Source organism: Paraburkholderia sp. RL17-383-BIF-A, assembly GCF_046028015.1.
GTDB lineage: Bacteria > Pseudomonadota > Gammaproteobacteria > Burkholderiales > Burkholderiaceae > Paraburkholderia.
On record NZ_JARESR010000019.1, the window covers coordinates 1 to 57,671 of the forward strand.

The window sequence follows — 57,671 nt, forward strand, 5'->3', positions numbered from 1 at the left end:
CGACATCGCGCGCCGTTTCAGCGAAGATTGCCGCAATCTCGGCATCAAGATTCACGGCACCTTCATTCTCGGTCTGCCCGGCGAGACGCAGGACACGATCCAGAAGACGATCGAATACGCCAAGGAGATCAATCCGCACACGATCCAGGTGTCGCTCGCCGCGCCGTATCCCGGCACCAGGCTTTACAACGAGGCCGTTGAAAACGGCTGGCTCGAAGAGAACAAGGTGATCAACCTCGTCAGCAAATCAGGCGTGCAGCTCGCGGCGATCGGCTATCCGCACCTGTCGCGCGACGAGATCTACCATCAGCTAGAAAACTTCTATAAGCGTTTCTATTTCCGGCCGTCGAAGATCTGGGAAATCCTGCGCGAGATGCTGACGAGCTGGGACATGATGAAGCGGCGCTTGCGTGAAGGCGTCGAATTCTTCCGTTTCCTGCGCGCGCACGAGGCATGAACGACACTGATCGCTTGCGTCAACGGATGCTGATTATCACGGCCGACGACTTCGGCTTGCATCCTCGCGTAAACGAAGCGGTTGAACTCGCCCACCGGCACGGCGTCTTGACCGCAGCGAGTCTGATGGTGGGCGCGCCTGCGGCCGAGGACGCAGTTGCGCGCGCCCGCTCGCTTCCCCAGCTGTGCGTCGGCTTGCATCTTGTCCTCGCCGATGGCACGGCTCTGCTGCCACGCGAGGTGATTCCCGCACTGGTGAACGCAGAAGGCCGGTTCGGCAGCAACATGGTGCGCGACGGCTTCCGCTTCTATTTTCTGCCACACGTTCGCGCACAGCTTGCTCTCGAAATTCGCGCGCAGTTCGCGGCGTTCGCGAAGACGGGCTTGCCACTCGATCATGTCAACACGCACAAGCATTTTCACCTGCATCCAACTGTGCTCTCGCTGATCATCGAGATCGGGCGCGACTTTGGAATGCGCGCGATGCGACTGCCGATCGAGCGCAATGCACCCCTCTGGTTGCGGCCATGGATGAGCCTGGTGCGCAGCCGGCTCGACCGCGCCGGCATCGCACACAACGACTATGTGGTCGGACTCGCGGACACCGGGCGCATGAGCGAATCGGCCTGGCTTGCCGCGCTCGAAGGGCTGCCGGGCGGTGTCGGCGAAATCTATTGTCACCCTGCCACATCGGGCGACGCTCCATTGACGCCCGGCATGCAGTCGTACCGTCACGCGGATGAACTCGACGCGCTGCTATCCCCGTGCGTGGCACAGGCGATCGGTGCCGCGCGTGCGACGCGGGGCGGTTTTGTCGATTTGCTCGCAAGGCGCGTGCAATCGACATGAAATGGCTGCGTTGGATAGGATTGCCGCTCGGCATTGCGATACTTATCGCGCTCGTATTGCATGAAGGTGCGGGCGATGTCATGCACGTCATCACTAAAGCCGGACTCGGGCTGCTGTGGTTGCTGCCGCTACACGCATTGCCATTGTTGCTCGACGCCTATGCGTGGTATCTGTTGCTGGGCAAGCGGGCCTCGTTGCCGTTTCTCTGGTGGGTCGCGACCGTGCGCGAGTCGGTCAGCCGATTGCTGCCGGTCGCGAGCATTGGCGGCGAATTCGTCGGAATCGGTCTAGCACGCTGGCGCATCCGGGACGCGAGCGCGGTCAGTGCGTCGGTCGTCGTCGAGGTGCTGGTCACGATGGCCGTGCAATACGCGTTTGCTGCGCTTGGGCTCGTACTGATCGCCATATCCACGCATCAAGTCAGCGCGATAAAGACGATCGGGCTCGCTTTGGCGCTCTCACTGCCGTTGCCGGTCCTGACGGCCGTACTCCTTCGTCGTGGCCGGCTATTTCACAGGATCGAGCGCTTCGCAGCGAGACTGTTGGGCCACGCGCACCCCTTGCTGCGCGATATCGACGGAAAGCGGCTCGATGCGGATATCGACGCACTGATGTCGCGCACGGGCCTGCTTCTGGGCGCTTTCCTCTGGCAATTCTCCGGCTACGTTGTGGGCGCGTTCGAAACATATTGGGCTCTGTCCATGCTGGGGCATCCGGTGTCGGTGAGCGGCGCGTTGGCAATCGAAGCTTTGACCCAAGCCGTGCGTCACGCGGCGTTCATGGTGCCGGCCGGTCTTGGTGTGCAGGAGGCAGCGGTCATGCTTCTCGCGCTGGTGGTCGGCGTGGATCGGGAGACAGCGCTATCGCTGGCACTCGTCAAGCGGGCACGCGAGGTAACATTCGGCTGCATTGCGCTTGTTTCATGGCAGGCGGCAGAAATCGTGCGCGGGCGCGTGAGGTGAATCGGAGCCGATGCCTTATCGGCTTCGATGTTTGTTACGGCAAATCAAGCCGCGCCGGCAGCACAGTACACACACAATCAAGGTAGAAAAGCATAGATGACGCAAACGCCAGTTCAGCCCGCTCCTTCACCTGATATGGGCGCACGCTCCGTTCAAGGAAGCGTCCCTGCGGAATGTGTCCTATGCGACTCACCCGATCTGACGTATGCGCACGAGGGTGACATGTGCGAATCGTTGTGCTTTTCCAGCAATGAGCAAGCGCGAACAGCGCAGATCGAGGCTGCGCTGGCGGCTATTGTCGTGTGCAAAGACTGTGGTTTTGTTTGGGCAGTGCGCTAGGTTCGGCCACCGCCTGGTCGTTGCCATGCCGCCGATACGACTTTGCATGGCACATGCAGCCACTATTGCGAACTTTGTCTGAAACAGCGCGTTTTCGGAAACAATACTTTCCAGGCGCGACGGTTACCGATTCGAGAGGACATGGATAGACTGCGGCAGCCAATAGCAACACTGGCTGTCGCTCAAACCATTACGTCCCACGAGGCCGTTCAACATGAAGTCTACGTTCCAACATGGCGTGCTCAGCGCGTTCGTCGCACTTGCCGCCGCTATTCCCGCACTCGCGTTCGCACAATCGACCACGCCTCTTACGCGTGCTCAGGTAAGAGCAGAACTGGTTGAACTGGAACTGGCAGGGTGGCACCCCGGCGCGGGCAGCGACCCGCATTACCCGGACGACATCCTTGCCGCGGAAGCAGTAGTGGCTGCGCGTCATGCTGCCGGCCGGACGAGCGCACAGGCCGGATATGGTGAAGATGACCAGGGTACGTCGGAGTCCGGAGGACCCCGAAAATAGCTGCTTGTTGCGAGCCAACGCGCAAGAACCGTGTTGTGCGTTCGGCAGCAACGACGCAAGCCGGTGGCTTGTCTCCCGATGATTCACCCCTCCAAACCAGGTTGTTGCGCAGGTTGGAAAGGACTCTTCCGCTTTCGCTGATACGCGAAGAAATTTGGATAACTTAACGTTTGGCATCGATCAATCGAATGGCTTCATGCGGTGGCGCGTGAAGGCGTTGCTGGTCGACAAAAAACGAAGGTATTCAAACCATTCAACGGAAGGGGATTGGCGGTGGTGATGAAACGAATCTGCGTGGCGATGTCCGCAATCACGCTTGCGACAGCCGCACATGCGCAAAGCAGCGTGACGCTTTACGGGAAGATTGAAGATGGTTTCAATTACACGACCAACGCGCGAGGGCATGACGCGTTCCAGATGCAAAGCGGGTATGACTACGGAAGCCGCTGGGGTCTGAAGGGAACCGAAGATCTCGGCGCTGGATATCACGCTGTGTTCCAGCTCGAAAGCGGCTTCGACGTGAACACCGGCAAGATGGGTCAAGGTGGCAGGGAGTTCGGCCGCCAGGCGTTCGTGGGCATTGCATCGGACCAGTACGGCACGTTGACCGTGGGGCGGCAATACGACCCGAGCGTCGACATGTTTTCGCCGATGACAGCGAACGGTAACTGGACGGGATATCTCTTCGCGCACCCTTACGACAACGACAACACCGACTATTCGTTCCGCGTCAACAACTCGATCAAATACGTTACGCCGACCATTCATGGTTTCACAGCCGAAGGCATGTACGCATTCAGCAATCAGGCGGGCGGGTTTTCGAATAACCGGCTGTATGGTTTCGGTGCGCAGTACCAGAACGGCGGCCTGCAGATCGGAGCCTCGTATCTCAAGCTGAATAATGCGAGTTCCGCCGTGGTTGCGCCCGCCAATTCGTCCGGAGCGGTGACCAGCGACAATACTTTCAACGCCCGGTCACAGCAGAACATCGGCATCGGCGTCAACTACACGATCGGAAAGGCGCTCGTCGGTCTCGCGTATTCGCATGTCGATGTTTATGATCCGACGGCCAATGCGTACTTCACGGGCACCACGCAGCCTGCTGGCGGCACATGGAACGCGTGGAAGTTCGATAACTTCGAAGTGAGCGGTCTGTATCACTTCACCCCCGCGCTTTATCTCGGCGCATGCTACACGTACACACAGGCGCGGCTTTCGTCGACGGTCGGGCAATTCGATCCCAAGTGGCATCAACTTAGTCTGAAGCTCAATTACGATCTGTCGTCGCGGACGTCTGTGTTTGCCGAGGGGGCGTATCAGCATGCGGTCAGTGCGAATACCGGTACTGACTTCGACTTCGCCAATATTCCAGGCTCGGCCGACGTATCGTCTGGACGTAACCAGATGGTCTATCGCGTTGCCTTGTTGCACATGTTCTAAGCCGCCAGTGTGAATTGGCCGGACCTCAAGTCCCCACCTTCGCCGCCGCCCTCGCCGGCGCCGGCGAAGGGTCTTCGTACATTGCGGTGGACCCCGGTACAGAACCATTGTTGTCCAATCTGGAACTGAGGTTCTTTCGATATCCGATTGATCTACCCGTACAAGACTTCTAGAATTTTTGCCTGAAGCACAAAGGCGCGAGCGCTCATCTGGCGCCGCGCCAGTGCGTCGGCGCCACCCAACGCATGCGGCTACGCGCGTCGACCTTGCTTGTGGAGGCATGCAGCCAGGATGGAGAAAGCGGTGCAAGTGTCGATGGAACAGGATTCAAGGGAAATACAGCTACGCGCGCTGATGAAGCTGGGCAAGGAGCGCGGTTTCCTGACCCACACGGAGATAGTCGACCACCTTCCGGATTGCGTCGCGGAGTCAGACGCCATTGAAGGCATCGTCAAGGCGTTCGGCGACATGGGTATTGCTGTGCGCGATACCGCTGCGGCCAGCGACACGCTTTTGCTGAACGACGCCGCCCAGCAATCGGCGCCCGACGATGTCGCCGAAGACGAAACGGCCACGGCGCTGACCATCGCCATATCCGAACCCGGACCGGCGGCCGACCCGATGCGCGCCTATTTGCGTGAAATGGGCGCAACCCCTCTCTTGACGCGCGAAGGCGAAATTGCCGTCGCGCGCCGTATCGAAGCTTGCTTGCGGGAGATGCTCGAGGTAATCGCCTCGCGTCCCGCCACGATCGAGGCGATCCTCGCGCGCGCGGATCGTGTTGCATCCGGCGAAATCGATATAGACGATCTGGTCGACGGAATCTTCGAGCCATGCGCCAATGAGGCGCTCCGGACAATGCAAGCTGGCGGGTCAGGGCAGGCCGACGACGGCATTGCATCCGATGAACCAGGCGCCACGGCCGAGGCCGACGAAGCCCGCATCGATCAATTGACGGCGAGTTGCAAGGCGATCTTTTCGCAGGCACGCGAACGGCTTGCCTTGTGGCGGGCAGCGGTGGCCGGAGGAATCAGCCAGCGCGATACGGCACAGGCCATGCTCGCGCTGATCGCATCCACAGTCGGACAGATTCGCTTCAGTGCGCGCACAATCGGCGAGCTCAGCGCCGAAGTCCGGCAGGCGGTCGAGGAGATTCGCGGCATCGAAAGAAACGTTTTGCGGCTCGCCGTGGATCAAAGCGGCATGCCGCGCGACGTGTTCGTTAGTACGTTCGTCGGAAGCGAAACGGATCCCGGCTGGCTTGCACGCGCGGCCGCCGCGGCACCGCTTTGCAGTGCGGCGTTGATGCGCTGCGCGCCTTCGATTCAAGGCCAGCAGGAAAAGCTGACCCGGATCGAGGCGCGCGAAGGCTTGTCGCTGCAGGAACTCAAGCGGATCAGCAAACGGATGAACGTGGCGGATCGCGCGCTTCAGGAAGCGCGCCGCGCGATGATCGAAGCCAATCTGCGGCTGGTCGTTTCGGTCGCAAAGAAATACGTACAGAGCGGCATGCCGTTGCTCGATCTGGTTCAGGAAGGCAACATCGGCTTGATGAAGGCAGTGGACCGCTTTGAGTACCGGCGTGGCTTCAAGTTCTCGACGTATGCCACCTGGTGGATTCGTCAGTCAGTTTCGCGAGCGATTGCGGACTATGGCCGCACGATACGAGTGCCGGTCCATATGGCGGACGCCATGCACCGCGTCAAGCGGGTGGCGGGCGAAATGCGTCAGGAAACGGGGCGGCAAGCCCGTTCCAGCGAACTCGCGGCGCGCCTGGGCATGAGCGAGGACAAGGTGCGCAACGTGCAGAAAGTCACGAGACAGCCGGTTTCGCTCGATATACCGATCGGCGAGGAGGCGGACACCACGCTTGGCGAAATGGTCGAAGATCCCTCCTCGCTCGCCCCGCTCGACGCCCTGCTGCAAGCCGATCTGCGTGTGGCTATCGACGCGGCGTTGGGTGTGCTGACGCCGCGCGAGGCGAAGGTGATCAAGCTACGCTTCGGCGTCGATGCGGTTTCCGAACACACACTGGAAGAACTCGGCGATCAGTTCGACGTGACCCGTGAAAGGGTTCGCCAGATACAGAACAAGGCATTGCAGAAACTGCGTCACTCCGACGGGATCAACACCTTGAAAGGCTATCTGGAGCATTGAGCCGTTTGGCATCCGGCTCGGTCGCGCTCATTTCGAACTATTCGTTTGGTTTTGGTGGCACGTAAATGAGCCGTTCGCCGCGAGTCGCAGTCATACGCGACCAGCAACGCTGGCGGCGCAGTGACCCTCGCGGCCCTGCGCCCTCCATTCCGCACGGTCTGTCCTTAATGCTTGGTGTAAAGCGACTGCCTGTCCAGGCTGGCCGCCGGAACCGCGGCGCGGCTCGTGCCTGTTGCCGAGGTGCCGACCGTCGAGCCGCCGTACGAGGCTGCCGAGGCCTTTTGTGCGGCGACCTTGGCTTCCGCGGCCTGGATGTCGGCGGGATACGTTGGATCTTCGCCGCGCGCCGGGTTGTAGCCGGCCTTTTCAAGTTCGACGAGTTCGGCGCGCACCTGGGCGCGCGTTACCGGCTGATCGGATTGTTGTGCAAACGAAATTGCCGGTGCCGCAAGAATGGCGCTGATAGCAACAACCGGGAAAAGCGACTTGAACATGACTGACCTCATCTGTGTTTGATTGATGTGACCCATTTTATAAAGGATGACGTAATAAATTAGCCGCCTCGGGTGGAATGGTCCCTTGGTGGATGAGGATAGATCGAGCGAGCCTGCTGATCTCTCCCGGGCCGTAAGCGGGTGAATGACGTGGGCCGCACGGGCGCATTGTTACCCTGGCGACAACGGAGGTTCCCTAAGAGCCCGCTTAATACGCGTATTTGGCGGTCCTAGAATGGACATTCTTCCCTTGGCGACGGACGAAGCCATGACGCGGTTCAATTCCGTAAAGGGCAACCACCGCCGCGTTTTCCTATGGACCTCCGATATTCACGTAGTCCCTCATTGAGCCAAAGAAACGAGGTTTCGCGCTGGCTGAGGCTGGCGAGAAAGGCGTCGTCCCATTGGGCGCTCAATGACGGTCTGATCTGGTTGCACCTGTTCAAGACGGTGGCGGCGGCGCTGCTGGCGCTCGGCATCGGGATGCTGCTCGACCTCCAGCAGCCGCGCACCGCAATGACGACGGTCTTCGTTCTGATGCAGCCCGTCAGCGGAATGGTGCTCGCGAAGAGTTTTTACCGGGTAATTGGCACGGCTGTCGGCACCGTGTTTGCGATTCTGCTCGCGGGCGTCTGCGTGCAGGACCCGGAGTTGTATCTGTTCGGGCTGACCTGCTGGATTGGGCTGTGCACAGCGGCGGCGGTTCGAAACCGGCACTTTCGGTGGTATGGCTTCGTGCTCGCCGGTTATACGGCGGCGCTGATCGGCGTCCCTGCGTTGATGCAGCCGAACACGATTTTTCTGGCCGCGCTGACACGCGCTGCTGAGGTATCGATCGGTATTCTGTGTTCGACCGCGGTAAGCGCGCTCGTCTTCCCGATCAAGGCGACGACCACTTTATTCCGCACGTTGAAGCGGCGAACCATCGAGTTCACGGATTTTGCAGCCGGCGTACTGTCGACGGCATCGTCGGCGGATATGTTCGAGAAGCGCTTTGCCGCACTCGTCGACGAGATCGTCGGATTCGAAGCGACCCGCACCTTCGCCTCGTACGAAGACCCCGACATGCGTGCCCGGGCGGCAAGGCTCGCGCGACTGAATAGCGACTTCATGAATGCGTGCGCCCGCCTGCATGCGCTGCACCAACTTCTCAAACGATTGCACAGCAGCGGCGCGGCAGAAACGATCGCCGCCATTTCCCCGTTTCTCGACGAACTATCCGTGTTGCTCGTGGATGTCGGAAAAAAGCTGCAAAAGGGGGAGGCCGACATGTCGGAGCTACTGGAGCGAATCAAGGGTTTCCAGAGCGGTCTCGCGCGGCGTGCGCGCGAAACGCAGCGGGAGATCGAACGGGTCGCGCCACGCTCCATGCTGGATTACGTCACCGCAATGGAGTTGGTTCACCGGTTCGCCGGCGAATTTCTGTCGTATTTCGACATTTACCTCTCGTTGGCCAATTCGCGCAAACATGCGCTTGACCGGTCGCGCGTACGGTACGAACCACAAACCAGTCCGTATGTTGTTGGACTCGCATTCGTTCGCACGGTATTGGCGGTCGGCGCCGCGAGCTGGTTCTGGATCGCTTCCGGCTGGCCGGGCGGCAGCTTTCTGGTGACGGGCGCGGCTATCACCTGCGCACTGAGTTCGACCTCGCCCGTGCCGCCGAAATTCACCTTGCAGATTGCAGCTGGAGCCGCGCTCTCGATTCTGTTCGGCTGCGTGTTCCTGTCTCACGTCTATCCGAACATCGATGGGTTTCCGCTCTTGTGCGCGGCGCTTCTGTTGCCGCTCGGCCTCGGTGCGTTCCTCACGGCGCGGCGGTCCACTGCGGCATACGGTGTCGGCTTCGCAGTGTTTTTCTGCTTGCTCGCCGGGCCCGACAATGTGATCGACTACGCTCCCGACGTTCTGATGAACAACGGATTGGCAATTCTCACGTCGATGCTGCTCTGCGCGATCGCGTTCGCGGTCATCTTTCCGCCTCAAATGCCCTGGCTCGTCGAGAAGATCAAGCGTCATTTGAGGGGGCAAGTCACAATGGCGTGCACCGCGCCACTGCCCGGACTCGACGGGCGCTTTCAGTCGAGCACTCACGACCTGATGTCGCAACTGCGCACGCTGCTCATTACGCAATCGCATCGACATCGCGACGCGTTGCAATGGATGCTCGCTACTCTCGAAGTGGGGCACGCGGCCATCGACCTGCGTGGCGAATTGCAACAGGCGAACGAAATGAGTGGCCGGACGACGAAGCCTCGCTGGCTCGCATCGATCGATCTGGCAGTGCGCGCGTTGCCGGTGCTGTTCGATCAACCCAATGCGAAGCATCTTAGAAGCGCGCTCGCGACCGTCAACGTGGCGATCAGCACGGCGCAGATCCGGCTGGAGGAGTTGACACCTCATACGGCGGAGCGCTATCGGATGCTGAGGATAATCGGTTGCCTGCATTTCGTTCGGACCGCACTACTGGATCGCGACGCGCCGTTTCCGCGCGACTGAGGGTGGGGACGCGTTGCGTATCGCCATTAGCGCTGTGTGGTGGAAGAGTGCTTTACACATTGGCACCTGTATGGGCGCGATAGTGCGGTGGTAAAAAGTCGAGCGCCATATTCGCTCAACAATCGAATGCCATTGAAATCAGGTCATGGAGACCACTGACCGGCATCGATACCAACCCTAGCGTTACTCAATGAACAATTACAGGCAAACGGCCAGAAGCCGAGCCATTGCGCTTTCCGCGCACTTCGGGGACAAACGCGGACACCGCTGCGGTGCGAGTCGTCACGCGCGGTTGCGAGTTGCTGTGGTTCTGGCTATCACGTCGCCATTCGTGCATGCGCAAGCTTCGTTGCGGCTGACAGGATCGATGGACGCCGGGATTGCGTACGTTAGCGATGCAGGCAACGCGTCGGGACATCGGTCGGCCTGGCAAGCGAAGAACGGCGACGTCAACATCAGCCGCTGGGCGCTGACGGGCGAAGAACCCATTACCAGCGACCTGAATGCGCTCTTTACGCTGACCAACGGCTTTTCCGTCATGACGGGCACAGCCGCGCAGCAGGGCCGGCTGTTCGGGTTCCAGTCGTTCGTCGGGCTGGCCTCGAAGCGTTCAGGGACGGTTACGTTAGGCCGTCAGTTCGACGCGGTGGTTCAATACGTCGAGCCTTTCGCACTCGGTGGGACCGCTTACGGCGGAACAGCCTTCGCGCATCCGTACGACAACGATAATCTGGATAACTATACGCGTACGAACAACTCGGTCAAATACTCGAGCCCGGAGTTTCACGGTTTGACTTTCGGCGGAACGTACGGCTTTTCAAACAAGGCCGGGGCTTTTGACGACAGCCGCGAGTACAGCCTGGGCGCCAGCTACCACTATGGCGGAATGCGCGTGGGCGCAGGTTACTTCCAGTTCAACCACGCTTCGAATCTCGCCACCGCCAACACGAATGGTGCTGAGCCGGCGGGTGCGCCTTTTAACGCCGACCGTCAACGAACGTATGCGGTGGGAGGAAACTACCGGTACGACAACGCACTCGTCGGACTCGTGCTGAGCGAGACGCGGCTCGACAACGCGACGTCGATCAACAACGTCGCCGACACGGCCATTTCGTTGCCACACGACGACATCCGTTTCGAGAACGCCGAAATCAACTTGCGCTATTTCATTACGCCGAAGTGGCATGTCTCGGCAAATTACGTGTTTACATACGGCCGCTTCGACACACCTACTGGCGTGCGCTATCCGAAATGGCACCAGCTTGGGCTGTTGAACACGTACTTCCTGTCACCGCGAACGGATGTGTACGCCGAAGCGTTATACCAGCGAGCGAACCAGTTGGAGGGAACGGGTATTCAGGGTGCCCAGATTTCTAATTTTTCTCGCGCCTCAGGGGCGAATCAATTCGTCGCTGCTGTCGGTTTGCGTCATCGCTTCTAACGCGACGCCGCTTGCCCATCGCCGGTGACATGTGGGGTGCCTTTGGCGGCTAGACGCGTAGAGCACCGCGCAGCTCCCGGAAATCGATGTGCGGCAGGCTCCCCGATGGTCGACGGTCTGCCACACTGAATACAGGTTTGTCGTGTTCGGCGCACAATTTTGCCGCGATGTTATGCGGGAACGTGTGCAATGCCGCATTGTAGATCTGGGCCGCTTCGTCGTAACGCGTGCGAGCGGCACCGATGCGTGTCGCCCAAAGGGCGAGGTTGCCCTGAAGCGCGCGGAACGTGGCGTCCGAATTGAGGCGCGGCTCGGATTCGGCTTCGACCATCAGCGCGGACACCGCTTCGGTAAGCTGCCTTTGCGCAACGTCGAAACGTTCGAATGCTATGGGACTATTTGCCAGCGCAGGCGTGGCCTCCATGGCAACGATCTGGGCGCGGGCACTCGCCACCGCCGCGAGTACGGACGTCCCGTGTTTCAGCTTGGCCTGTGCGATTACTGTCACCTGGTCGACGAGCCGGAGCCGCTGCGAATAGAGATCCAGCACCTCGCTTAATGATGCCTTGAGTTCGGCGTCGTTAGGCGGCGCAATATAGGTGCCGCAACCACCTGTTGCCAGAAGCGCAAAGGCAGCAGCCATGAAGCAAACCGTTTTCGTAAACGATCGGGTTGCCACATTGAACGCTGCGATCAGCGCCACTGTCATCGCGATTCCTTTCTGGTGACCAGGGGTTAAAGGAGTAGTCGCCGTGCGGCTTTGTCCCCATAACCCGCGACTTCGACCAGGTTAGACGAAGCGGCGCGGCTGAGTTTGACTACGATCAAGCGCGAGGCGCTGCATCGTTGAATATGGCTGAATATGGCGTTTGTCATGAGGGAATACGCCGATGCCCTATGATAGGGTTCACGTACATCCATTCATGCGATGCTGGGAATGCGGCCGTCTCATCGAAACCGCCTTGTTGGCGCCGGTGCTCGTCGCCGGATATGCGTCGCACTACCGACAGAAGAGACTGCAAGCTTATGGCGAATCCTGCGCAAAGCAGCGGCGCAATCAATCATTTGATGGATGACGAAGCGGATCTTTACGATCCAGCGCGCCGGCTCATTTTCACCGATCTGTTGAGCGCGATGACCGATCACGCCGCGCACATAGTGGACGCCTTTTATCTGAAACTGGCCGCACTGCCGAGGTCGAAAGCCATTCTCGAAGCGCTGTCGCCAGACGAACTGGAACACCTGAAAGCGAAGCAGCAGGACACGCTGTTGAAGATGGCGTCCCCCGATCTGACTGCACGGGAACATCGTGAAATGGCGTTGAGGGTGGGTCGCGTGCACGCGATTGTCGGCCTCGATCGCGAAGAACTGGTGCGCAGCAGGATCATCCTCTCGACTGAGATTCGTCGTTTGGTCGATACGGCGCAGCATAACGAGGCATTATCGCTGCTGGCGCGCCGGTTGACGCGCGATCTCGCCTTTCAGACCGAGGCCTATCAACAGGTCCAGGCGTCGCGGCAGCAGGTTCTCATGTCGCTCACACGTGTGGCGTGGGAGGCCGAAACTTATACCGAACTGATCGGCATCACGGTGAATCTCCTTAGCCGGCACGAAGAAGTCGCGGGATGTTCTGTTGGCCGCCCTGACTCACAGGGCGTGTTTCGGTTCGAGTCCGCGTCGGGCGGGGCGATCCGCACGTATGTTTCGCATGTCGAGGCCGGCAGCGAGCAGCAGATCACGACAGACCCGATGCAGCCGCAAGGGCAGGGGCCGGCAGGGCGCGCATGGCGCAGCGGCGAGGTGCACCGGGTTGTCGATATCGCAACGGATCCGAGCATGGAGCCCTGGCGGGAGCGCGCCGAAACAGCGGGTTTTCGCTCCAGCATTGCCATTCCGTTGCGGCAGCCCGGCAAGACGGCGAATGCCATTCTTTCGCTCTACAGCCCCTACCCGGGAGGCTATTCGTCTGAAGATCAGAGTGCGTTCCTTGCCATGCTCCAGAGTCTGCTGGGGCTGGCGATCGACAGGATCGAGAACTTCGAAGGTCGCACGCGCACCGTTCCCTATACGCAGCGGCAGCGCTGGACCGAGCTTCTCCACTCTGACGCGTTACTGATGTATTACCAGCCTTTGCTCGACATCAGGACGGGGGAGGTCACGAAGATCGAGGCACTCGCCCGCCTGCGTGACGGCGCACATGTTCTAAGTCCGGCCGCATTTTTTCCAGTCATGTCGTCGAACGACTTTTTCGACCTCTATGTCAGCGGCCTGAACCAGGCGCTCGCGCAAAGAAGTGTGTGGTTGGAGGACGGCATCGACCTTGCCGTCTCGATCAATCTGCCGCCCGCCGCACTCAGCGATGTCCGCTATTTCGCGGCGACGCAGCACGCGCTCACGCAGCACGGCTGCACACCGCATGTTCTCACGCTGGAGGTGCTGGAAACCGACGATCTGCCCGCGAGCAACGACGTTCTGCAGGCACTGAACCGCTTCAAGGCGCTGGGCGTGATTCTCGCGGAGGACGACCTGGGTTCCGGTCACAGCAGCCTGAATCGTCTGCGGCAGTTGCCGTTCGACTGGATCAAGATTGATCGCAACATCACGAACCTCGCAGACCAGGATGCCAATAGCGTATTGCGCTTTATCTATCAGTTGACGAGACTCGGCCACTCGCTCGGGAAGTCGGTGGTGGTCGAAGGTATCGAACACGTCGATCTGCTTGACGCGATCGGCATTCTGGGCGCGGATGCCGTGCAAGGCTACGCGATCGCTGAGCCGATGCCCGCCGACCAGCTGGCAAACTGGCTGGCGACGCGCCCAAGTACACCACGCACGCCACATGGCCTCGATCGCAACAGCGCATTCGTGAAGCTGGCGCAGTTGCTGATCTGGGAGGAGCGGCTGCATCTCGTGTCCGAGGACCGGCACGCATTGAGTCGGCTGGCAGACATCAGCAATACGGCGTCTGCGTCGAACGCCGGCGGCACGCTTCCGGAAGCGCCGCTCGCGTCCGCCTGTCAGATCTGCCCGTTCTCGACATTCTTCTCCGATATGGATTCGATCTTCCCTGCCGGATTCGCCGATCAATCCGCCAAGCGCGCATTTATCGATACCGCAATCAACCATGGACCGCGCAGTGAAGCTTACCTGCTCGCTAGGGACGCGGTCGTCGAAGCGATTCTTGCGACAGCGGCGTGAGCGGCCGGTTTCCCCGACCGCGCTCAGACAGTCAGCCGCTACCGTGCTGTCCACTGCTCCCACGCAAGCAGCGCATCAGCACACTGCTTCGGCGCCAGCAGAGAAAAACCCCTGCGCTCCCGATTCATCAAGGCCGATAGACGGCTAGCGCGATGGCATGCCTTGTGCTCTTTGTCTTGACGAGAAGAGCCGGATCGCTCTGCCTCTTTCCACACATCGACCTTGGAGCAGGCGCATGACAGCACGAAACCAACACGAAACAGTGCCGCTTTCACGCGGCGCCGATTATGAGCAGCTGGCTGCCAGATTCCGCCCCATCTTCAGCCGGATCGCGGAAGGCGCGCTCGAACGCGAACGCACCCTTGCGTTGCCGCATGAGCAGATTGTCTGGCTGAAGGAAGCCGGCTTTGGCGCCGTCAGAGTGCCAGTGGAGTATGGCGGCGCTGGCGCGACGCTTGCGCAACTCGTGCAACTGCTAATCGAATTGGCCGAGGCCGACTCGAGTCTGCCTCAGGCACTGCGCGGCCATTTCGCTTTCGTCGAAGACAGGATCAACGCTGCGCCCGGCGCGTTGCGGGACAAATGGCTGGAACGCTTCGTGGCAGGTCAAATCGTCGGCAATGCGTGGACCGAAGTTGGCGCAGTCAAAATAGGCGACGTGATCACGCGTGTATCGCGCCGCGGTGACCAATGGGTCGTGAACGGAACCAAGTACTACAGCACGGGGAGCATCTTTGCCGACTGGATAGATGTCTACGCGCAGCGCGACGACACCGGCGCCGACGTGATCGCCGCGGTGAATACGCACCAGCCAGGCGTTAAACAAAGTGACGATTGGGACGGCTTTGGCCAGCGCACTACCGGAAGCGGGACTTCCGTATTCGAGAACGCCGTGGTCGATGAAGAGAATATCATCGACTTCTCCACCCGCTTCAAATACCAGACGGCGTTCTATCAGCTCGTATTGATCGCCGTGATCGCGGGCACCGGGCGTGCGGCATTGCGTGATATCTCGCACGAGGTGCGAAAGCGCACCCGTATCTATAGCCACGGCAACGCGCCGCGCGTGAGTGAAGATGTCCAGGTTCAGCAGGTGGTGGGGCAGATCGCGGCGCGCGTGTACGCCGCGGAAGCGGTGGCCGTGCGCGCGGCAGAGCCCTCGCAAAGAGCGTACGAAACGCGCTTCGGCGCGGATCGTGAGGCAGAACAGGCTGCAAACGTAGCGGCCGAAATAGAATCCGCCAAGGCGCAGGTGGCCGTGGCGGGTTTGATCCTCCAGGCGACCACCGATCTGTTCAACGCGCTCGGTGCGTCGGGCGTCAGCGAAGGCAAACTATTGGATCGACACTGGCGGAACGCACGCACGGCGGCATCGCACAATCCGCTGATCTACAAGGAGCGGATCATCGGCGACTGGGAAATCAACGGCACGGAGCCGCCCTTCGTCTGGCAGATCGGCAACAGCAGAACAGTGGCCTGATCCGCTTTAGCCCGCGGCGCGCGGTGTCATGTGGGCCGGTCGCACGGCCGGTCCGCTTCGAGATACAAAAACGGTGCTCGAAATGAAGTATCGGCCCCGCCACAAGCAATTGCACTCATTTCTGCGCCGAGATCTGCTTCGCTCGAATCAGACGGGCTCGCAGCACGTTGCGGCTGATGCCGAGGAGCCTCGCCGCCTGAATCTGATTGCGATAGCAGAAGTCGAACGCCACGCGCATCACGGTGTCTTCGATCTGTTCGAACAGGTTGCCTTCGGCGTTGCCAAAGAGATGACGCAGCGCCTCCTCCAACCCTTCAAGCGGGGTAGTGGAAGGCGGCTCGTTGGCAGGGCGTCGCGATGCGTCCGTCCCGAAGGACGATATCTGCAAATCGCCCTCGCCGAGTGAATCGCTGCGGCACACCAATAACGCGTAGTGAATGACGTTTTCGAGTTCGCGAATGTTGCCGGGCCAGCTATGTGCCAGCAGCTTGCGCTCGGCGCGCGGCTCGATGCCCACAGGACCATAGCCCAGGCGGTTGCGATACTCTTCGATGAAATATCGGGCTAGCGGCAGGATATCGCCCGGCCGGTCTCGCAGTGTCGGCACAGCCAGATGCACGACATTGAGGCGATAAAACAGGTCCTCGCGGAAATGCCCCGCCGCTACGGCGTCCTGAAGATGTACATTGGTGGCGGCCAGAACGCGCACGTCGATCGGAATGCTTCGGCGTGAGCCGAGCCGCACGATCTCCCGCTCCTGCAGCACGCGCAGCAGTTTGACCTGCATCGAGAGCGGCAGATCGCCTATCTCGTCCAGAAACAGCGTGCCGCCGTTGGCCGCTTCGAACCAGCCGGGTTTCGCGCAGAACGCGCCGGTGAAGGCGCCTTTCTCGTGGCCGAACAATTCGCTTTCCACCAGCGACTCGGAAAACGCGCCGCAGTTAACCGCCACGAATGGCCCGTCCTTGCGAGCGCTGAGGTTGTGCACATGGCGCGCAACCAGTTCTTTGCCGGTTCCTGTCTCACCGATCACGAGCACGTTGGCGTCGCTCGGCGCGACCATGCGAATGCGTTCGAGCAAAGCCGCCGATTGCGGGTCGGAGAAGACCTGGGCCGTGGCGCGAATGGAGGTCGTCAGCGCCCGCTTGTCGGGCATGGTCAGCAAAGGTGGTGCGTCCGTTCGCGCCATGGCGGACCTGTCCGGTATCGCGTGATTGAGTGAGTAGTTCATGAATAAAAACTCGGCGTCGGATAGCGTTGCGTCAGGGCCCATTCGCCGATTTCTCTAAGCTTATAGGCGAGGGGATCGTGGAGCGTATGGGTGCGCAAATTTCGCCAATGGCGGTCCAGCCTCAGTGCGCCGTGCGTTGCGCGCGCGCCGGCTACGTCGAACATGCGGGTACAGATACTGAGCCCGATTTCGGTGGCGGCGACTTTGGCGGTTGCCACCGCCAAAGCCACTTCGCCACGCTCGGCGTCGGTCAAGGCATCTTCCTGGGTCCAGGCAGCATCGAAGCGATCGGCGGCGCGGTCGGTCAATAACCGCGCCGCTTCGAGGCCCGCCCAGAACTCACCGTATTGGCCAAGAATATAAGGATCCGCCGAAGTGGTTTGCACGCCGGACGCGTGCCACGGACGCGCCTCGTGCAAGGTGTAGTGGCGCGCGTCGTTGAAGGCGCTTTCCCCGATGCTGAGATAGATATTCGTGAGGATCAGTTGCGCGAGCAACGGGCGCAGGCAGGCGAACGGCGTCGACAATGGACCAGGGTCGGTCAGAATCTCGTGGTTTTCCACGCGCACCTTTTCCAGCGTCACCGTGCCGCTATCCGTTTGCCGTTGACCGATGTTGTTCCAGTCCTCCGCGACTGAGATGCCTGTTCTTCCGGTCGGCACAGCCGCGACCAGCAGCGTTCCAGTCGCGGCGTCGCGCGCGGACGCAATCAGCATTTCGGAATCGAGCGCGCCGGAACAGAAACTCTTCTGTCCGCTGAACTCCCGCCAATCCGCGTGCGAGTGGCTCACGGCCCGCTCATCGAGTGGATTGAGCGCATTCCCCCAGAACCATTGATGGCGGGCAGTCTGCTCGAACCAGGCGCGCCACTGCTGCGGCGCGCCGAACAGACGCACGGTCGCCAGCATCAGGTGATGAAAGCCGAATATATGGCCGAGTGAACTGTCGGCGCGGCCAAGGGTGCGAATCACGTCCAGGGTCTGCCGCCAGTTGGCGCCGAGACCGCCGTGCGCCAGAGGAATGCTCATGGCGAGCAGACCGCTGGCGCGCAATGCGTCGCGTTCGGCTTTCGGTGTGCCGCCCTGCGCGTCGCGCTCAGCGGCAGTCGTGGCAAACGCTACCGCGAGCCGCTGCGCAATCCGCAATGGCGTGTCAGTTACCGGCACGGTCTCCGGTTCCGGCAGCAGGGAAGCCGGCGCATCCGGCAATACGTAGGTCGAATTCATAGGGACAAAGACACTCGCTGCGCTCCGTGCGGGCGTGGATCATCATGTGTCGGCTGACGGATGTGGAACGGCGTCGATCAGCGTTGCTTCCTGAGAGACGTATTCTGACGATCTACCGCAACTTCCGATGCATTTTGTTGTGGTAACCAAAGTCGAATTGCTGATTACGCAGCAGCGTCGTTATGGACGCAGCCTCTGCATCAGCATTCCAACCACGTGGCTCCTCTCAGGCAACGATTCTGTCGCGATACTGAAAGCCTGCGTGCGTCTCGCCTATACCCGGTGCTGCTGCTCCAGCAGCAGCACTGAGGCCATATTGCTTCACCAGCTTCATACGTCAGCCTGAAATGGTTTCATGCCACGGCGATATGCGGCCGGTCGATCGCCTCAGACCGTTATGCCCGCTGGCTCAGCGCTCCTTCGGGACAAATCGGCACGCTCGTGCCGAACAGGATGTATGGGCCAAACACCGGATGGCATGGTCTTCGCTAAATAAGCTGCAGTCCCGACTAATTCGTTGTCGATTGAAAGGATTGTTCGCATGAGCAACAGATTGAAAGTGGTCGCTGTCTCCGGTGGCTTGCAGCGGCCGTCACGCACACTCGTCGTGGTCGAGCGTGTGCTCGCCGCACTTGGCGACGCGGTGCCCGTCGATACGCACCTCATCGAACTCGGTCAGATCGCACCGAGCCTCGCCGGTGCGGTTCATCGCGCCCATGTCCCGGCTGACATCGAGGCGCACATCAAGGCGATCGAGTCGGCCGACTTGCTGGTCGTGGCGAGCCCGGTCTATCGGGCGTCGTATACGGGACTCTTCAAGCACCTGTTCGATCTCGTGCATCACGAGGCGCTGTTCGATGTACCGGTTCTGCTCGCGGCAACTGGCGGCAGCGAACGTCACGCGCTCGTCATCGATCATCAGCTACGTCCGCTGTTCAGCTTCTTTCAGGCACGCACGCTGCCGCTCGGCGTGTATGCGTCGGAGGCCGATTTCAACAGCTATGCGATTTCGAATCCGGCACTGGAAGAACGCATCCAGCTGGCGGTGTCGCGCGCATTGCCATGGCTCCATGCAGGGCGACCCCCCGCTTCGTTTCCGCAAGCCGCAACAGCGGCTGCATAGACTCTCTACTCAATCATCAGGATCACTATGAGCCAGAACCACTCTCAAGACGACGCCGTCAAGTTCGCCTACTGGGTGCCCAACGTCAGCGGCGGGCTGGTCGTCAGCACGATCGAGCAGCGTACCGACTGGAGTCTCGAGTACAACCAGAAGCTCGCGCAGACCGCGGAACAGGCCGGCTTCGAATACGCGCTGAGCCAGATCCGTTTCACGGCCGGCTACGGCGCCGACTCGCAACACGAATCGGTTTCGTTCAGTCAGGCCCTGTTGCACGCTACGACCAAACTGAAAGTTCTGGCGGCGATTTTGCCGGGCCCATGGCACCCCGCTGTGGTTGCCAAACAGCTTGCCACGATCGACCATATTTCGAATGGCCGCGTGGCGATCAACGTGGTGAGCGGCTGGTTCAAAGGGGAGTTCACCGCGATCGGCGAACCGTGGCTTGAACACGACGAACGCTATCGCCGTTCGAACGAATTCATTCAGGCGCTCAAGGGCATCTGGACTCAGGACAACTTCACCTTCAAGGGCGACTTCTATCGTTTCAACGATTACACGCTGAGTCCAAAACCCGTCCAGAAGCCGCATCCGGAGATCTTCCAGGGCGGCAGTTCGCGCGCCGCGCGCGACAACGCCGCCAGTGTTTCAGATTGGTATTTCACCAACGGCAATACGCCGGAGAACCTGAAAGCCCAGATCGACGACATCCAGGCCAAGGCAGCGAAAAACAATCACAAGGTGCGCATCGGCGTGAACGCGTTTGTGATAGCCCGCGATACCGAGGAAGAGGCCCAGGCGGTACTCGCCGACATCATCAAGCACGCGCACGTCGAAGCCGTGCATGCATTCGGCGACGCCGTCAAGCAAGCCGGCAAAGCTTCGCCGGAGGGCGAGGGCAATTGGGCCAAGTCGAGCTTCGAAGATCTCGTGCAATACAACGATGGCTTCCGCACCAATCTCATCGGCACGCCGCAACAGATCGCCGAGCGCATCGTCGAACTGAAATCGGTGGGCGTGGATCTGGTGCTGACCGGCTTCCTCCATTTCATCGAAGAAGTGGAGTATTTCGGCAAACGGGTCTTGCCGTTGGTGCGCGAGCTCGAACGCAAGCAGCAGGCCAAGGCGGCCTGATCATGGCGAACGCTCAACCGTCGACGCTGCCAGACTGGCTGCGCCATCAGGCGCAGCACCGGCCGCATGCCATCGCGTTACGTCACAAGCGGTTAGGCGCGTGGCACGGGCTGTCCTGGCACGGGGTGGCCACGGCGGTTGAATACCTCGCCGCCGGTCTCGCACTGCGTGGTTTTTCGGCGGGCGACGCGCTGCTATTGGTTAGTCATCCGCGTGAGGAGGCGCTGCTGTTGTCGCTCGCGGCGCAGTGGAACGGCGGCGTGGCGATACCGCTCGACCCGCAACTCACCGACGACGCTTTGCGCGCCGTTCTCACGCATCTTGCCCCACGTTTCGTGTTCGCTGAAGACGACAGTCAGGTGAATCGTCTTCTGGCGCACGAAGGATTGCGCGTGATCGACGCCAATCCGCGCAATCTGACGCCGCACCCGCATGCGGCCGTGACCGACTATCGCACGCTGGCGGTTCAGCACGAAGGCGGTTTCGCGTCCACCGCTCATTCGCGCGACGACGCCTTCGTCTTCGTGCGGCTCGATGCAACCGGGCAACTCGTCGCGCAGCGTTTTTCCCATGCGACGCTGATACAGGAAGCCCAGCGACTCGTCGGCACGGAGAAACTGACCGCGGACGACGAAGCGTTTGCCGCGCGCGCATTCGCGGCGGCCGCGCAGGCGCGCTACCTGATTGCGCCCTGGCTGCTGAGCGGCTTTCGCCTGAATTTCCCGGAGTCGCTCGCGACCCGCGACAACGATCGGCGTGAACTCGCGCCAACGCTGGTCGCCGGCACGCGCGAAACCTATGCCCGCGTGGCCCAACTGGTCGACGACCGCTTGCCGGGCGCACGCTCCTGGCGGCGCCGCCTGATCAGCCGGGCGCAGCGCAGGCAGGGTGGCCCGCTGTTGCGCACTTTGACCTGGTGGCTCATTACCCGTCCGTTGCGCGAAGTGATCGGCTTTTCGCGCGCGCATGCCGCGCTTGTCATCGGCCCACCGCTCGACGAACGAACCGCCGCGCTATTCGCCGCGTTACGTGTCGATGTGCGGGCGTGGCCCGATACCGGCGAGTGGCGGCGCGTCGAACAGCAGCGCGAGGCACCGGCACGCGAGCGCTACACGGCGGACGGCGCCGCGGAACAACCGGCTTATTGACGCATGACCCAACCTTCCATGACTACGCCTTCCAACGCGCTGTTGTCGCTCGATCACACCTCGCTGTCTTTCAAGGGCGTGAAGGCGATAACCGATATCAGCTTCGCGGTGCGCACGGGTGAAATCTGCGCATTGATCGGCCCGAACGGTGCGGGCAAAAGTTCGCTGCTCAATGTGATCAACGGGGTCTATCAGCCGCAGCACGGCAGCGTGCATTTCGACGGCCACGCCTACCGGTGGATGAATCCTTATCAGGCCGCGCACAGCGGCATTGCGCGCACGTTTCAAAACATCGCGCTGTTTCGCCGCATGAGCGTGCTGGACAACGTGCTCACTGGCCGCAATCTGCACCGGCGCAGCACGTGGCTTGAACAGACCTTGAACATCGGCCGCGCGCGCAGCGATGTAACGGCACAACGCCGCTATGCCGAGGTCGTGATCGACGCGCTCGACCTGCAGCGCTATCGGCATACCACCGTCGGCACGCTGCCTTATGGCGTGCAAAAGCGCGTTGAACTGGCCCGCGCGCTCGCCGCCGAGCCGCGCCTCCTGCTGCTCGATGAGCCGATGGCCGGCATGAATGCCGACGAAAAGCGCGCCATGGCCGGCTATGTGCTCGACGCCAATACGCAATTCGGCGTGACGGTCGTGCTGATCGAGCACGATATCGGCGTGGTCATGGATCTGTCGGATCACGTGGTCGTGCTCGATTACGGCAAGAAGATCGCCGACGGCGCCCCCGCCGACGTTCGCGGCAACCCGGACGTGCTGGCCGCCTATCTCGGCACCCGTCATTGAGAGACTGGACATCATGGGATTTTTTCTCGAAGTACTCGTGGGCGGCTTGTTGGCCGGCGTGATGTATTCGATGGTCGCGATCGGTTTCGTGCTGATCTATAAAGCGTCCGGCGTATTCAATTTCGCGCAGGGGTCGATGGTGCTGTTCGGCGCGCTGACCTACGTGAGCCTCGTCGAGCGGCATGTGAACCCCGTGCTCGCGTTCGGCGTGACGCTGGGGGCGTTGGTGCTGATTGCGCTGCTGATCGGCCGTCTCGTGCTGCGCCCGCTCGTGAATCGGCCGCCCATTGTGCTGTTCATGGCGACCTTGGGCCTGAGCTTCATTCTCGAAGGGGCCGCGCAACTGTTCTGGGGCGCCCAGGTACACGGACTGGATCTGGGCATCGACGACAAGCCGCTGAATGTCGGCGGCATCATGATCAGCCTGTTCGACATCTTTGCCGCGGCTACCGCCGGCGTGCTGGTGATCGGCCTGTCGCTGCTGACCAACCGCACGCGGCTTGGGTTGTCGCTGCGCGCCGTCGCTGACGACCCGCTCGCCGCGCTGGCCATCGGCGTGCGACTGCCGCGTGTCTGGGCGATCGTCTGGGCGCTGGCCGGCTTCGTCAGCCTCGTCGCGGGCCTGTTGTGGGGCGCACGTCTCGGCGTGCAGTTCTCCCTGTCGCTGGTCGTGCTGAAGGCGCTGCCTGTGTTGATCATCGGCGGATTTTCTTCGATCGGCGGGGCCATTGTGGGCGGTCTCCTGATCGGCGCGTCCGAGAAACTTGCCGAGGTGTACGTCGGTAGTCAGCTCGGCGGCGGTATTGAAAACTGGTTTCCCTATCTGCTCGCCATGCTATTTCTGCTCGCGCGGCCGGTCGGTCTATTTGGCGAACCCGCCGTCGAACGCGTGTGAGGCCGCCCATGTCATCTCTTCACGCCGTTCTGAACGCCCCGCGCAAGTTCCAGTCCTACCCGCAGCGAAAGCGGCTGCTCAAGGTCTCGCTCGCGGTGCTTCTCGTGCTGATCGCGTTCATCGCCATTCCGGTATTCGGCAACGACTATTGGCTCAACGCGATTCTGATTCCGTTCCTCGTGCTGTCACTGGCGGGACTGGGTTTGAATCTCGTCACCGGTTATGCGGGACAGCTCTCGCTGGGTTCCGCGGCCTTCATGTCGGTCGGCGCTTATGCGACCTACAACCTCATGGTGCGAGTGCCGGCCTTGCCGCTGCCGGTCGATCTGTTGCTCGGTGGCCTGATTACCGCCGTGGTAGGCGCGCTGTTCGGTTTGCCGAGTTTGCGTATCAAGGGCTTCTACCTGATCGTCTCGACGCTGGCCGCGCAGTTCTTTGTCGAGTGGATCTTTACCCGAGTGAGCTGGTTTTCCAACGACGATACCTCGGGCGTACTCAGCGCGCCGCGCCTAAGTGCCTTTGGCTGGAAGATCGATACACCCGCTGCACGTTACCTGTTCGTGCTTGGCGTGACCTCCGCGCTATTCGTTCTGGCGGCCCGTCTCGTACGGAGCGAACTTGGCCGGCGCTGGATGGCGGTGCGCGACATGGACACCGCGGCACGCGTGATCGGCATTCCCGTCGGCCGTACCAAGCTGCTCTCATTCGCACTGAGTTCTTTCGTGATCGGCATTGCCGGCGCGCTCTGGGCGTTTGCGTATCTGGGTACGGTCGAGCCGCACGGTTTCGATCTCAATCTGTCGTTCCAGGTGTTGTTCATCATCATCATCGGCGGCATGGGCAGTATCGGCGGGAATTGCCTGGGCGCGGCCTTCATCGTCCTGCTGCCCATTCTTCTCTCCAATGCGGCGGGCGCGTTCGCTAGCGTCGGTATCGAAGCCGGCCAGTTGCAGAACCTGCAGAAGATACTTTTCGGCACGCTGATTATCGTGTTTCTGATCAAGGAGCCGGATGGCCTCGCAAGACTGGTTCATACCGTGCGTAATCGTCTGCGCGACTGGCCGTTGCGTGCATAGCCCTCTTTCTCTCGTCGTTTTTCAAATCGCCGTTTATCCATTCAAGGTCCATTTAATATGAATTTCATCGACTCCTTCAAGAGGCGCGGGATCGTATCGCGCGTGGCCGCTGCCGCCACCCTGACGCTTGCCCTCACTGCCGCGTTCGTCCCCGCTGCGCAGGCCGCGGGCGAAGAATACTTCCCGCTGCAAAGCTATCGGGTCGGTCCGTATGCGGCGGGCGGCAGTGGTTTCTTCGGCGGCTTCATCGACTATATGAACCTCATCAATAAACGCGATGGCGGCGTCAATGGCGTGAAGCTGACATGGAGCGAATGCGAAACCGAATACGTCGTGGAAAAGGGCGTGGAATGCTATGAGCGGCTCAAGAGCGGGCTAAAGGGCGCGCCCGCAGCGGCGACTAATCCGCTTTCGGTCGGCATCGCCTACGCGACGCTCGACCGGTCCACTGCCGACAAGATTCCGCTGATCACGATCAATCACGGTCGCACGGATTCCACCGACGGCGCGGTCTTTCCGTATGTCTTCCCGCTGCAACTGAACCCGTACAGCGAAGTGTCCGCGATCGTCAATTACATCGGTCAGCAATCGGGCGGTTTGAACCAGCTCAAGGGCAAAAAGATCGTGGTGCTCTACCACGGTTCTCCGTATGGCCGCGAGACGATTCCCGTGCTGGACGCATTGGCCAAAAAATACGGCTTTGAGCTCACGCAGATCGAAGTACCGCATCCTGGCAACGAACAAGGCTCGCAGTGGCTCACCATTCACCGGATCAATCCCGACTGGGTGATTCTGCGCGGCTGGGGAGTCATGAACCCGGTCGCGTTGAAGTCGGCCCAGAAAGTGGGCTTTCCGGCCAATCACATCATCGGCAACATCTGGAGTAATTCGGAAGAAGATGCACGCCCGGCAGGCGACGCCGCGAAGGGCTTTATTTCGATCACGACGCATCCTTCGGGGACCGACTTTCCCGTCATTCAGGCGATCAATCAATATGTGATCAAAGCCGGCGACGGTAACCTGAAAGATCCCGCTCGCTTCGGCACGGTCTACTACAACCTCGGCGTGGTCAACGGTATTCTGAATGTCGAAGCGTTGCGTGTGGCGCAAGCGAAATTCGGCAACAAACCGCTCACCGGTGAACAGGTGCGCTGGGGCTTCGAGCATCTGAATCTTGACGATGCACGTCTCAGACAATTGGGTGCGTACGGGCTGGTTCAGCCGTTGAAACTGTCGTGCTCCGATCACGAAGGCGGCGGCGCAGTGCGGTTCCAGCAATGGGACGGCCAGCAATGGAAGGTCATTAGCGGCTGGGTGCAGGCAGATCGTGCACTGCTACGTCCCATCATCGAGAAGTCGGCGAACGCGTACGCCAAGGAGAAGGGCATTACGCCGCGCGATTGCAGCAAGGATATCTGAGCATGAGCGCCGCCCCGATTCTGCAGGTCGAAGATATTGCCGTGACGTATGGCCAGCTCATCCCGGCATTGCGCGGTGTTTCGCTGACGGTGCCGACCGGCGCGATCGTTGCGCTGCTGGGCGGCAATGGCGCGGGCAAGACCACCACGCTGAAGGCTGTCTCGAGCCTGATCCGCGCCGAGCGGGGCGAACTGACCTCAGGCCGCATCGCGTATCGCGGCGATGCGATTACCGACGCGGATCCGTGGACGCTCGCCGAGCGTGGGCTCGTCCAGGTACTGGAGGGGCGGCGTTGCTTTGCGCATCTGTCGGTCGAAGAAAACCTGCGGCTGGGGGCGTTTGTGCGGCGGCCAGGACGGGCGGAACTGGAGGCTGACCTCGAGCGCACCTATGGCATTTTTCCGCGGCTCAAGGAGCGTCGCAGGACGCTGGCGGGCTATACGTCCGGTGGCGAACAGCAGATGGTCGCGATTGGCCGCGCCTTGATGGCGCGGCCCGCCCTGGTCTTGCTCGACGAGCCGTCAATGGGGCTCGCTCCGCAGGTCGTTGAAGAAATCTTCGAGACTGTGGCGGCCCTCAATCAGGACCATGGCGTGAGTTTCCTGCTGGCCGAACAGAACGCCGCGATCGCTTTGCGCTACGCTCAAACCGGGTATGTACTCGAAAGTGGCCGAGTAGTCGCGCGAGGCTACGCGCATACGCTGCTGGAACTCGACACGCTGCGCGATGCCTATCTGGGGAGTGGCAAAGCCGCTATTGACGGTTTGCCGCAAGCGTCTCGCCGTTCGCGAGGGCAGCGTGCAATCTCAAACGCCGGGACGGATTCGCTTTCGGTCGGGCAGCACTGGTAAGGGCAGCGCTGTGCGTTGCATGGGCTCGGTCCGATCGGGCCTTTGCCTGGCGGCCGAGCTTCTCCATTCGGCAACTGCAGACTTCAAACTGCCCCGCATCGCGCGGGGCATGGCTTTCCCTTAAAAGCCCACGCCACCGCAAGAGAGAGTACCTTTCGATAATGGATTCCGCCCGGTTGCCCTCCCGCGAGCAGTCGGCTACCTTGAACCCAGTCCGTTATCGGAGGATCTGCCGTGAATACCAAGCAAAGCAAAAAGGAACACCTCGACGCTGCTGCATCGCATCATGAGCAAGCAGCGCGATTTCACCGGGAGGCGTCGCAGTATTACGAGGCGGGCAAGGATTACGATCACGCCGCCCACCAGGCGGTATTGGCGCAAGGCCATGCACTATTTGCCATCGCAGAGTCCAATCTCGCCGCCAAACATACCGGCGCGCCATTGCCGGCAGGGTCCATTGAAAGCGGTTTGACTGCCGCAAAACATCACGCCGCCGCGTCGGAACTTCACACGCAGGCCGCGCAGCACATGCGCCGCGCTGCAAAAGTTTTCGACGACGATCGCAGCGCGGTTGCCCATGAGACGCAGTTGGGGTTTTCTCTTGCCTCGCGCGCGGTCGCGCACGGCAACGAGGCAGCCAGGCAATATGTCGCGTCGCTACGGGAAAAGAGCGCTTGATTCTTATCTGTCGGCGATGCGCGTGAGCGCTTCCCGGACAGCGCGGCACTGACTTTAGGCTGAAGGATGTAATTGATCCGTCGCATCGCGGCTTCTGGATGAGGCGCGTCTTTCGGGATACCTTTCAGATCGAACCACGGCATGGCCGTGCCTTTCGGAATGACGTAGCGAACTTCGCAGGCAACGCTATTCCTGCTCATCCTTGACGAAGAGGCGGAAGCGCTCTGATGTTGGGATGTTCGTGTGCGGCGAGCGCCTTCCCGGCTTTCTATTCGACACGGCAAGGGAAATCGTCGAGAATCGGTTGTAGTCACCACGCCGACTCGTCTGACAATGCCGCCGCTCCAAGCATTGCGGCTCTACGAAACGGGACCAGAATTCGATGAATAAAGATCCAGCGAATCCATCGGAACGCATCGATCAGCTGATCGCAGAACTAACGGATTGGCGCGGAAAAACATTCGCCAGTATCCGCAAGATCATTCTTGAGACCGACGAGGAGATTGTCGAGGAATGGAAGTGGATGGGCAGTCCCGTGTGGTATCGCGATGGAATGATCGCGGTCGCCAACGCCCACAAAGGCAAGGTGAAGCTCACGTTTGCAAACGGAGCGAGCCTCGCGGATCCCGACAAGCTCTTCAACGCAGGCCTCGAAGGCAACGCACGACGGGCAATCGATTTCTTCGAGGGCGACAAGGTCGAGGCGCGTACTCTAAAAAAACTCATCCGTGCCGCGATTGATTACAACCAGAGCAAATTGAAGAAGAAAGCGCCTGCGACTAAGCGGGCGAAAGCCGACAAAAGCGACGAGGCCTGAAGCTATGGCTATGCTTACGTGGTATCCCGCCGGCGGCATCACGCCTCGCCCCCTCTCGCGAATACCGTACGCATCCAACGTTGCGCGAACCGCATAACCCAATCCGTCACACTAGACGCCCACAATTAGACCCGTTAGTCTGAGAGCGTTGCGCGACGTAGTTTGGCTATGCTGTTCCTAACCGACAACGTGGGAGCCGAATCATGGAAGTGAGCACGGAAGCGCTTGTTGACATGCTGAGAGAGGTTGAAGCCGACGACCCGATCGACTACGCCGATCTTCCTTTCGGAGAGCAGGAGCTCAGGCGTCTTGTCATGACTTCTCTCGTCGAGCGCCACCACCAGGTGGAAGCGGGCAACCTGTCGGTGTCCGACATTCATGCGCTGTATCTTCTCAGCACCGCCAAGCTTGTGCTCGAAAACACCGTGCTTCACGCCAGGCTGCTTCTGCTTCAAGGGCAGCAGATCGATGTGCAGTCGCTGCTGGCTCCGTTCACGCTGAAAGGCAAGCCGTAGGCCGGCAAGGCGGAGCGCCCGGCTACCGGGCGCCTTGCCGTCACGTGCGCTCAGTTCTCGAAATAGTTCAGGCCGAGCGCGCCCTTCACCTCCGACACCGTCGCGCCTGCCACTTCCCTTGCGCGCAGCGTGCCGCGGCGCAGGACGTTGAGGACCTCCGCACGGTCGGTTTCGAACTCGCGGCGGCGCTCGCGAATGGGGGCGAGCATCGATTGCAGACGTTCGTTCAGCACGCGCTTGACCACGCTGTCGCCAAGGCCGCCGCGGCGATAGTGCGCCTTCAGTTCGTCGACCATGGGTACGTCGGGCTCGAACGCGTCGAGGAACGCGAACACCACGTTGCCTTCCACCTGGCCCGGGTCGCTCACGCGCAAATGGTTGGGGTCCGTGTACATGTTGTTCACGGCCTTCGTGATTTCGTCGGGAGTTGCGCCCAGCGTAATGGCGTTACCCAGCGATTTGCTCATCTTCGCCTTGCCGTCGATGCCAGGCAGCCGCGCGACGTGCGAGAGCACCGCTTCGCATTCGACCAGCACCTGTTTGTCGACCGTGTTGTTGAAACGGCGCACCAGTTCGTTGGTTTGTTCGATCATCGGCAACTGGTCGTCGCCCACGGGCACGCGCGTCGCCTTGAACGCCGTGATGTCCGCGGCCTGGCTCACCGGATACGTCAGAAAGCCGGCGGGGATGTCCCGCTCGAAACCGCGCAGCACGATTTCCGCCTTGATGGTGGGATTGCGTTCGAGGCGCGCGACCGTCACGAGATTGAGCAGATACTGGGTCAATTCCGCCAGCTCCGGCACCTGCGACTGGATGAAGATGGTCGACTTGGCCGGGTCGATGCCGACCGCGAGATAGTCGAGCGCCACCTCGATCACGTTTTCCGTGACTTTCTGGTGACGGCCCACGTTGTCGGTCATGGCCTGTGCATCGGCAAGCAGCAGGAATTGCTGCGCTTCGTGCTGAAGCTGCACGCGCGAGCGCAGCGAGCCGATGTAATGGCCAAGGTGAAGCGGACCGGTCGTGCGGTCGCCGGTGAGAATAATGGGCGGGTTCGTGGTCTGGTTTGCGTCTGTCATGGTCTGGGGTCTGCGTTCTGCGTTTTGTCGATACCACCAGCCGTCAGCGCGCACAAACGAAAATGCCGCCAGGACTGGCGGCATCACGTTTCGATGGACGAGTGGAAACGGGCCGCCTAAGTCAGGCGCGCCACCAACAGCTCAACGTGATCGGCTTCGTATCCATGAACGGAGTATAACGCGGCGGATCGCCATGCCGCCAACCACGCACCGGACGATGTCGTAACCCGGCGCCGCGGCCGTTCTCTCGACACCCCCGCCCGGAGCGTGCAGACGGCTTCCCCACACGAAGCCGCCGACCCGCGCGTTACCGCCTAAGCCGCGGAGAAAACGACCGCCGCGGCGTTCTCGACCTGCGTGAAAGTGCGGACAAAACGATAGGCCTGGCCGCCAATTTCCATCTCGTTGATGCCCGAGCGGGTCAGCTCCAGCATGTCATTGGCGAGCGGGATGGAGATCGTGCCGACCTTCTTCATTTCCTCGAGCAGGCCGGCCGGGTCGCCGAGGTAGATGGTGCAAGCGTCGTTCGTATGGCGCGTCATGACCACGCTCGCCGCCTTGTCGAGGGAAAGCTCGAGATATTCGACCAGGGTCTGCAGCGACTCCGGCACGGGTTCGTGAGAGACGTGCATCGATGTATTTGCGACTGTCATTGTGTGGTCCCCCATCGCGCCAATGTCCGGGCAGTCCGCTGGAGATCAGCGGTGCATCCACTATACGGCATCGTACATCGATACTCGACCCGTCCAGAAGGCCTTGGACGATACCGTGAATGCCGGGCTTCATCGCTCTTGCGCAGCGTGCGGCTAAAGCGCATGCCGTGAGCGCGCGCTGAATCGCAGTCAAGAAGCCGCGCTATTGCGTCGTTTTTTCTTCATCCCGGCGACCGTGGCCATTTCCTCAGTCGAATAAACCTGCTACTTTATGGTTACGTAATAATTGCCATACAAGCCGTTTTCAGCCCATCCACCAACAAAAATGCGTAGGTCATGGCTTTCAGCGAACCAAGGTCGCCATTTTTCGAGTGGGTCGTCTCTTCCGCTCAGAACCTGAGCGCAGACAATCGGCAGATATTGCTTGCGAATCTGTTCACGCGAACCTCGTCGATTGTGTTTGCGTCCGTTTGTGAAATCAGCGTCTGCGCGACCGCATACTTCCTTCATCCCAGACCCCTCTACGCAGGCTGGGGCGCCGCTGTTGTCGCATTGCTGATCGCGCGGCTCGCATTGATCTGGTTGTGCTCCTCGCGTAGCGCCAACGGCCGGCCCACACCGACATCCGCGTTTCTATTCGCGAGCCTGCTCTGGAGCATGCTGTTCGGTTTCGGCGCGTTGCTTTGCAATATCAGCGGAGATCAAACACTTTTCCTGCTCGGCAACGTTTGCGCGGTGGGCGTGATTGGCGGATTGGCCGGACGCAATGCCGGCACGCCCCGGCTCGTCATGCTGCAGATTACGTGCATTCTGGCGCCGCTTGCTCTTGGCGCGGCGCTGTCTCCTGGTTCCGGCAAACTGGTGTTGCTGTTTCAGGCGCCCTTTTGCGCCGCAGGCTTCTTTACGGTCGCGCTGCGCAGCAATCGCGATACGGTCGCGTTACTCCTCGCACGGGAAAGCAGCCATCGGCTCGCCCATCACGACAGCCTGACGGGCTTACCCAATCGCACGCGTATCAGTGAGCTGCTGCTTGAGCGCACAGAGAGAGGAGCGTTGGGCAAAGGCCAATCGTTCGCTGTTCTACTGATCGACCTCGACGGATTCAAGGCGATCAACGACAGTCTTGGCCATGCCGCCGGCGACCAGATCCTTCAGGAAGCGGCGATTCGCTTGCGCGAAGTGTTGCCCGGCGGCGAGCTCGTTGGACGACTGGCCGGCGACGAGTTCGTCGCGTTTTCCGACGGTGACGGGCAGGCCCGCGACGTCCGGATTCTGGCGGACCGCATCGTCAAGACTCTGGCGCGCCCATTCGCGCTGCGCGAGGCGCTGGTGCATATCGGCGCGAGCGTGGGGATCTCGCTCTATCCCGAGCACGCGAGAACCGGCCCGCAATTGCTGATTTGCGCCGATCGCGCGTTGTATGCCGTGAAACGCAGCGGCAAGAGTGCGTACGCCATTTTCGATGCGGGCAAGCACGCATCGGATGAAAGCCTGAGCCTTCTGCGCAGCGACCTGGAAGGCGCGCTGCATTCGTTCAGCGGCTTGCGCATGGAGTATCAGCCCATCGTCGATCTCAGCAGCGGTGCGGTGTCAGGACGCGAGGCGCTGATGCGCTGGACCCACCCGACTCGCGGCGAACTCCCGCCGTCCTCATTCATTCCCACTGCCGAACGTACGGGGCTTATTCTGGCGTTGGGACAGTGGGCTTTGCTGCAATCGTGCAAGGAAGCGGTGACCTGGCGCGACAAGGTCACCGTCGCCGTGAATGTTTCACCGGTGCAATTGAGGGAGGAGTCGTTTGCGTCGACCGTCGCGGGGATTCTGCGCAAGACCAGACTGCCGCCGCAGCGCCTGAATATCGAGGTCACGGAAACGGTACTCTTGAACGACGATGTCGTGACCCGGCGTAATATCGCGAGGCTGCAGGCATTAGGCATTGGTCTTGCGCTGGACGATTTCGGCACCGGCTTTTCGACCATGTCGACTCTTGTGCGTTTTTCGTTCGACAAGCTCAAGATCGACAGCTCTTTCGTCAAGGAGTCCGTGCATCGCCGCGAATCGGCTGCGGTGGTGCGTGGGATCGTGGCATTGGCGCGGGAGATCGGCATGCCCACCACGGCCGAGGGCATCGAGACGCAAGAACAGCTGGATTTCGTGCGCGTGTGCGGATGCACGCATGCTCAGGGTTTTCTGCTTGGCCGGCCCGTGCAGGGGCACGAGATCGCGCGGATCGAAGAAAAGGCTGCCGCGCATTCCGCGAAGCAATGAGCGCTTATCAATTCCGGCACGGAGGCCGATATGGAGCCCACCTTGCAATACCAACTGCGGCTTACCGTTTCGCCAGAACTGGCCGACGCATTGCGTGCTGACCCGGCGAGTGCATCGCATAGCGCGCTTCGTGACGTGCTGCTCAGGCATGACGCGACGTTGAAATGCCAGTTCGACGCATTCGCCGACTACGTGCGCGAAGCGCAACAGCAGGGTACGGAAAATTATCCGCTCTATCAGTGGACTCTCGAGACGATCGAGAATCCGGAGAAGCAAGCCAGGTACTTGCGCTCGTTTACCGTCTATGTGAACGGCGGCGAGGTTTACGGCAAGGATGTCACGGATATCATGGAGAACGAACTATTGGGATTGGTCAGCGAAGATGGAGTTCAGCGCGTCTCAAGGTTCGATACCAATCCTGCCAATAATCCGCAACCGCCAAGGCGCTAGCGCTTGCCGAACCTGAAGTCCGCCACGTCTTCGCGCAGCGTCAGCTAATCGTCATTTTCGATTTTACATTTGACGACAGCACGTTGAGTTCGTGAGACGATGCATGCTCACTTTTTCTTAAGGAGAGCGACATGGGACTCTTGGACGAAGTAGGAAAGATTGCGGGGGCGGTCGCCGCCGTTGAAGCGGCGGAAAAAGTGGATCCGGAAGCGGGTTTGCTTACGAAAGGCATCGCCGCTGTTGCCGGTTTCGAAGGTGCCGGTAAGCTGGAATCAATGTTGGAAAAGAAAGACAACGACCAGCAGGACGTTGCCGACAACGCCCAACCCACAGACGACACGAATCCGCAGACGTGAGCGGAAGTCTGCTGCCGGCTGCATGATCCGCGACGGAATGCATGCGCCGGCGAATTCTCCGCGCGCTTCGCCGAGCGCCGCCAGATACCCCATTACGTTGTGCACGTAGCCACCCGCTGGTAGTCGGGCGTTCTACCGTTAGCAGCTTTAAAATCAATCAGAGATCTTTATCGATCGACCAAGCTGTCAATTGTCTGAATGGCAATGCGGAGTGGACGCATGGAACTGTCCGCTTTGGGCGGTTTCATCCGGGTGTCATCGCCTCGCGCCTAGGATGGCTGTCGCCAGGCTCATGCGCCGGCATCCTTCCACCTCCGCACAAACACACCAGACATGTCGAACAGAAAAATCGTAAAGACTTCGCCGACCGATCAGGGTGCTTCCATCGTCTCGCGCCGCGGGTTCCTGAAGTTCGCCGGTGCGTCCAGTCTCGCTACGGCGGCGGGCACGCTTTCATCGGCGGCGCGCGCGGCGAACAGCGCGCCTGACGGCACACCGGAGCAGGTCCACCTGACCTGGGGTAACGATCCGGCCAGTGAGGTCACGGTCTCCTGGGCGTCGCTTGCACCCGCGGTGAACCCGCAAGTCCGTGTCGGCGTCGCGGGTGCGGCGAAACATACGGTGCATGGCGTCCAGACCACTTATACGGACGGTCTGAACGGCGAGGTCGTGTTCACGTATCACGCGCATCTGCGCGATCTGAAGCCCGCTACGAGCTATGAATACCAGGTGAGCGCGGAGAACGACAGCCATGCGGCTCAGCCTTTCACGGCGAGCTTTCGCACTGCGCCGCGCGGCCGCGCGCCGTTCCGCTGGACCAGCTATGGCGATCTCGCGACGCCGAACACCGGCTGGGTGTTGTCGTCGCCGCAAAGCCGTTTCGCGGTGCAGGCAGTCGAGCGCTTTGAGCCTCTGTTCCACCTGCTCAATGGCGACCTGTGTTACGCCAATCTGAATCCGGCGCACCAGCCGGAGGTATGGCGCGACTTCGGCAACAACTGCCAGACTTCGGCGTCGAACCGGCCGTGGATGCCGTGTCCGGGCAACCACGAACTCGAATTCAATAACGGTGAGCAGGGCCTCGCCTCGTATCTCGCACGCTATAAGCTGCCGGACAATCACACGCGCTTTCAGGGTCGCTGGTACAGCTTTCGCGTGAGTTCCGTGCTCTTCATTTCGCTCGATGCTGACGACGTCGTGTATCAGGACGCAGCGGCCTTCGTCGCCGGCCCGGATCCTCTCGTGCCCGTTGCGAGCACCGGCAATCCGCCGATCCAACCCGGCACGTCGCTCTATGTGCGTGGATATAGCGCGGGCGAGCAGACGCGTTGGCTTGAAAGGACGTTGCGCCGTGCGGCTGAAGACGACGAAGTCGACTGGATCGTCGTCCAGATGCATCAGGACGCGCTGAGTTCATCGAAGACCGGCAACGGTTCCGATAAAGGCATCCGAGAAGCCTGGTTGCCGCTGTTCGACCGCTATGGCGTCGACCTGGTGCTGTGCGGGCACGATCACGATTACGAACGCAGTTACCCCGTGCGTGGCTGCAATCACCACAAAGGCACCGACATCGCGACGGGCCAGCCGGTCGATACGCTGCAGCCGAAACCGGTGATGTCGGCCGTGTCCGCGGGCGCGTCGACGTTCGATACGAGTCACGGCACGATTCACCTGATTCTCGGCGGTGGCGGCACGAGCGCGCCGCTGGACGTCTATGGCGTGGATGCCGGCACGGGGCTGCCTCAGGCGCGTATCTTCACGCGGCCCAACCGCCCGGTTGCCGGCACCACGTCCGGGACGTTCGTGCGTGCGGGCGCGGACGCAGTGGAAGACGCGATCTGGTCGGCGCAACGCGATACCGGCACCGGTTATGGCATTGCGGTGTTCGATCATGATCCCGGGCATCCCGGCGGCGAGACCACGATTACGATGAACTACTATCACGCGCCTGGCGCAGATCAGACTCCGACGCAGAACTACGAGTTGTTCGAGACGATCGAGTTGAAGAAGACGCGACGCAGATAAGGTTCGAACACGCGGGGCTCGCCGGCATGACCTCGCGCGCGCCGCACGATACACGCCTCCTCGACCTTTCCGGATGATTTTGTTACACGTCTTACGGATGTGAAGCGACGTAGTTACAAAAGCCTTTCAAAAGCGCAGTTATACTCGGCGCCGTCCAAACAATGAAAGGGCTTTTTATGTCGAAGAGAATCCTCCGGATGGTTGCCGTCGCAGCGCTCACCGCTTCGGCATCGTTGTCGGCGCTGGCCGGCGATATGAATAACGCGCTTGGCGGCGCGCTCGGCGGCGTGGCCGGCGCAGCAGTGGGCGGTGCGTTAGGCGGCAGCACGGGCGCCGTGCTCGGCGGAGCAGTCGGCGGCGGCGCGGGCGGCGCGGTGACGTCGAACCGCAGGGAGCGCACGGGCGCGATCATCGGCGGCGCGCTGGGCGGCGGTGCGGGCACCGCGGCGGGCAATGCAATGGGCGGTCGCAGCGGCGGTCTCGTCGGCGCAGCGCTGGGCGGCGGCGCCGGGTCGGCGCTCGGCGGCAACATGTCGCGCTCCAACTCGTACGCGGACGACTATTCCCGCGGCTACCGGTCGCGCAAGCATCATCACAAGCACCGGCACGACGACTGAATGGCGCGCGAACGGGCGAGTGGGCTCGCAGGCAAACTGCCTGCCCGCTCGCTGATTGCTTCGCGCAACACGTGACACACTCTGCATTGACATTGGTTCGTGCGCCGTTATCGTAAAGGCTCTTCGCAGTCGACTGCCGGCACGCTCGCTGCGGGAACACTTCACGATTTCCCCATCCTCACGGAACATAAAAACGATGCTACGAGTGTATTGCGCAGGGCCGCTGTTCAACGCAGCCGAGCGATCCGAAATGGATTCGATTGCCGCCACGCTGGAGGCTGCGGGATTGTCGACGTTTCTGCCGCATCGCGACGGGCTGGAGTTCGCGAAGCTCAAGCCGGAACTCGAGAAACTCGGCGCCTCGGTCGAAGAAGCCGCGCACATGCTCGACCGCGCGATCTTCAATCTGGATACGTATCAATTGCTTACGCGTTGCGATGCGGTCGTGGCCAATCTCAACGGCCGGGTCGCCGACGAGGGCACGGTTGTCGAAGCGTCGCTTGCGTGGCACGCGGACAAGCCGCTTGTTTTATTCAAAGCTGACGCACGGACCATGCTCAGCGGGTCCGATAACCCGATGCTCACCGGGTTGGGTGATTTCAAGGTGGTCGATCAACTGGCTGCGCTGCCGCAGGCCATTCTGGAAGCTGTTGCGCGCGATCGGACCCACAGGGCCGAGCAGACGTTGGAGAGCGGCGCGCAGATCGCGGCGCTTCGCGAGGGCGGCGGCGAGTTGAGTGCGCTCGCAAAGACGCTATACAGCGCTTTCAAAAAGCCATAAGGCCGATGCCTGCGTCAGCAGGCGCACCGCAAAAATCCCGCTCCGCCGACTCCCGGATCGCGCCGGAAAACGTTAAGCTTCGCCCCCTCGTTGTTCCTTTCACGCCACGCCGTTTATTTTTTTGACGCGCCGTTTATTTTCATCGCCCTATGATTGGACTGCTCGTTTTTCCGCCGCAGTGGCTGGTACGCATTCACTGAGCGATTCGAAAACCCGGTAATCAATCAGCGCGCACGATGGCAAAACCATTTAAATTTCGTTGCGCGCAATAAAAATTAAACAACACCTCATGCTTCTCGCAGTTTGCGCAACAACGGTTGTAGAAACGTACTGCATGCACGGTCATGGCGCTGGCGGAAAGAGCAATTGATACCCTCAATGACTGCTTGATCACGATCACGGAGCCAACAAGTATGAAAAAGTCTTTACTCGCGGTCGCGCTCTTTGGCGCATTTACAATGTCGGCGCATGCGCAAAGCAGCGTGACCCTCTACGGCCTTATCGATGCTGGATTGGTGTACACGAACAATCAGCTCGGACACAGTAATTGGCAGGAAGTGAGCAGTTCGACTCAGAATACGGTCTTCGGCCTCAAGGGCTCGGAGGATCTGGGTGGCGGCTTGCACGCGATCTTCAAACTCGAGCAAGGCTTCCTGCTGAACAACGGCGCCCAGGCATTCTCCGGTGATGGCTTCGGCTCCCAGGCATGGGTCGGCCTGCAAAGCGATCCTTACGGCACGTTGACGTTCGGCCGCCAGTTCGACGTGATGAACGACCTCGTCGGACCGCTCACGGCGGAGTTCAATACGTGGGGCGGTAACATGGCCGCGCATCCGTTCGAAAACGACAACCTCGCTGCGAATTCCGTCGTGATCAACAACTCGGTGAAGTACGCGAGCCCGACCTACCGCGGCATTACGTTCGAAACGATGTATTCGTTCAGCAACAAGGCGGGCGACTTCGGCAATAACCGTTCATATGGATTCGGCGTTTCCTATGCGCAAGGTCCGATCAATCTCGCTGCGGGCTACCTGCAACTGAACAACGCGGGCAACGGCAGTGGCGCGGTCACGTCGGGCGATACGAGCGCGAACTTCCTCGCGGAGCGCCAGCGTATCTGGTCGCTGGGTGGCAATTACACATTCGGGCCGGCTACCGTCGGGCTGGTGTGGAGCCATTCTCAGATCGACAACGCAGCGGGCGTGTTCTCGTTCGGCACGGGCAGCTACCTCGGTGCGGGTGACACGTCTGTCGGTTCGCTGAACGGTTCACTGCGCCTCGACAACTACGAAGTGAACGCAAAGTACGCGCTCACGCCCGCGGTGACCGTATCGGGCGCCTATACGTACACGCATGGCGCATATAACGGTTCGTCGCCGGGATGGAACACGGCCATGCTGCAAACGGACTACGCGATCAGCAAGCGCACGGACTTCTATCTGGAAGGCGTCTATCAGAACGTGCACGGCGCACCGGCGGACTCCGTCCTGTCGCATGCCATGATCAACACGTTGTCGCCGTCGGCGACCAACACGCAGGTGGCGGTCACTGTCGGTATGCGTCACGCGTTCTAAGCAGCTTCGGATCGAGTGATTGATGATTGCGTATGCCTGGCATCTGCCGGGCATACGTCATCCTTCAGGCGCGATGCTCAAGGCCTTCGGTCGATCGGAGCGGTCCGGGTCAGCCGCGCAATCGTCCCATCTCCCACGCAGCGTTGCACCGCATGGACAAGGTTCAGCGCGACGCGTCCTGTGAATCCTCGTTCTTCGCTTCGGCCAGAATCTGCTGGATGGCCTGCTCGAAAGTTTCCACGGGTTGTCCGCCGCTCACCAGATAGCGGCGATTGAAGATAATGGCCGGCACCGACTGGATGCCCATCGCCTCGTTGTTCCGCTCCTCCGCTCGAACTTCGGCTGCGTACGTTCCGTTTTGCAATACGTCACGGGCCTCCGTGGCGTCGAGTCCTACGGATTGCGCCGCTTCGATCAGCACTTCGTGGTCGCTCGTGTCCTTGCCTTCGGAGTGGTAAGCGCGCAGCAGCGCCAGTTTGAGCGGCAACTGCTCGCCCTTGATGCCGGCCCAATGCAGCAGACGGTGCGCGTCGAAGGTGTTGTAGACGTGTTTGCGCGGGCCGAATTCGAAACCCACGCTCGCACCGCGCTCGCGGATCGCCGCCTGCGTTTCCTCGATCTGCTCCGGCGTGCGCCCATACTTCTTGCCGAGGTAGTCGACAATATTCTCGCCGTCCGGCCCCATGTGCGGATTCAACTCGAACGGATGCACGACGATGCGAGCGTCGACCGCGTCGCCAAGGCGCGAAATCGCACGCTGGAGCGAGGAGAGGCCGATCGCGCACCACGGGCATGCGATATCGGAGACAAAATCGATGGTGAGCGCTTGTGTCATTGCGGTGTTCCTGATGGAGATGATCTAGTGCGTGGCCGGCCTGATGCCAAGGCGACAGCCGCGAACAGCGTAACCCGAATCGCGGGTATTTGCAGGAGCGCGCTCGTGACGGGGTGCGAGCCGGGGATTTACAATTCACCACCGCGGCAAGAGCGATTGACCACACGAGTAACAGGGATGCCGATAAACGTCATAATCCGTCGTCTACGGCAACAACTGCTTTTCCAACGTTGAAAGGAGTTTCAAATGAGCAAGGGATATTGGGTGTCGTCTTATCGCGCGACGAAAGATGCGGCCAGGCTGGCCGCGTATGCACAGCTCGCTGCGCCCGCCGTGGCGGCTGCCGGCGGCAAGTTCATCGTGCGCGGCGTGGCGGACGAGGCACGTGAGCAGGGTTTGAAGGAGCGTACGGTCGTGATCGAATTTCCGACCTACGAAGCGGCTGTCGCCGCCTATGACAGCGAACCCTACAAGAAAGCGCTGGAGGCGTTGGGCGACGGCGTGGAGCGCGATCTGCGCATTGTGCGCGGCGCCGAGTAACAACGAGGATGGGGCGCCGCTCATACGGCGCACGCCCCGGCCGGCAACGCGGCATGATGAATGCGCGGGCAGGCCGCCACCTGCCGCGCTTACCCGCAAACTTTACTTCACCGCACCCAACGCAAGTCCCTTCACCAGATACCGTTGTAGCCACGCGAACACAACCGAAACCGGCAGTGTCGCGCAGAGCGTGGCGGCCATCACGAGATGCCACTGTACGACGTATTTCCCCGCGACCATGTCGGTCACCTGCACGGTCAGCGTCTTGTTCTCCGGTGAGCGGATCAACGTATAAACGACCGCAAATTCGTTCCACGCATTGATGAACGTAAAGATCGCGGTGACGACGATCGCAGGCACGGCCAGCGGCAAGAACACCTTGAAGACCGCCTTGGTCCGTCCGCACCCTTCGAGCCATGCCGACTCTTCCAGATCACGCGGCACCGTCTGGAAATACGAAGACAGCATCCACACGGCAAACGCGATATTGAAGGCTGCGTAAGAAACGATCACGCCGATCTTGGAGTCGACCAGGTTTCCATCGCCATAAGGAATCATCGCGGCGAGCCGGAACAGGCCTACCACGAGCAGGATAGGCGACAGCATCTGCGTGACGAGCAGAAACTGACGATAGAACCCGCGGCCTCGAAACGGAAACCTCGCCAATGCATAAGCCGCCGGCAGACTGACAGCCAGCGCAAGCGCGGTCGACAGCAAACTGATCACCGTGCTGTTGCGCAGCGCCACGCCGAAGTTGGCTGCCACCCACATGTCGGAGAAATTGCTCCACTGCCAATGCACCGGCAGCCACCGCGCCGGATAGACAAAAATCTCGGAAGCCGGCTTCAACGCGGTGAACAGCATGACGGCAAATGGAAACAGCACGACCACGACCAGTGGCGACAGCGCGAGCCAGCACCACAGCGAACGCTTCATCTTGACGCTCAGACTCATGACGGATCTCCTTCTTTCGCGGGCTGCAGACGCAGATAGGCGATCGAGAATACGAACAGCATGACGAGCATGATCAGCGACACGGCTGCCGCTTCGCCGGGACGCCCGAGCCGGAAGCCAAGCTCGTAGAGATAGGTGACGAGAATGTGCGTGCTGTTGTCGGGGCCGCCCTGCGTCATCACCCAGATGATCGGAAACGAGTTGAACACGTAAATCACATTCAACAGAATCGTCATGTTGATGAACGGCCGCAACAGCGGCATGGTGAGTTTGCGAAACTGCTGCCAGGCGCTCGCGCCGTCCATGCGCGCGGCTTCATAAATATCGCCTGGCACGGACGACAATCCGCCGAGCAGAATCGTCACCGTAAACGGGATCGAGACCAGTATGCCGACCGCGATTTCAACAGGAAACGCGAGTTCCGGTGTAGCCAGCCAATGAATCGGACCGCTGATCAATCCCAGCCTTTGCAGCGTGACGTTGACCATGCCGTAGTCGTCGTTGAAAGCCCAGCGCCAGACCACGGCGGTCATGGTCAGCGAGACGGACCACGGCAGCATCACAATCGTGCGCGCCACGCCGCGTCCATAGAAATCCTGATTCAGCACCAGTGCGACCGGCACCGAGATCAGCACCGTGCCACCGACCACGCATACCGTCCAGACGAGGGTTCGTTTGGCGGCGGCAAGAAACGCGGGGTCGCCGAAGATCGTATAGAAATTCTGCAGACCGGTGAAATCGCGAATGGCGCCGAAGCGCGAGACCTCGTGAAGCGATTGCCACACGATATTGAAGATCGGATAGCTGATGATGAAAAGCGCCAATATCAGACTCGGCGCTATCAGCAACCAGGGCGCTTGCAGGCGCGTAGAAGCGGAACGGCTCATGCGTGCTCGATCGTAAGACGCGTCTGGAAGAATAAGCAGGCGCGACGGGATGGGCCGGATAGTGCGTGATGGCCGGAACGCGCAGCGCCTTCCCGGTGGCGGCGCGCGTTCCGTGTTCAGCAGATCAAGACGAGATCAGTGCGAGATCAGTACCGGATCGCTACGGAATCAATGGCCGAGCGACTTGTTCGCCTGCGTGGCCGCCGCGTTCAATGCGTCAGCCGGCTTCGCCTTGCCCAGGTAAATCGACTGCATTGCGTCGGTCACGGCCTTCGCGGTGTCTTCCCAACCCGTCACCGTGGGTGCGAAGCGGGCCGTCGGCAGCAAGGCGACGAAGGCCTTCGTGTCCGGATCGTTGAACGCCGGATCCGTCGATTCAGCCTTGGTGGTCGGCAGGAAGCCCTCGGTCGTCGTGAACTCCACGCGCGGTTCCTTCGTGAACAGATAGTCGAGGAACTTCCACGCCGACTTCTTCACCTTCGAGTTCTTGAACATCACGATCGAGTCGGTGACCGCGTACGTAGCGTGCGTCGTGCCCATCGGAATCGGATCGATGCCGTACTTCAGATTCGGGGCTTCCTTCTTGATCTGTTTCGACAGGAACGGCGCGGAAATCACCATCGCAACGCGGCCCTGCTTGAAGAGGTTCTGCACGTCTTCGCGGCTATAGCCGGTCACACCCGGTTGCGTCAGACCTTGATCGATCATCGACTTGTACAACGTGGCCGCCTTGATGCCGGCCGCCGAATTGAACGCCGCCTTGTTGTCCTTGCCGACCACGTCGCCGCCATTGGTCCACAGGGCGTAGTAATAGTAGACGTCCGTTTCGATTTCCTTGCCTTGCAAGCCGAATCCGGCAATGCCTTGCGCCTTCAGTTTCTTCGACGCTTCGATCACGTCGTTCCAGGTCTTCGGGCCGTCCGGATAGCCGACCTTCGCGAGCAGGTCCTTGTTGTAGTACAGCGCGCGCGCCGAAGCGGCGATCGGCAGGCCGTAGACCTTGCCGTTGATTTCACCCGGTGCGAGGAACGGACCGATGAAGCGGCCCTTGAAGCTCGCATCCATGTAGCCGTCGAGCGGTTCCGCGACGTCGTCCTTCACGAAGTCGAGCAGCCAGCGCGTGCCGACGATCGCGAGGTCGGCGTTGGCGTTGCCGGAAATGTCTGTTTGCAGCTTCTGTTGCAGCGTGTCCCAGTTCACGTCTTCGATCTTGATGGTCGTGCCGGGATTGGCCTTCTCGAAGTTGCGGGCCATTTTTTCGAAGTACGGCGCGGTCGCGTCGCTGTAGTGGGCGACGGTCACGCGGACCGTGTCGGCGTGAGCCGCGACGGCGATACCTGCGAACGCGAGCGCCACGGCAACTTTGCCGAGCGCGAGGGAAGCACGGGCATGCAACGACATTTCTCTCTCCTGTGTCGAGCGGAGTGAGCGCGCTGGCGCTGACTCCGGTCCCATCCAACGATGGTGGGGTGGTTGGCTGCCGTCGCCGGCCGCTTTGGGTTAAATTGTTTGAAAAAATCCTACATGACGAAAAATGGCTTGTCACGTAGGGTCTGCCATATTTCTTCGGAGCCGGTTTTGTGCATAAGATGCTGTAAAGCAGGGATATTCTGCATGGCGTGATGTCATGGATACCCAATCTTCGGGATGACTAGACGATCGCGCAAAGCCGGGCTTGTAAGAAATTTACAGGCTAATCCAGGCCTGGCGGCGCGATTGACGAGCGAGGCGGACAATGAATCGTGTGGTGTTGGTAACGGGCGCTTGCGGCGGCATCGGCAGCGTGTTGTGCAAACGCTTCGTGGAACAGGGCGATACGGTGCTGGCGCTCGACATCGACGCCACCGCGCTCGGCGCGTTGACCGCACAACTCGGCGAGGCGCATGTCACGCCGATTGCGGTCGACCTCGGCGAGGCCGCCGCAGTGCAGCAGGCGGTGGCCGCCGCGGTCAAGGTGCGGGGTCCGGTAGACGTGCTGGTCGCCAACGCGGGCGCGGCACAAGGTCTGACGCTTGCCACGACGGACGTTGCGAGCTGGCAGCGCGACATCCATCTGAATCTGAACGGCACGTATCACACGGTCGAAGCCGTGCGTGCGTCGATGATCGAGCGGCAGCGCGGCGCGCTGGTACTGATCGGTTCGGTGAACGGCATGGCCGCGCTCGGTCATCCGGCTTACAGCGCGGCGAAGGCCGGGCTCATCAGCTATACGAAGGCGCTTGCGCTCGAACTCGGCCGTTACGGTATTCGCGCCAACATCGTGTGTCCGGGCACGGTGAAGACGCAGGCGTGGCAGGCGCGCGTCGACAAGAATCCGCAGGTCTTCGAGGATCTGAAAAAGTGGTACCCGTTGCGTGACTTCGCGACGCCCGACGACATTGCCGACGCGGTGCTGTTTCTCGCCTCGCCGATGGCGCGCGTGATTACCGGCGTCGCGTTGCCGGTGGACGGCGGCCTGATGGCCGGCAACCGTTTGATGGCGGAAGAACTGACGCTCGAATCACTGTGAAATCACCGTGAACCGCCTGAAGCAACATGCGGGCGGCGTGAATTCGAGTCAACGAAAGAAGACGATGAGGACAGCATGGCAGCAGTGCAACTGAGCGGCATCTTCAAACGCTACGGCGACACGCAGGTGGTGCACGGCATCGATCTGGACATCGACGACGGCGAGTTCGTCGTGCTAGTCGGGCCGTCGGGCTGCGGCAAGAGCACGTTGATGCGCATGGTGGCGGGACTCGAAGAGATCAGTGGCGGCGATCTGATGATCGGCGGCACGCGCGCGAACAGCCTTGCGCCGCAGCAGCGCAATATCTCGATGGTGTTTCAGAGCTACGCGCTGTATCCGCATCTGTCCGTCTATGAAAACATCGCGTTCGGGCCGCGGATTCGCAAGGAGTCGGCGGCGAGCTTCAAGCCGCGGATCGAGGCCGCTGCAAAAATGCTGAACCTCGGCAGTTATCTGGACCGTTTGCCGCGCGCGCTGTCGGGCGGCCAGCGGCAACGCGTGGCAATGGGCCGCGCCGTGGTGCGCGAGCCGTCGCTGTTTCTGTTCGACGAGCCGCTGTCCAATCTCGACGCCAAGCTGCGCGTGCAGATGCGCACGGAAATCAAGGCGCTGCATCAACGGCTGAAGAATACGGTGATCTACGTCACGCACGATCAGATCGAAGCGATGACCATGGCAGACCGCATCGTCGTGATGAACGCGGGGCGTATCGAGCAGATCGGCCGTCCGCTGGAGCTATACGATCATCCGGCGAATCTGTTCGTGGCGAGCTTTCTCGGTTCGCCGTCGATGAATTTTGCCGAAGGTGTGATCGCGAACCGCACGCAAGGCCAGGGTCTCGCGCTGAAACTCACGGACGGCGGCGAGATCGTGCTGGAGGGCGCTCCCGCTTCGGCCGTGCTCGGCGCGAAGGTCACGCTCGGCGTGCGGCCCGAACACATCGAGACGATGGCGCCGGCACCCGACGCAACGATGGAAGTTGAAGTGGTCGAGCCGACTGGCGCGGAAACGCACTTGTACGGGAAAATAGGCGGCAGCACGTGGTGCGTAACGACTCGTCAGCGCTCGAAGGTCGAGCCCGGCGAGCGCGTTGCGCTACGCCTGCCGGCCGAACATATTCACCTGTTCGATACGGAAAGTGGACGCAGGCTGGTCTGAACCGCGTGTTGTCGTTCGAGGTCGATCCAGGCTCGCCTCACGCATGATTGATGCTGCCACGTAAGGAACACCGGGTGTCCGCACCGAACTTGATTCCCCACATTCGCAGCGCACTCGCCAGTTTGCGGCCCGCCGAGCGCAAGGTCGCCGAGATGGTGTTGAACGACGTCGACTTCGCGATGCGCGCGAGCATCACCGAACTTGCGCAGCGCGCCGAGGTGTCCGAGCCATCTGTGACGCGTTTTTGCCGCGCGATCGGTGCGCATGGCCTGCGCGACTTCAAGATGCAATTGGCGCAGAGCGTAGCGGGCGGCGTGCCGTACGCATCCACGGCGGTGGCGCGCGACGACGATGTGCAAACGCTCATGGAGAAGGTGGGCGAAGCGGCGATCGACGGTATCGCCCATGCGCGCGGCGCGCTGGATCCAGCAGTGGTCGAGAGTGCGATTGCGGCGTTGTCGAGCGCACGGCGGGTGTTTTTCTTCGGCGTCGGTTCGGGCTCAGGGCTGGTCGCGCAAGATGCGGCGTTGCGGTTTCTGCGGCTCGACATTGCGTCCACCGCATTTACGGATGGTCATCTCCAGCGTCTTTACGCGGGCCTCATGGAACCGGGCGACGTGGCCTTTGCGATTTCACATTCGGGCCGCAGCGTCGAAGTGAACGAGAGCATTCAGATCGCCAAGGAGCGTGGGGCGACGACGATTGCACTGACCAATGTCGGCTCGCGCCTCGCGTGGCTGGTCGATATTCCGCTGCTGCTGCGCGTGCCGAGTCCGATCGATCCGAATACGCCGGGCGTGTCGCGGCTCGTGCATCTTTGCATCATGGACGCGCTGGCGATCGGCGTCGCGCTCAAAGCGGGGCCGAATACGCTCGAAAAGATGCGGCATGCGAAGGCGAGGTTGGCCTCGCATGAGCCGGAGGCGGCGGGGGATTGATTGGAGGCGCGGTGGTGAGCCGCGCGCGCAACGCCGATGCAGGTTTCAATCTTCTGCAGTTTCGATTACCCGGCTCCCCAAACGCTACAAACTGACCTTTCTTCAATTCAAAAAAACGATTATTCGGTCGTTGCCGCCATCCATCCAAAGCGCCGTGACAACCGCATTGTCGCGGCGCGCAGTGTCTGCGCCGGCCCGCCCGCCAATTCGCTGTCGAAGCTGCCGCTCGGTCCCATCAATGCCAGTACCAGGCAGATGCTGCCCGTATGATCCATCACCGGCGCTGCCAGCGTGTCGATGCCCGGCACAGGCCGGCTCAGCGCCGTATCGATTCCATGCGCGCGGATTTGCGCGAGGCGCTGCGCGTAGGGTTGAGTCAGTGGAGGCGGCGCAGACGTTGCCTCCGTGCCGCCGCGGACCTTAGCTCCACCCTCTGACGCCGCTTTCCCCGCAAAAACCTGTGCCGCATCCGCCCCCGCCAACCGCAGATGATCCTGCGTCAGCAAACCGGCGCGTACGTCGTCCGCGACGTAGGCGGCAAACACGCGGCCTATCGCCGTGTTCACCAGCGACATCACCGTCCCGACCCGCAGGCTCACATGCAGTGGCCGCGCCGATTCCTCCAGGCGCACGACCGTCGGCCCGAGCGGTCCGAGCACCGCCATCGCGACGCTCATGCCCGTGGACGCCGCCAGTTCGACCACCTCGGGTTCCGCTTCGCGCGTTGGCGATAAGCGCTGCAAACCGATCAGCCCAAGCTCCAGCGCGAGCGGCCCGGCTTCATAACAGCCGGACGCATCGCGATTGAGCAAACCGATTTTCAGTAGACTCACCAGATGCGGAAACGCCTTCGCTGGCGGCATGCCGGCGGCGGCCGCGAGATCGCGCAGGTTCAACGGCCGCGCCGCTGCGACCAGCGCCGCCAGCAACTCGCCGGTGCTGTCGAGCGACTGGATGCCGCGCTGCGGTTTCGCATCGGCGGATGGGGCGTGAGGGGTGTCGAGAGAATCGGTCACGATGCGAAAGACGCTGACAAGGAAGGTTCTGCTGCCAGTTGGGCGCCGATGTCGCGCGCCGTGGCAAGCAGCGCACGCGCGATCGGCCCGTCGCTTGCGACGTCGATCGCGCCGGTCGAGCCGATCACGGTGAGCGCGAGCGACAGGCGGCCATCGGCATCCAGCACCGGCGCGCTCAGACTGCTGATGCCCGGACTCGGCGCATCCACGCTGCTTTCCAGGCCGCGCACGCGGATCGCGTCGAGGGCGGTCTCGAAGGCGGCGCTTTCGTCAGGCGGCGTCATGGTGCGATTCGCGGGGCCGGACTGATTTGCCCACATCGCATCGCGCACCTCGCGCGGCAGAAACGCGCAAAACACGCGTCCCGTCGATGTTGTCGGCAGCGACATCACCGTGCCCACATGCAAGTTGACGTGCAGCGGAAAGCCCGCGTGCTCATAGCGAACGATAGTCGGCCCTTGCGGCCCGGCAATACAGATCGCGACGCTAAAGCCGATCGCTTCGGCCAAGGCGGCCACGCGCGGCACGGCGGCGCGAAACGCCGGCTGGTTCTCCAGGTGTAGCAACCCGAGCCGCAGCGACAGCGGACCGGGTTCATAGCGGCCCGACAGTTCGTCACGCTTGATCAGACCCAGCCGGCTCAAGCTCACCAGATAAGCATGCGCCTGCCCCGGCGCGATCTGCGCGGCGGTGGCGAGGTCGGACAAGGCGAGCGGAGCGCGCGCCTGCGCGAGCGCCAGCAACACTCGGCCGCCCACTTCGACGCTCTGAATGCCACGCTGCGTCTTGCCGCCGTCCGCTGTCTCGCGGCCGTCCGCGCCTTTGCCCGTGGCCGGTTTCGCTGCTTTGCTCACACCTGCGCTCGTCCGTAAAAAAGGGTTCATGTTAACCGAAGGGCCGCGTCTCGCTGTGCTGATCTTAGGCCGTTTGAGATTTGCGTATAGCGATACATTTCGCTATTGACAAATAATTGCGTGCCGTCCTAAGATGCATTCACCCCGACACACCGGCGCAGTCACAGAGTCAAAACGGGGCGAGACAATCCTCCAATACCGTCAGCCCGCGCGGCATTCGCGCAGCCGGCCGTCTCGCCTCACGTCCAACTTTTGAGGGAGACACGCATCATGGCAAAGGCATTCGCATCCCAGGCCGACCTGGAAGTCAAAAAAGTCACGTGGACCAAGTTGTCCGAGAACGCCTACGCCTACACGGCTGAAGGCGATCCGAATTCGGGCGTGATCATCGGCGACGACGGCGTGCTGATCGTCGACACCACCGCCACGCCGGCCATGGCGCAAGACCTCATCGCGAAGATTCGCAGCGTGACGGATAAGCCGATCAAATACGTCGTGCTGTCGCATTACCACGCGGTGCGCGTGCTCGGCGCATCGGCGTATTTCGAGGAAGGCGCGCAGGAGGTGATCGCGAGCCGCGGCACGTACGAAATGATCGTCGAGCGCGGCGAAGCGGACATGAAGTCGGAAATCGAGCGCTTTCCTCGCCTGTTCGCCGGTGTCGAAACGGTGCCGGGTTTGACGTGGCCCACGCTCGTCTTCGAAAAGGAAATGACGCTGTTCCTCGGCAAGCTCGAAGTGCGCATCGCGCATCTCGGCGCAGGTCACACCAAGGGCGACACGGTGGTGTGGCTGCCGTCGCAGAAGGTGCTGTTCTCCGGCGACCTGGTCGAGTACGACGCGGCCTGCTATTGCGGCGATGCCCAACTCGAACAGTGGCCGGCCACGCTGGAAGCATTGCGCGCGCTGAAGGCCGACAAGCTCGTGCCGGGCCGCGGCCCCGCGCTGACCACGCCGGAAGACGTCAACAAAGGTCTGGATTACACGAAGGACTTTGTCACCACGCTGCTGCAGCAGGGCCGCGAAGCCGTCGAGCAGCAACTCGACCTGAAGGCCGCGATGGCGCACACGCGCAAGGCGATGGACCCGAAGTTCGGCCATGTCTTTATCTACGAGCACTGCCTGCCGTTCGACGTGTCGCGTGCTTTCGACGAAGCAAGCGGTATCACGCATCCGCGCATCTGGACCGCGCAACGCGACAAGGAAATGTGGGACGCGCTGCAAGCCTGACCGAGACAGACGCACAGCAAGACAAAGCAGAGCGGAGAAGGACGGAGACACAAGATGAGCACCAACTACCAGACGCTGTCGTTCGAGTACCAGCCGTGCCGTGAACAGAGCGCGCGAGGCGGCGCGGAGCAGGCGGTCTATCCCGTGATCGTGGTCGGCGCGGGCCCGGTGGGCCTCGCTACCGCGATCGATATCGCGCAGCAGGGCGTGCCGGTCGTGCTGGTCGACGACGATTGTTCGCTGTCCACCGGTTCGCGCGCGATCTGCTTTTCGAAGCGCTCGCTCGATATTTTCGATCGCTTGGGATGCGGGCAGCGAATGGTCGACAAGGGCATCAGCTGGAACGTCGGCAAGGTGTTCCTGAAAGACGAACTGGTGTACACGTTCAATCTGCAACCGGAGGCGGGCCACAACCGGCCCGCCTTCATCAACCTGCAGCAATACTACGTTGAAGGCTTCCTGCTCGAACGCGCGCAGGAGATGCCCAATCTCGAGATCCGCTGGAAAAGCAAAGTGGTCGGCGTGCAGCAAAGCGGTACGCCCGGCACTCACGACGCCGGCGTGACGCTGAGCGTTGATACGCCCAACGGTCAATATGCGTTGCGCGGCCGCTATGTGGTTGCCGCCGACGGCTCGCGCAGTCCGATCCGCAACCTGATGGGACTCGACAGTAAAGGCGTGACGTTCAAGGATCGCTTCCTGATCGCCGACGTCAAGATGGAAGCCGAGTTTCCAACCGAACGCTGGTTCTGGTTCGATCCGCCGTTTCATCCGAATCAGTCGGTGCTGCTGCATCGTCAGCCGGATAACGTGTGGCGGATCGATTTCCAGTTGGGTTGGGACGCCGATCCGGTGCTGGAAAAGACGCCGGAGCGCGTGATCCCGCGCGTGCGTGCGTTGCTCGGGCCGGACGCGAAGTTCGAGCTGGAATGGGTCAGCGTCTATACATTTTCGTGTTTGCGCATGGACCGCTTTCGCCACGGCAACGTGCTGTTCGCGGGTGACTCGGCGCATGGCGTGTCGCCGTTCGGCGCACGCGGTGCGAACAGCGGCGTGCAGGATGCGGAAAACCTCGCATGGAAACTGGCCATGGTGCTCGAAGGCAAGGCCTCCGACGCTTTGCTCGACACCTATGCGAGCGAACGCGAATTCGCCGCGGACGAAAACATCCGCAACTCCACCCGCTCCACCGATTTCATTACGCCGAAGAGCCCCGTGAGCCGCGTGTTCCGCGACGCGGTGCTGAAGCTCTCGCGTCATCATCCGTTCGCGCGGCAATTGACCAACAGCGGCCGCCTCTCGGTGCCGGCGGTGCTGCGCGATTCTCCGCTGAATACAGCGGACAGCGAGCCCTTCGAAGGCGCAATGGTGCCGGGCGCTTCGTGCGTGGATGCGCCGATGCAGGTGGCGGGACAGCCCGCGTGGTTCTTGCAGCACCTCGGCCAGCAATTCACCGGCGTGCTGTTCTGTGGCGAGCAAGGTGTCGATCAGGCCACTCAGGCCGCGTTGGACGCGTTGCGCAGCGGACCGATTCCGTTGAACCTCGTGGTGGTGACGCGTGACTCCGAACAGCGCGGCGCGTTAGCAGGCGCTCAGGTCGCGCACGATATCGAAGGGCTGGCCCACTCGCGTTATGACGCAACGCCCGGCACGTTCTATCTGATTCGTCCGGACCAGCATGTTTGCGCGCGCTGGCGGCAGCTTGCTGCGGCTGATGTCGAGGCCGCATTGAAACGCGCGCTGTACGTGGAAGGCACGGCTTGAACGTCCGGCAAAAGCGGCTCGCGTAGCACGCGCCGCATCAGCAAAAAATAGCAGGAGACAGACATGACACTGAACACGCAACCGAATCTCGCCCGTCCCGACGATTTCTACGAGGCGTTGATCGATATGCATCGGGATCTGGACGATGCGCAGAGCCAATCGGCCAATGCGCAACTGATCCTGCTGCTCGCCAACCATATCGGCGATCACGCCACGCTGCTCGAAGCGATGCAGCATGCGCGCGAGGGGGTGATCGACGTTTCTTTGGGGCGCGGCGCGCAGTCGCATCCGTTGGCGGCCTGACCCGGCTTTCGTAGAACCCTGAACCCCTACCTGTAACGAAAACCCGCGCGTGGCCGTTCGAGCCACGCGCAATCCACGACGGCAACGCGGCGTGTCGACCACCTCGCCTGCCGTTTCAGTAGCAGACAACAACGCGGCGCAGCAAGACGCCGGACCCAACGGGTCCGTTGGACCCTCACGTTTGGAGATAACCGATGAGCCAACCCCTCGCCCCCGCGCTCGAGCCGGGCGCATCCGCTGCCGCGCACGACGACCTGCTGTATCGCAAGGTTTCGCTACGGATCATTCCGTTTCTGTTTCTCTGTTACGTGGTGTCATTTCTCGATCGCATCAATATCGGCTTTGCGCAATTGCAGATGAAGCACGATCTCGGCTTCAGCGACGCAATGTACGGGCTTGGCGCCGCGGTCTTCTATGTGGGATACGTGTTGTGCGAAGTGCCGAGCAACATGCTGCTCGCACGCTTCGGCGCACGCCGCACGTTCACGCGGATCATGCTGCTGTGGGGGATTGCGTCGGTCGGCATGATGCTGGTGTCGAAACCCACGCATTTCTATGTGTTGCGCTTCATGCTTGGCGTGTTCGAGGCGGGGTTCTTTCCCGGCATCGTGCTGTATCTCACCTACTGGTATCCGGCGCGGCGGCGCGCGGCCGTGCTGTCGATCTTCTTCGCGGGCGTGGCGGTGGCAGGGGTGCTCGGTGGCCTCGTGTCCGGCTGGATCATGCGTGACATGGGCGGCGTGCTGGGCCTGTTCGGCTGGCAATGGATGTTCGTGATCGAAGGCGCGCCCGCCATCGTGCTCGGCCTGCTTGCCGCGTTCTATCTGGTGGACGGCCCGCAACATGCCGCGTGGCTCACCGCCGCGGAGAAAGCGCAATTGATCGCGCAACGCGACGAAGACCGCCGGCCTGCGGCTGACGCGCATTCGTCACGCTCGTTCACGCAGGCGTTGCGTAATCCGCGGGTGTATCTGTTCGCGTTCGTCTACTTTTCGCTGACCTGCGCCTCGCTCACGCTGAACTTCTGGATGCCGCTGATGATTCGCGACTTCGGGGTGCACGACGTCCTCGCCATCAGCCTGTACACGGTGATTCCCAACGCCATCGGCGCGGTGGGGCTAATTCTGATCGCGCGTCATTCGGATCGCCATGGTGAACGTCGCCGGCATTTCGCGGTGTGCACGATTGGCGGCGGCGTGGCGCTCTCGTTGCTGACGCTTCATCTGAGCAGCTTTCCCGCGATGCTCGCGATTCTTTCTCTGGCTGCGGTTCTGATCTTCGCGGCCCTGCCGATCTTCTGGACGGTGCCGTCGGGGTATTTGTCCGGCACGGCGGCGGCGGCCGGGATCGCGCTGATCAGCAGCATCGGCATTACGAGCGGTATTGTCAGTCCGTGGGTGATCGGGTTGATCAAGACGCACACCGGGAGCATGGACAACGCGCTGTATGTGCTGACCGCGTTGCTGTTCGTCAGCGGCGTGGCAATGCTGCTCGGCGTGCCGAAGGACGGCAAACGCGCGTGAAAACGCGTACCGGTCCGGACGGGATTATGGGGTACAGTCGCGAGTATTCTGTTGCGACAGCCCGTAGACCGTCCGAACCTTCGCGATGCATTTCATCGACCCTGTTCCGCTGCCGCACGACGGCCCGTCCGACATTGCAGTGTGGCGGATCGATATCGACTTCGCCGAGTCGCTGAACGCCCCGGCTTTCGCGTCCCTTAGCGACGAAGAACTCACGCGCGCCCGTCACTTTCGCCGTCATGAAGACGCGTTGCGTTTCGCCACCGTGCGTGCCGCGTTGCGTGAGCAGCTCGCGCGGGGCCTTGGCATCGCGGCACACGCCGTGCGCTTTGCAGCCGATGCCAACCACCGTCCTCATCTCGCGGAGTCGGATCGCTTCGATTTCAACGTGTCGCATGCGGGCGAGCATGGCCTGATCGCGATCTCGCCGATGCGGCGCGTCGGTGTCGATATCGAGCAGCACAGCGACACATTCGATTGGCATTCGATCGCGACGCTGACGCTCGATCCGAAAGAAGCCGTATGGATCGAAGGTCTCGACGCGGCTCGGCAAACCGCTGCGTTTTACGATGCATGGGTTGCCAAGGAAGCGCTCGTCAAAACGACGGGCGCGGGCATCACGCGCGGGTTGCAACATCTGACGGTGCTGCCGCGTGAGAGCATGCGCGTGACGCTGCGCAATCAGATTCCCGACGACATGCGTGAAGTCGACGCGCGCTGGCTTGCCGCGCCGGACGGCTACGCCGCGTGCGTCGCCTGGTCGGCGACAGCGTTGCGGCGCTAGAGGCCATAGAGCGGCCCATGCAGCGCGTTACGCGTTTGCTTCCCCGAATACCAATGACTTCGGCCAGCCAAACGTATGTACCTGTGTGAGCGGCTGCGCTAGCGCGACCGCCGCACGAATCTTGCCGGCCATCGGCACATCGAGTACATGCCAGCGGCCATATTCCGCGAGATCGAACGCGCCGGTCGCGGTGGGACTGAACAGCAGTTCGAGATCGATATCGACAGGCGCGTAACGCAACGCACTGCAAAGGCTGCTATAGCGAGCGTGCCGGCGCGATGCTTCCGGCGTCTGATCCGGCGCCGCGCCGGGCGCGGGCACGACGACACTCAATCCGAGCGTTGTCGCCGCAACACCGATCATGATCCAGATACCGCCGTACGCGATATCGATTGTGATGCCGCGGCCGTCGCGCGGATGGCGCGCGCGCAGTTTCTCGTTGCCGTCGTCGTGTAGATCGACGGCGTACGGCTCGCTGTCGAACAGGTGAGCGACGATCCACCGCACCACCACGCGCGCGCTGATGAAGCGTTTGCGCAATGCGGCGTTGGGATGCAGTCGCTCGCGCTCGCGCTCGGTCTTGGAAAGCCAGCTATCGCCTTCCTGCACGGGCACCGGAAGCCATTCGCAGCGGAATCGACACAGATGTAATTCGCCTGCGCGTGGTGCGACGACATTGTGTGGACGGCTACGTGTCAGTGGATGGCACTGGAATGCCGTTGCCGTGGCGATCTCGCGTGCGAGTCGGGCGGCGTGCGCTGCAGGTGTGCCAGCGGCGCCCTCAGCGGTGCGCTCAACTGCGCTTGCAACTGAGCCTTCAATTGCGCCTTCAACGCTGCCCTCGACTGCGCGTGACGCACCGCTGTCGCGCCCACGCGAGGCCGTCAGACAAACCTGGTCCGAGTCTAATGACATACGCGGGCTTCCTCAATGCATGTAGGTGACGCGCCTTGCTTGCACGTCGAGTTCCACACCGGCGTCGAGCAGATCGATGGCGAACCAGCGAATCAACTTCAGAACGCCGCTTACGGCGGGCGCCGGCAGCCAGTCGTTCAGCATGCGCAATGCGGCGCCGCTGTGCGTTTTTTGCAGCAGCGCGATGGTTTGCAAAACCACTGCTTCGTCTTTGCCGAGATCGCTGGCGCAGCGGCAGCGCATGTCGAGCGGACGATACGACACGTGCATTAGCGAACGCATCAGCAGATCGAAGTGTTCGATGCCGTCCTGGCGCAAGCCGGCGCCGCTGAGTATGTCGCGCCAGTGCGCACCGCCGCTCGCCGTCTCGCAAGAGGGGCGCAGCCAGGTGCGCACGGCGCTCAGGACGGTGCGATCGGGGGCGTCGGCGGAATCGGCCGGATGGTCGTCGATCAGTTCCGGACGGCCGGTGTGCTGAGAGCGAAAGTTCATCGATGCTCCTGGATGGACACGGTCCAACGAATCGCGCCGGCCAGATGGGACAGATGCCGCGTCGCAGGCCAGCGCATGTCGTGCGACGGATGGGCGATGACGCAGAACCTGCGTCGGAGGTTATGTCGGGTGCCGGCATCAGCTGCTTGTTTCACCTTGAGCCGGCTGGGTTGGATGATGAGCCAAATTCCGCCTAAATGCAAATCATTCGCATTTAGGAGTGTTGTCACAGTGATGCACGTCCGGCGCCTGCCGCAACACGTGCGCGGCCATGGCGCAGAACGTCGATGCCACAACGCAACTAACGGTCAACCCCGCCAAGCGTCCGCGGATATGATGGCGAAGTGCCGAATTCAGCCTTTCCGGCACAAACGGCTTGCAGTCTCCTTGCCCACTTCCCGCCAGCCAAATGCCGATAAAAACACTCGACGCCGCCTCGACTTCCAAGCCTGCCCAGACGGCGCAGCGCCTCCCCACGCTGATGCTTGCCGCCACGCTGTCGCTAGGAAGCGCGATTGCGCTCGGGCTTGCGCGTTTCGCCTACGCGCTGCTGTTGCCGTCGATGAAACTCGACCTCGGCTGGAGCTTCGCGCAAGCCGGCGCGATGAACACGGCTAATGCGTTGGGTTATCTGCTCGGTGCGCTGGCTTTTCCGCGCCTTGCGCGCCGCTGGTCAGCCGGCGCGCTGTTCGGCGGCGGTTGCGTGGCCACGGCGCTTCTAATGGCCGGCAGCGGCCTGGTTGCCGACACGCACTCACTGCTCGCGCTGCGCGTGGTCACCGGCGCGAGCAGTGCGGCGATCTTTATCAGCGGCGGCGTGTTGGCGGCACGGCTTGCGTCAGCGAGACCGCACGACGCGGGGCTTGTCCTCGGCTTGTATTACGGCGGCACGGGGTGGGGCATCGTGGCGTCGTCGGTGCTGGTGCCGCTGACCATTGTCAACGTCGCGCACGGTTGGCAGTTCGCGTGGTTCGCACTCGCGCTCGCGTGCGCGGTGCTCGCCGCGGTGGCCGTCGGCGCGGCGCGAAAAATCGAGAGCGTGCATCCGACGCTGTCGTCAGCTGCGCAGTCACACACGGCCGCCAACGCGCCCCGCTGGCCGCGATTCAGTCTGGCGCTGACGGGATACGGATTGTTCGGCGTCGGCTATATCGGCTACATGACGTTCATCGTCGCGTTGCTGCGCAATGCGGGCATGAGCGCGGCTGTCGTCACGGGCTTCTATCTGCTGCTCGGCGTGGCGACCGTGGTGTCGGCGCGCGTGTGGTCGAGTCTGCTCGACCGTATGCGCGGCGGCCAGGCGCTTGCGGTCCTCAACACATTGCTCGCAGTGGCGACGCTGCTGCCCGCGCTGTTCACGCAGCCTTGGGTGGCGTTCGTATCCGGCGCGCTGTTCGGCGCGACATTCCTTTCGGCCGTGGCGTCGACTACGGCCTTCGTGCGCCACAATCTGCCCGCCAGTCACTGGGCCAAGGGCATTAGCGCGTTCACAATCGTGTTCGCGTTCGGGCAGATCGTCGGGCCGATGGTGATCGGCTGGGTCTCGGACGGCGCGGGCCTCGCGCGCGGGCTGGTGTATTCCGCGCTGTTGCTCGCGGCAGGCGCGGTGCTGGCGGCGTGTCAGAAGCCGCTGCGCTGAATGTGGGGCCGCGTATGCAGGCAAGTGCGCCGCGCGCCCCACATTGCGCACCTCACATGTCACACCTGCACGGACGGGATGCTCTTCATGCAACGCAAGGCGAACATCGAACGGCTATGACGGATGCCGGCGATCTTGTAGAGCTTCTCGCGCAGAAAACGCTCATAGCCCGCCGTACCGTCGACCGCTACCTTCACCAGATAGTCGTAGTCGCCCGACACGAGATAAGCCTCGAGCACCTCGGTGAGCGTAGCCAGTTCGGCGCCGAAGCGGGCGAGGGCGTCGTCGTCGTGACGGTCTAAAGTGACTTCGAGCAGGACGACGTCCGCGAAGCCGAGCTTCTGCTGATCGAGCAGGGCGACGTAGCCGCGGATATACCCATCGGTTTCCAATTGACGCGTGCGGTTCCAGCACGCGGTGGTCGACATGCCAACCAGCTCGGCCAGTTCGGCGTTGCTCAGGCGCGCGTTTTTCTGCAACTCGCGCAGGATCTTGCGATCCTGGTTGTCGAGCGGGCGATTTCGGGTGCTCATGGACGATGGCGGAAGATTGTTCATTAAATTTGCATTCTAGCTGAATATCGTCCCGACTCTGACCATAAGCTTCATTGCTTTAAGAAGCCTATCCAGACTGTCTCCGGATATATTTTCAGGGTGCATTCATGCCCGGGACAACCGTCCGAGCCGCGGGCCTCGCGCCCACGGTCTCATGCGGCCAAAAGCCGCCATCCGGGTCTCGCTGTCTTTCACAGGAAGGCGGCACGCGGGCGATTTCCGGCGTTACCCAC

The 57,671-nt window shown here is 61.5% G+C and carries 52 protein-coding genes and 1 pseudogene; 38 read left to right on the forward strand and 15 right to left on the reverse strand.

Translation table 11 applies throughout. From position 1 onward, the window contains the following. From P0D71_RS21275 to rpoD, 6 genes and pseudogenes are all read left to right on the forward strand, one after another. Nucleotides 1-457: pseudogene (locus P0D71_RS21275) on the forward strand (hopanoid biosynthesis associated radical SAM protein HpnJ); the annotation flags it as partial. Beyond that, complete coding sequence (gene hpnK, locus P0D71_RS21280) at nt 454-1,305, forward strand: hopanoid biosynthesis-associated protein HpnK (protein ID WP_408481969.1); 852 nt, start codon at nt 454-456, stop codon at nt 1,303-1,305. The pseudogene P0D71_RS21275 and the gene hpnK, both read left to right, overlap by 4 nt. Beyond that, entirely contained in the window at nt 1,302-2,267 is a 966-nt protein-coding gene (locus P0D71_RS21285) for a lysylphosphatidylglycerol synthase domain-containing protein (protein WP_408481971.1), read from the forward strand. The genes hpnK and P0D71_RS21285 overlap by 4 nt, the downstream gene beginning before the upstream one ends. A 553-nt stretch (nt 2,268-2,820) precedes the next feature. Beyond that, nucleotides 2,821-3,123: a DUF4148 domain-containing protein gene (locus tag P0D71_RS21290; RefSeq protein ID WP_408186309.1), complete on the forward strand. Its 303-nt coding sequence runs from the start codon at nt 2,821-2,823 to the stop codon at nt 3,121-3,123. A gap of 279 nt (nt 3,124-3,402) precedes the next feature. Next, nucleotides 3,403-4,563 carry a porin gene (locus P0D71_RS21295; protein WP_408481972.1) on the forward strand — a complete coding sequence of 387 codons (1,161 nt, stop codon included), beginning with the start codon at nt 3,403-3,405 and terminating at the stop codon, nt 4,561-4,563. A 303-nt stretch (nt 4,564-4,866) separates the two neighbouring features. Continuing rightward, entirely contained in the window at nt 4,867-6,720 is a 1,854-nt protein-coding gene (gene rpoD, locus P0D71_RS21300) for an RNA polymerase sigma factor RpoD (RefSeq protein WP_408481974.1), read from the forward strand. Nucleotides 6,721-6,884: 164 nt separating this feature from the next. Here the strand turns inward: rpoD and P0D71_RS21305 are convergent, their stop codons facing one another. Then, nucleotides 6,885-7,214, reverse strand: coding sequence for a DUF4148 domain-containing protein (locus P0D71_RS21305; protein WP_408481976.1), 330 nt, complete (start codon nt 7,212-7,214; stop codon nt 6,885-6,887). Nucleotides 7,215-7,529: 315 nt separating this feature from the next. Here P0D71_RS21305 and P0D71_RS21310 point away from each other — a divergent pair, with 315 nt between their 5' ends. Beyond that, a complete protein-coding gene (locus P0D71_RS21310; RefSeq protein WP_091806021.1) occupies nt 7,530-9,713 on the forward strand; it encodes an FUSC family protein in 2,184 nt (727 codons plus the stop codon). 304 nt (nt 9,714-10,017) lie between these two features. Next, nucleotides 10,018-11,154, forward strand: coding sequence for a porin (locus P0D71_RS21315; RefSeq protein WP_091806024.1), 1,137 nt, complete (start codon nt 10,018-10,020; stop codon nt 11,152-11,154). Between the two features lie 49 nt (nt 11,155-11,203). Here P0D71_RS21315 and P0D71_RS21320 read toward each other — a convergent pair whose 3' ends face one another. Beyond that, nucleotides 11,204-11,863, reverse strand: coding sequence for a LemA family protein (locus P0D71_RS21320; RefSeq protein ID WP_408481979.1), 660 nt, complete (start codon nt 11,861-11,863; stop codon nt 11,204-11,206). A gap of 359 nt (nt 11,864-12,222) precedes the next feature. Here P0D71_RS21320 and P0D71_RS21325 point away from each other — a divergent pair, with 359 nt between their 5' ends. Both P0D71_RS21325 and P0D71_RS21330 read left to right on the forward strand, forming a co-directional pair. After that, nucleotides 12,223-14,352, forward strand: a complete 2,130-nt coding sequence (locus P0D71_RS21325; RefSeq protein WP_408481981.1) for an EAL domain-containing protein — start codon at nt 12,223-12,225, stop codon at nt 14,350-14,352. Between the two features lie 235 nt (nt 14,353-14,587). Beyond that, nucleotides 14,588-15,832, forward strand: a complete 1,245-nt coding sequence (locus P0D71_RS21330; RefSeq protein WP_408294372.1) for an acyl-CoA dehydrogenase family protein — start codon at nt 14,588-14,590, stop codon at nt 15,830-15,832. Between the two features lie 115 nt (nt 15,833-15,947). Here the strand turns inward: P0D71_RS21330 and P0D71_RS21335 are convergent, their stop codons facing one another. Both P0D71_RS21335 and P0D71_RS21340 read right to left on the reverse strand, forming a co-directional pair. Next, complete coding sequence (locus P0D71_RS21335) at nt 15,948-17,063, reverse strand: sigma-54 interaction domain-containing protein (protein WP_408481983.1); 1,116 nt, start codon at nt 17,061-17,063, stop codon at nt 15,948-15,950. Beyond that, nucleotides 17,060-18,289 carry an acyl-CoA dehydrogenase family protein gene (locus P0D71_RS21340; RefSeq protein ID WP_408294366.1) on the reverse strand — a complete coding sequence of 410 codons (1,230 nt, stop codon included), beginning with the start codon at nt 18,287-18,289 and terminating at the stop codon, nt 17,060-17,062. Before P0D71_RS21340 ends, P0D71_RS21335 begins: the two co-directional genes overlap by 4 nt. 541 nt (nt 18,290-18,830) lie before the next feature. On the opposite strand from P0D71_RS21340, the gene msuE reads away from it, so the two are divergent. The 11 genes from msuE (at nt 18,831) to P0D71_RS21395 (ending at nt 28,740) form a co-directional block, all read left to right on the forward strand. Next, nucleotides 18,831-19,412 carry an FMN reductase gene (gene msuE / locus P0D71_RS21345; RefSeq protein ID WP_408294363.1) on the forward strand — a complete coding sequence of 194 codons (582 nt, stop codon included), beginning with the start codon at nt 18,831-18,833 and terminating at the stop codon, nt 19,410-19,412. Between the two features lie 27 nt (nt 19,413-19,439). Next, nucleotides 19,440-20,543 carry a dimethylsulfone monooxygenase SfnG gene (sfnG, locus tag P0D71_RS21350; RefSeq protein ID WP_408481985.1) on the forward strand — a complete coding sequence of 368 codons (1,104 nt, stop codon included), beginning with the start codon at nt 19,440-19,442 and terminating at the stop codon, nt 20,541-20,543. 2 nt (nt 20,544-20,545) lie between these two features. Further along, nucleotides 20,546-21,691: an AMP-binding protein gene (locus tag P0D71_RS21355; RefSeq protein WP_408481987.1), complete on the forward strand. Its 1,146-nt coding sequence runs from the start codon at nt 20,546-20,548 to the stop codon at nt 21,689-21,691. Nucleotides 21,692-21,709: 18 nt separating this feature from the next. Continuing rightward, the gene (locus tag P0D71_RS21360; protein WP_408481989.1) at nt 21,710-22,489 is read left to right on the forward strand and encodes an ABC transporter ATP-binding protein; all 780 of its coding nucleotides are present in this window, start codon (nt 21,710-21,712) and stop codon (nt 22,487-22,489) included. A 13-nt stretch (nt 22,490-22,502) separates the two neighbouring features. Beyond that, nucleotides 22,503-23,384, forward strand: coding sequence for a branched-chain amino acid ABC transporter permease (locus P0D71_RS21365; RefSeq protein WP_408481991.1), 882 nt, complete (start codon nt 22,503-22,505; stop codon nt 23,382-23,384). Between the two features lie 8 nt (nt 23,385-23,392). Then, nucleotides 23,393-24,460, forward strand: coding sequence for a branched-chain amino acid ABC transporter permease (locus tag P0D71_RS21370; protein ID WP_408481993.1), 1,068 nt, complete (start codon nt 23,393-23,395; stop codon nt 24,458-24,460). A gap of 57 nt (nt 24,461-24,517) precedes the next feature. Beyond that, a complete protein-coding gene (locus P0D71_RS21375; RefSeq protein WP_408481995.1) occupies nt 24,518-25,879 on the forward strand; it encodes an ABC transporter substrate-binding protein in 1,362 nt (453 codons plus the stop codon). 2 nt (nt 25,880-25,881) lie between these two features. Continuing rightward, nucleotides 25,882-26,730, forward strand: a complete 849-nt coding sequence (locus tag P0D71_RS21380) for an ABC transporter ATP-binding protein (protein ID WP_408481997.1) — start codon at nt 25,882-25,884, stop codon at nt 26,728-26,730. A 234-nt stretch (nt 26,731-26,964) separates the two neighbouring features. Beyond that, entirely contained in the window at nt 26,965-27,408 is a 444-nt protein-coding gene (locus P0D71_RS21385; RefSeq protein ID WP_408294340.1) for a hypothetical protein, read from the forward strand. Between the two features lie 382 nt (nt 27,409-27,790). After that, complete coding sequence (locus P0D71_RS21390; protein ID WP_408294337.1) at nt 27,791-28,225, forward strand: DUF1801 domain-containing protein; 435 nt, start codon at nt 27,791-27,793, stop codon at nt 28,223-28,225. Nucleotides 28,226-28,428: 203 nt separating this feature from the next. Further along, nucleotides 28,429-28,740 (forward strand): hypothetical protein, encoded by a 312-nt coding sequence (locus P0D71_RS21395; protein ID WP_091806046.1) that lies wholly within the window; start codon nt 28,429-28,431, stop codon nt 28,738-28,740. Between the two features lie 50 nt (nt 28,741-28,790). Here the strand turns inward: P0D71_RS21395 and trpS are convergent, their stop codons facing one another. Both trpS and P0D71_RS21405 read right to left on the reverse strand, forming a co-directional pair. Continuing rightward, nucleotides 28,791-29,819: a tryptophan--tRNA ligase gene (gene trpS / locus P0D71_RS21400; RefSeq protein WP_091806050.1), complete on the reverse strand. Its 1,029-nt coding sequence runs from the start codon at nt 29,817-29,819 to the stop codon at nt 28,791-28,793. Nucleotides 29,820-30,133: 314 nt separating this feature from the next. Further along, complete coding sequence (locus P0D71_RS21405; protein WP_091806055.1) at nt 30,134-30,472, reverse strand: hypothetical protein; 339 nt, start codon at nt 30,470-30,472, stop codon at nt 30,134-30,136. Between the two features lie 336 nt (nt 30,473-30,808). Here P0D71_RS21405 and P0D71_RS21410 point away from each other — a divergent pair, with 336 nt between their 5' ends. The 7 genes from P0D71_RS21410 (at nt 30,809) to P0D71_RS21440 (ending at nt 38,543) form a co-directional block, all read left to right on the forward strand. Then, nucleotides 30,809-32,740 carry a putative bifunctional diguanylate cyclase/phosphodiesterase gene (locus P0D71_RS21410; RefSeq protein ID WP_408481999.1) on the forward strand — a complete coding sequence of 644 codons (1,932 nt, stop codon included), beginning with the start codon at nt 30,809-30,811 and terminating at the stop codon, nt 32,738-32,740. A 30-nt stretch (nt 32,741-32,770) separates the two neighbouring features. Beyond that, entirely contained in the window at nt 32,771-33,190 is a 420-nt protein-coding gene (locus tag P0D71_RS21415; protein WP_408482001.1) for a hypothetical protein, read from the forward strand. A gap of 131 nt (nt 33,191-33,321) precedes the next feature. Next, nucleotides 33,322-33,546 (forward strand): hypothetical protein, encoded by a 225-nt coding sequence (locus tag P0D71_RS21420; RefSeq protein ID WP_408482003.1) that lies wholly within the window; start codon nt 33,322-33,324, stop codon nt 33,544-33,546. 333 nt (nt 33,547-33,879) lie between these two features. After that, entirely contained in the window at nt 33,880-35,571 is a 1,692-nt protein-coding gene (locus P0D71_RS21425) for a purple acid phosphatase family protein (protein WP_408186324.1), read from the forward strand. Nucleotides 35,572-35,747: 176 nt separating this feature from the next. Continuing rightward, nucleotides 35,748-36,188: a hypothetical protein gene (locus P0D71_RS21430; RefSeq protein ID WP_091806073.1), complete on the forward strand. Its 441-nt coding sequence runs from the start codon at nt 35,748-35,750 to the stop codon at nt 36,186-36,188. A gap of 196 nt (nt 36,189-36,384) precedes the next feature. Continuing rightward, nucleotides 36,385-36,969, forward strand: a complete 585-nt coding sequence (locus P0D71_RS21435; RefSeq protein WP_408186325.1) for a nucleoside 2-deoxyribosyltransferase — start codon at nt 36,385-36,387, stop codon at nt 36,967-36,969. 413 nt (nt 36,970-37,382) lie between these two features. Then, the gene (locus tag P0D71_RS21440; protein ID WP_408186327.1) at nt 37,383-38,543 is read left to right on the forward strand and encodes a porin; all 1,161 of its coding nucleotides are present in this window, start codon (nt 37,383-37,385) and stop codon (nt 38,541-38,543) included. Between the two features lie 163 nt (nt 38,544-38,706). Here P0D71_RS21440 and P0D71_RS21445 read toward each other — a convergent pair whose 3' ends face one another. After that, on the reverse strand, nt 38,707-39,378 hold the full coding sequence (locus P0D71_RS21445) for a DsbA family oxidoreductase (protein WP_408482005.1): 672 nt from the start codon (nt 39,376-39,378) through the stop codon (nt 38,707-38,709). 246 nt (nt 39,379-39,624) lie between these two features. On the opposite strand from P0D71_RS21445, the gene P0D71_RS21450 reads away from it, so the two are divergent. Then, entirely contained in the window at nt 39,625-39,918 is a 294-nt protein-coding gene (locus P0D71_RS21450; RefSeq protein ID WP_408186329.1) for a DUF1330 domain-containing protein, read from the forward strand. 102 nt (nt 39,919-40,020) lie between these two features. Here the strand turns inward: P0D71_RS21450 and P0D71_RS21455 are convergent, their stop codons facing one another. The 3 genes from P0D71_RS21455 to P0D71_RS21465 form a co-directional block, all read right to left on the reverse strand. Continuing rightward, a complete protein-coding gene (locus tag P0D71_RS21455) occupies nt 40,021-40,872 on the reverse strand; it encodes a carbohydrate ABC transporter permease (protein ID WP_091806084.1) in 852 nt (283 codons plus the stop codon). Next, on the reverse strand, nt 40,869-41,759 hold the full coding sequence (locus P0D71_RS21460; protein WP_091806086.1) for a carbohydrate ABC transporter permease: 891 nt from the start codon (nt 41,757-41,759) through the stop codon (nt 40,869-40,871). Before P0D71_RS21460 ends, P0D71_RS21455 begins: the two co-directional genes overlap by 4 nt. Nucleotides 41,760-41,927: 168 nt before the next feature. Next, complete coding sequence (locus tag P0D71_RS21465; protein ID WP_091806088.1) at nt 41,928-43,160, reverse strand: ABC transporter substrate-binding protein; 1,233 nt, start codon at nt 43,158-43,160, stop codon at nt 41,928-41,930. A 334-nt stretch (nt 43,161-43,494) separates the two neighbouring features. Here P0D71_RS21465 and P0D71_RS21470 point away from each other — a divergent pair, with 334 nt between their 5' ends. From P0D71_RS21470 to P0D71_RS21480, 3 genes are all read left to right on the forward strand, one after another. Then, nucleotides 43,495-44,268, forward strand: coding sequence for an SDR family oxidoreductase (locus P0D71_RS21470; protein WP_408482006.1), 774 nt, complete (start codon nt 43,495-43,497; stop codon nt 44,266-44,268). A 75-nt stretch (nt 44,269-44,343) separates the two neighbouring features. Continuing rightward, nucleotides 44,344-45,426 carry an ABC transporter ATP-binding protein gene (locus P0D71_RS21475; protein WP_408186332.1) on the forward strand — a complete coding sequence of 361 codons (1,083 nt, stop codon included), beginning with the start codon at nt 44,344-44,346 and terminating at the stop codon, nt 45,424-45,426. 74 nt (nt 45,427-45,500) lie between these two features. After that, nucleotides 45,501-46,364: a MurR/RpiR family transcriptional regulator gene (locus P0D71_RS21480; protein ID WP_091806094.1), complete on the forward strand. Its 864-nt coding sequence runs from the start codon at nt 45,501-45,503 to the stop codon at nt 46,362-46,364. A 119-nt stretch (nt 46,365-46,483) separates the two neighbouring features. On the opposite strand, the gene P0D71_RS21485 is transcribed toward P0D71_RS21480, so the two are convergent. Next, nucleotides 46,484-47,380 (reverse strand): IclR family transcriptional regulator, encoded by an 897-nt coding sequence (locus tag P0D71_RS21485; RefSeq protein WP_408482007.1) that lies wholly within the window; start codon nt 47,378-47,380, stop codon nt 46,484-46,486. After that, the gene (locus tag P0D71_RS21490; RefSeq protein ID WP_408294303.1) at nt 47,377-48,264 is read right to left on the reverse strand and encodes an IclR family transcriptional regulator; all 888 of its coding nucleotides are present in this window, start codon (nt 48,262-48,264) and stop codon (nt 47,377-47,379) included. The genes P0D71_RS21485 and P0D71_RS21490 overlap by 4 nt, the downstream gene beginning before the upstream one ends. Nucleotides 48,265-48,504: 240 nt before the next feature. Between P0D71_RS21490 and P0D71_RS21495 the strand changes: the two genes are divergently transcribed. The 5 genes from P0D71_RS21495 to P0D71_RS21515 all read left to right on the forward strand — a co-directional run bounded on the left by P0D71_RS21495 (nt 48,505) and on the right by P0D71_RS21515 (nt 53,838). Next, nucleotides 48,505-49,464 (forward strand): MBL fold metallo-hydrolase, encoded by a 960-nt coding sequence (locus P0D71_RS21495; protein WP_091806102.1) that lies wholly within the window; start codon nt 48,505-48,507, stop codon nt 49,462-49,464. 54 nt (nt 49,465-49,518) lie between these two features. After that, complete coding sequence (locus tag P0D71_RS21500) at nt 49,519-51,228, forward strand: FAD-dependent oxidoreductase (protein WP_408482009.1); 1,710 nt, start codon at nt 49,519-49,521, stop codon at nt 51,226-51,228. A 63-nt stretch (nt 51,229-51,291) separates the two neighbouring features. Beyond that, nucleotides 51,292-51,531: a DUF2783 domain-containing protein gene (locus tag P0D71_RS21505; protein ID WP_408186336.1), complete on the forward strand. Its 240-nt coding sequence runs from the start codon at nt 51,292-51,294 to the stop codon at nt 51,529-51,531. Between the two features lie 194 nt (nt 51,532-51,725). Next, entirely contained in the window at nt 51,726-53,054 is a 1,329-nt protein-coding gene (locus P0D71_RS21510; protein ID WP_408341851.1) for an MFS transporter, read from the forward strand. An 85-nt stretch (nt 53,055-53,139) separates the two neighbouring features. After that, nucleotides 53,140-53,838 (forward strand): 4'-phosphopantetheinyl transferase family protein, encoded by a 699-nt coding sequence (locus P0D71_RS21515; protein WP_091806114.1) that lies wholly within the window; start codon nt 53,140-53,142, stop codon nt 53,836-53,838. A gap of 27 nt (nt 53,839-53,865) precedes the next feature. Here P0D71_RS21515 and P0D71_RS21520 read toward each other — a convergent pair whose 3' ends face one another. Then, the gene (locus P0D71_RS21520; RefSeq protein ID WP_408482010.1) at nt 53,866-54,453 is read right to left on the reverse strand and encodes a 4'-phosphopantetheinyl transferase family protein; all 588 of its coding nucleotides are present in this window, start codon (nt 54,451-54,453) and stop codon (nt 53,866-53,868) included. 312 nt (nt 54,454-54,765) lie between these two features. Continuing rightward, nucleotides 54,766-55,245 carry a hypothetical protein gene (locus P0D71_RS21525; RefSeq protein ID WP_408186340.1) on the reverse strand — a complete coding sequence of 160 codons (480 nt, stop codon included), beginning with the start codon at nt 55,243-55,245 and terminating at the stop codon, nt 54,766-54,768. A 409-nt stretch (nt 55,246-55,654) separates the two neighbouring features. Between P0D71_RS21525 and P0D71_RS21530 the strand changes: the two genes are divergently transcribed. Beyond that, nucleotides 55,655-56,884: a YbfB/YjiJ family MFS transporter gene (locus P0D71_RS21530; RefSeq protein WP_408482012.1), complete on the forward strand. Its 1,230-nt coding sequence runs from the start codon at nt 55,655-55,657 to the stop codon at nt 56,882-56,884. Between the two features lie 59 nt (nt 56,885-56,943). Here the strand turns inward: P0D71_RS21530 and P0D71_RS21535 are convergent, their stop codons facing one another. Beyond that, nucleotides 56,944-57,417: an Lrp/AsnC family transcriptional regulator gene (locus P0D71_RS21535; RefSeq protein ID WP_091806127.1), complete on the reverse strand. Its 474-nt coding sequence runs from the start codon at nt 57,415-57,417 to the stop codon at nt 56,944-56,946. Between the last annotated feature and the right edge of the window lie 254 nt (nt 57,418-57,671).

Coding starts and splice junctions, on each gene's coding strand:
- P0D71_RS21455 (WP_091806084.1), bottom strand. CDS start 40,872: ATGAGTCTGAGCGTCAAGATGAAGCGTTCGCTGTGGTGCTGGCTCGCG.
- P0D71_RS21440 (WP_408186327.1), top strand. CDS start 37,383: ATGAAAAAGTCTTTACTCGCGGTCGCGCTCTTTGGCGCATTTACAATG.
- P0D71_RS21375 (WP_408481995.1), top strand. CDS start 24,518: ATGAATTTCATCGACTCCTTCAAGAGGCGCGGGATCGTATCGCGCGTG.
- P0D71_RS21355 (WP_408481987.1), top strand. CDS start 20,546: ATGGCGAACGCTCAACCGTCGACGCTGCCAGACTGGCTGCGCCATCAG.
- P0D71_RS21475 (WP_408186332.1), top strand. CDS start 44,344: ATGGCAGCAGTGCAACTGAGCGGCATCTTCAAACGCTACGGCGACACG.
- P0D71_RS21285 (WP_408481971.1), top strand. CDS start 1,302: ATGAAATGGCTGCGTTGGATAGGATTGCCGCTCGGCATTGCGATACTT.
- P0D71_RS21335 (WP_408481983.1), bottom strand. CDS start 17,063: ATGAACTACTCACTCAATCACGCGATACCGGACAGGTCCGCCATGGCG.
- P0D71_RS21390 (WP_408294337.1), top strand. CDS start 27,791: ATGAATAAAGATCCAGCGAATCCATCGGAACGCATCGATCAGCTGATC.
- P0D71_RS21435 (WP_408186325.1), top strand. CDS start 36,385: ATGCTACGAGTGTATTGCGCAGGGCCGCTGTTCAACGCAGCCGAGCGA.
- P0D71_RS21415 (WP_408482001.1), top strand. CDS start 32,771: ATGGAGCCCACCTTGCAATACCAACTGCGGCTTACCGTTTCGCCAGAA.
- P0D71_RS21425 (WP_408186324.1), top strand. CDS start 33,880: ATGTCGAACAGAAAAATCGTAAAGACTTCGCCGACCGATCAGGGTGCT.
- P0D71_RS21370 (WP_408481993.1), top strand. CDS start 23,393: ATGTCATCTCTTCACGCCGTTCTGAACGCCCCGCGCAAGTTCCAGTCC.
- P0D71_RS21365 (WP_408481991.1), top strand. CDS start 22,503: ATGGGATTTTTTCTCGAAGTACTCGTGGGCGGCTTGTTGGCCGGCGTG.
- P0D71_RS21330 (WP_408294372.1), top strand. CDS start 14,588: ATGACAGCACGAAACCAACACGAAACAGTGCCGCTTTCACGCGGCGCC.
- P0D71_RS21340 (WP_408294366.1), bottom strand. CDS start 18,289: ATGAATTCGACCTACGTATTGCCGGATGCGCCGGCTTCCCTGCTGCCG.
- P0D71_RS21420 (WP_408482003.1), top strand. CDS start 33,322: ATGGGACTCTTGGACGAAGTAGGAAAGATTGCGGGGGCGGTCGCCGCC.
- P0D71_RS21465 (WP_091806088.1), bottom strand. CDS start 43,160: ATGTCGTTGCATGCCCGTGCTTCCCTCGCGCTCGGCAAAGTTGCCGTG.
- P0D71_RS21430 (WP_091806073.1), top strand. CDS start 35,748: ATGTCGAAGAGAATCCTCCGGATGGTTGCCGTCGCAGCGCTCACCGCT.
- P0D71_RS21320 (WP_408481979.1), bottom strand. CDS start 11,863: ATGACAGTGGCGCTGATCGCAGCGTTCAATGTGGCAACCCGATCGTTT.
- P0D71_RS21530 (WP_408482012.1), top strand. CDS start 55,655: ATGCCGATAAAAACACTCGACGCCGCCTCGACTTCCAAGCCTGCCCAG.
- P0D71_RS21310 (WP_091806021.1), top strand. CDS start 7,530: ATGGACCTCCGATATTCACGTAGTCCCTCATTGAGCCAAAGAAACGAG.
- P0D71_RS21495 (WP_091806102.1), top strand. CDS start 48,505: ATGGCAAAGGCATTCGCATCCCAGGCCGACCTGGAAGTCAAAAAAGTC.
- P0D71_RS21515 (WP_091806114.1), top strand. CDS start 53,140: ATGCATTTCATCGACCCTGTTCCGCTGCCGCACGACGGCCCGTCCGAC.
- msuE (WP_408294363.1), top strand. CDS start 18,831: ATGAGCAACAGATTGAAAGTGGTCGCTGTCTCCGGTGGCTTGCAGCGG.
- hpnK (WP_408481969.1), top strand. CDS start 454: ATGAACGACACTGATCGCTTGCGTCAACGGATGCTGATTATCACGGCC.
- P0D71_RS21305 (WP_408481976.1), bottom strand. CDS start 7,214: ATGTTCAAGTCGCTTTTCCCGGTTGTTGCTATCAGCGCCATTCTTGCG.
- P0D71_RS21535 (WP_091806127.1), bottom strand. CDS start 57,417: ATGAGCACCCGAAATCGCCCGCTCGACAACCAGGATCGCAAGATCCTG.
- trpS (WP_091806050.1), bottom strand. CDS start 29,819: ATGACAGACGCAAACCAGACCACGAACCCGCCCATTATTCTCACCGGC.
- P0D71_RS21505 (WP_408186336.1), top strand. CDS start 51,292: ATGACACTGAACACGCAACCGAATCTCGCCCGTCCCGACGATTTCTAC.
- P0D71_RS21460 (WP_091806086.1), bottom strand. CDS start 41,759: ATGAGCCGTTCCGCTTCTACGCGCCTGCAAGCGCCCTGGTTGCTGATA.
- P0D71_RS21410 (WP_408481999.1), top strand. CDS start 30,809: ATGGCTTTCAGCGAACCAAGGTCGCCATTTTTCGAGTGGGTCGTCTCT.
- P0D71_RS21445 (WP_408482005.1), bottom strand. CDS start 39,378: ATGACACAAGCGCTCACCATCGATTTTGTCTCCGATATCGCATGCCCG.
- P0D71_RS21500 (WP_408482009.1), top strand. CDS start 49,519: ATGAGCACCAACTACCAGACGCTGTCGTTCGAGTACCAGCCGTGCCGT.
- P0D71_RS21525 (WP_408186340.1), bottom strand. CDS start 55,245: ATGAACTTTCGCTCTCAGCACACCGGCCGTCCGGAACTGATCGACGAC.
- P0D71_RS21380 (WP_408481997.1), top strand. CDS start 25,882: ATGAGCGCCGCCCCGATTCTGCAGGTCGAAGATATTGCCGTGACGTAT.
- sfnG (WP_408481985.1), top strand. CDS start 19,440: ATGAGCCAGAACCACTCTCAAGACGACGCCGTCAAGTTCGCCTACTGG.
- P0D71_RS21490 (WP_408294303.1), bottom strand. CDS start 48,264: ATGAACCCTTTTTTACGGACGAGCGCAGGTGTGAGCAAAGCAGCGAAA.
- P0D71_RS21470 (WP_408482006.1), top strand. CDS start 43,495: ATGAATCGTGTGGTGTTGGTAACGGGCGCTTGCGGCGGCATCGGCAGC.
- P0D71_RS21325 (WP_408481981.1), top strand. CDS start 12,223: ATGGATGACGAAGCGGATCTTTACGATCCAGCGCGCCGGCTCATTTTC.
- P0D71_RS21395 (WP_091806046.1), top strand. CDS start 28,429: ATGGAAGTGAGCACGGAAGCGCTTGTTGACATGCTGAGAGAGGTTGAA.
- P0D71_RS21295 (WP_408481972.1), top strand. CDS start 3,403: ATGAAACGAATCTGCGTGGCGATGTCCGCAATCACGCTTGCGACAGCC.
- P0D71_RS21450 (WP_408186329.1), top strand. CDS start 39,625: ATGAGCAAGGGATATTGGGTGTCGTCTTATCGCGCGACGAAAGATGCG.
- P0D71_RS21405 (WP_091806055.1), bottom strand. CDS start 30,472: ATGACAGTCGCAAATACATCGATGCACGTCTCTCACGAACCCGTGCCG.
- P0D71_RS21510 (WP_408341851.1), top strand. CDS start 51,726: ATGAGCCAACCCCTCGCCCCCGCGCTCGAGCCGGGCGCATCCGCTGCC.
- P0D71_RS21360 (WP_408481989.1), top strand. CDS start 21,710: ATGACTACGCCTTCCAACGCGCTGTTGTCGCTCGATCACACCTCGCTG.
- P0D71_RS21290 (WP_408186309.1), top strand. CDS start 2,821: ATGAAGTCTACGTTCCAACATGGCGTGCTCAGCGCGTTCGTCGCACTT.